We start from the raw sequence: 56340 nt of genomic DNA, 5'->3' as shown, positions 1-56340 counted from the left end.
ACGCTGGCCGGCGCGCTCGACGGCATCCGCGACCAGAGCTATCCGGGGCCTGCGGCAGAGGGCAACAATTACGAGGCCGCGCGTCCGGCCGACCTGCCGCGCAGCTGGATCGACGCGATCGACCGGATGGACGGATCGGACTTCGTCAAGCGCACGCTCGGCGCGCGCATGCACCGCGCTTTCGTGGCCGTGAAGCGGGCCGAATGGCTGCGCCTGGAACTCGATGTCTCGGAAGCGGAATGGGAGCTCTACGGCTTCGTGGTCTGAGCAACGCCCCCGCCCCGCACCGTGCTCCCGGCCGTGCGCGGCGCGCGCGCCCGGCTGCGGGTGGTCAGGGCGCGACGCCCCGGTAGCCGCCGCGCCAATAGACCAGCGCGCCGTCGCCGCCGGTCGACGCGAGGGCCTCGATCCGGCCGATCACGACCGCATGGCTGTGCCAGTCGAGGATCGCCTCGACGCGGCAGTCGAAGGCGGCCAGCGCATCGGCGAGCACCGGCATGCCGGTCGTCAGTTCGGTCCATTCGGCATCGCCGTAGCGCGCCGCCCCATAGGCGCCGGAGCGTCCCGCGAAGCGGTCGGCGACATCCTCGTGACCGGCCTTGAGGATGTTAACCGCGAAGGCCTGATGCTCGCGCAGGACCCGCAGCACCGACGACGAGCGGTTGATACAGACCAGGAGCGCCGGCGGTTCGGCGGACAGCGACGTGACCGAGGTCGCGGTCAGGCCGGTGCGCAGCGCACCGCGCCCGGTGGTGACCACGCTGACCCCGCCGGCCAGTTCGCGCATGGCGAGCCGGAAGGCGGCCGGGTCGATGCCCGGCGGGTCGGTGCGCTCTGCGGGCAGGCACTCGGCGACGCTCATCGCGCCACCGCAGCGGCGCCGGCGCTTGCGGCGTTGCAGCCGACCGCCAGAAAGACGCCGTCGAGCCAATTGCGGAACAGGAAGGCGGCCGTCGCGCGGGTCGCCTCGGCAAGCCCCGATCGAGGCACCAGGCGCGGCAGGTCGGCGAAGGCGACCGCGCCGCGGTCGTGTTCGGCCCGCGCGCGATAGTCGTCCAGGACCGCGTTCGTATTCGCGTCGAAATAGCCCTCTGGCAGATTGGGATAGCGGTCCCGTTCGCCGGTCAGGTAGCGGCCGACATCGCGGCGATACTCGCCCGCGAGCGCGCCGGCGTCATATTCCGGGTGCCCGTGGAAGAAGACGAACTCGCTGCCGACGCGCTTGGCGAAGACGTCGACCCCGGCCTCGCCGACCGTCGACAGGATGCGGTAGCCGCAGGCCGTGAGATCGGCGGCGTCGAGACCGTTCCAGCGCGAATGGGCGACGGCGAGCGGCGGCGCGCCGGGCCGGGCGACCAGAGGATCGGCGGACACGGCCGCGCTGCCGAAGACGCCGAAGCACTTGTCGGCCAGCGGCCGGCGCTCGACCCGGTCGAGATGCAGCACCGCCGCATGGGCGGCGAGGCAGGACCAGAGCGTCGAGACCGTATGGCGCGCGGCATGGTCGATGAGCCGGGCCATGTCGGGCCAATAGGGCTCCTGGTCGAGGCGCGGCGCGCGCGGCTCGGTCCCGGTCACGATAAGCGCGTCGACCGGTGTGGCGGCGAGTTCGGCGGCGTCGCGATACTGGCCCGCCATGCGGGCGCGCGCCGGCTCCGAGCGGGCGACGGACGCGAAGGAGAACAGGAGCAGCCGGACCGGCCGGCCGGCCGCGGCCTCCGCGATCAGACCGGAGAACTGCCGTTCGGTCGCCGTCAGCGCCGTGTCCGGCATGTTGTTGACGAGCCCGATGGTGACCGGCCGGCCGAAGCCGCGCCCGCCCGCGCCACCGCCCCGGGCCGCACGCCGGCGCGGCGGCGCGGCGAGGCCGGGATCGTGACGGCCTTTCGTCTGGGCGATCACCATGGCGGGCCTCCCGGCGTCACTCGGCCGCTTCGGCGAAGCGGTCGGACGCCACGGCGGCGGCCAGAGCCTGGTCGAGATCGGCGATGATGTCGTCGACATGCTCGATGCCGATCGACAGACGGATGGTCTCCGGGCGGATGCCCGCCTTGAGCTGTTCGTCGGGGGTCATCTGGCGGTGGGTCGTGGAGGCCGGATGGCAGGCGAGCGACTTGGCGTCGCCGATATTGACCAGCCGCGTGACCAGCTTCAGCGCATCGTAGAAGGCCTTCCCGGTCTCCATCGACCCGCGGATGCCGAAGGTGAACAGCGAGGAGGCGCGGCCGTCGAGATAGCGCTCGACCAGCGCCTTGTAGGGGCTGTCGTCGAAGCCGGCATAGTTGACCCAGGCGACGCGCGGATCGGCCTTCAGCCAATGCGCCACCGTGCGGGCATTCTCGACATGGCGCTCGACGCGCAGCGCGACCGTCTCGATGCCCTGCAGGATCAGGAAGGCGTTGAAGGGCGACAGCACGGCGCCCATGGTGCGCTGGTAGACGCTGCGCGCGCGCTCGATATAGGCCATCGGCCCGAAGCGCTCGGCATAGATCAGGCCGTGATAGGAGCGGTCCGGCACGACATAGGCCGGGAAGCGGGCGCCGGCCTCCTTCCACGGGAAGCGGCCGCCGTCGACGATCGCGCCGCCGAGCGTGGTGCCGTGACCGCCGAGGAACTTGGTCAGCGAATGCACGACGATGTCGGCGCCATGCTCGAAGGGACGCAGCAGGATCGGCGTCGCCACCGTGTTGTCGACCACCAGCGGCACGCCGGCCGCATGCGCCACCGCCGCGATGCCGGCGATGTCGCAGACATTGCCGGCCGGGTTGCCGATGCTTTCGCAGAAGACCGCGCGGGTGTCGTCGTCGATCAGCGCGGCGATATCCTCGGGGCGGTCGCTCGCCGCGAAGCGGGTCGTGATGCCCTGGCGCGGCAGGATGTGGGAGAGCAGCGTGTGGGTGGTGCCGTAGAGCTGCGGCACGGTGACGATGTTGCCGCCGTGGTCGGCGAGATTGACCAGCGCGATATGCAGCGCCGCCTGCCCCGAGGCCGCGCACAGGGCGCCGACGCCGCCTTCGAGCTCCGCCAGACGCTTCTCGAGCACCGCCGTGGTCGGATTGTTGATCCGGCTGTAGCGGAAGCCCTCCTCCTCCAGATTGAAGAGGGCGGCAGCATGATCGGCGCTGTCGAAAGCATAGGACGCGGTCTGATAGATCGGCACGGCGACCGACTTGACCGCAGAATCCGGCTCGTAGCCGGCATGGATCGCGATGGTCTCTCTGCGCATGATGATCCTCGTCGGCCGCGAGCGCCGCAAATGCTCGCCGCCTGTTCGAAGCAAACCTACGCGCAGGGCCTTAAACCGGAAATGAAGCCGCAAAACCAAACGATTTTTAACCCTAACGATGAACCAAGGCCGATCTGATCTTGCCGGGATTGGCGGGCCGTTCACCATGCTCGTTCAGCGCGCCGCAACGGGTATCGGGGTATGTCGGGGAGCGTGACTTCACGCCCTGTCTGTCACCCGGGACGGCCGCCGCATGCCCCAGTCTGCAAGCCCGATCGCCGCCATGCCGAGGCCGGACGCCGCGGAGCATTCGCGTGCGGACGCGACCGCCCCCGCGCCGTCCGCCCCGGCGACGCCTGCACCAACGACACCACCTTCCGTCGCGCCGCTGTCCGCCCTGCCGTCCCCGTCGAAGCGCTGGTTGATGGCGATCGAGCGGGTCGCGGCGATCGATGCGGCGCCCGAGCGGCTGCTGGCGGACGCGATCGCCGACCGCGCCGCCGCCGACGGCACGCGCCCGGCGCTGATCTCCGAGACCGAGACCTTCACCTATGCGGATCTGTCGGCGCGGGTCGCCCGCTATGCCCGCTGGGCGCTGCAAGCCGGCATCGCGCCGGGCGACCGGGTCGCGCTGGTCATGTCGACACGGCCGGACTACCTCGCCGCCTGGATCGGGATCACGACGGTCGGCGGCCTGGTGGCGCTGGTCAACACGCAGCTTGCCGGAGCATCGCTCGCCCATGCGCTGAACGTCGCGGCGCCGGCGCATGTGATCGCGGAGGCCCCCTTCGCCGCGCCCGTCGCCGAGGCGATCGCCGGGCTTGCCCCGGCGCCGCGGCTCTGGATCTTCGGCGGCGACCGCGACGACCTCGCCGTCGTGCTCGACCGTCTGCCGGGCGATCCGCTGGCGCCGCATGAGCGCCGGCCGGTCGGCGTGCACGACCGGGCGCTTCTGATCTACACCTCCGGCACGACCGGCCTGCCCAAGGCGGCCCATGTCTCGCACCATCGGATCCTGAGCTGGGGCCATTGGTTTGCGGGGCTCTCCGCCGCGACCCCGGACGACCGGCTCTACGACTGCCTGCCGATCCATCACAGCGTCGGCGGCGTGGTTGCCACCGCCAGCATGCTGGTGTCGGGCGGATCGGTGGTGCTGGCCGAGAAGTTCTCGGCGAGCCGCTTCTGGGCCGACGTGGTGCGCCACGACTGCACCCTCTTCCAATATATCGGCGAGCTCTGCCGCTATCTCCTGAAGGCGCCGCCGCATCCCGACGAGCGGCGCCACCGGCTGCGGCTCGCCTGCGGCAACGGCCTGCGCGGCGATGTCTGGGAACCGTTCCAGGCCCGGTTCGGCATTCCCGACATCCTGGAATTCTACGCCGCCACCGAGGGCAACTTCTCGCTCTTCAACGTCGAGGGCCGGCCGGGCGCGATCGGGCGCATCCCGCCCTTCCTGAGCCACCGCTTCCCGGCCGCGATCGTCCGCTTCGATCCCGACGCCGGCCTCCCGCTGCGCGGTCCGGACGGGCTGTGCCTCAAGGCGGCGCGCGGCGAGGCCGGCGAGGCGCTCGGGCGGATCGCGACGGCGGCCGGCGGCGGGCGCTTCGAGGGCTATACCAGCCCGGAGGAGACCGAGCGCAAGGTGCTGCGCGACGTGTTCGCCCCCGGCGACGCCTGGTTCCGCACCGGCGACCTGATGCGCATCGACGAGAAGGGCTTCTGGTATTTCGTCGACCGGATCGGCGACACCTTCCGCTGGAAGGGCGAGAATGTCGCGACCGCCGAGGTCGCCGCGGCCATCGCGGCCGTGCCGGGCGTCGTCGACGCGACCGTCTACGGCGTCGCGGTGCCGGGCGCGGACGGGCGGGCCGGCATGGCCACGCTGGTCACCGAGCCGGGCTTCGACCTCGGCGCCCTGCACCGGCATCTGGCCGGCACCCTGCCCGCCTATGCGCGGCCGCTGTTCCTGCGCCTCGCGACCGGCCTCGCCCTGACCGAGACCTTCAAGCAGAAGAAGCAGGACCTCGTGCGCGACGGCTTCGACCCGGCCGCGATCCCCGATCCCCTGTTCGTCGACGATCCGGCCACCGGGGCCTACCGGCCGCTCGATGCCGACCGCCACCGCGCCATCGTCGAGGGACGCATCCGGCTGTGAGGCCAATCCGGGCCGGATACCGGCCCGACGGCGGGTCCGCCCCCCGCTGCCGGGACCGCCCGGTCCGTCCGCCCCGGCCATTCTCCCCGGCCGCGCCCGGTCCGGCGGTTCGCTATCCCCTGAGCATCGCCCCGAACGCCACCCCCATGGCGTCGAGCGCGGCGCGGCCCTGCGGCAGCACCGACCCGAGCGCATGGAAATTGTGCACCATGCCGTCATGGCGCTGCAGCGTCACGGGCACGCCGGCCGCGGCCAGCCGGGCCGCGAAGGCCTCGCCCTCGTCGCGCAGCGGATCGCATTCGGCGGTGTGGATGACAGCCGGCGGCAGGCCGGAGAGATCGGGGAGCCGGAGCGGCGACAGGCGTGGGTCGGCCGGATCGAAGCCGGGCGGCAGGAGATCGGCGAGATCGGCCTCCAAGGTCGCCCGGTCGATCAGGAAGCCCTCGGCGAATTCGATCCGCGAGGCGCTTTCGCCGCCGCAATCGAGCACCGGGCAGATCAGGCCCATCAGGGCAATGCGCGGCCCCGCCGAGCACGCCGCCACCGCGACCCCGACGGCCAGCGCCGCGCCACCGGATTCGCCGACGAGCCCGATCCGCTCGGGATCGATCGCGAGATCCGACGCCATCGCGTAGATCGCCCTCAGCGCCGCCTCGGCATCCTCGGCGGCGGCCGGATAGCGGTGTTCCGGGGCGAGCCGGTAGTCGACCGAGACCAGCCGGCAGCCGCACGCCTCGGCGAGTGCCCGGGCGATGACGTCATGGGTCTCGATGCTGCCGGCGACCAGGCCGCCGCCATGGAAGAAGACCATCCCCGGCAGGACCTCATCCGCCGAGGCGGCACCGGGGCCGTAGAGCCGCGCCGGGACCGGCCCGGCGGGTCCCGCCAGCGCCAGGTCACGGCCGGGCGGGCCCATGCGGTCGGCGCGCGCGAAAGCCATCAGCTTGGCGAGCCCGGCGCGGCGCTCGGCGATCGTGCGTTCGCGCGGCTCCGCCCGGCCGGCGGCGGCCATGTCGAGAAAGCGGGCGGCGCGGGGATCGAGCGGCATCGGCGGGGCTCCGGGAGGCGTGCCGGTGCAGCGGCGGCTCCGACCGCGCCAGCCGAGCATGGCCGCCGTTAAGGCGAGGTTCCCGCGCGACCGTCCCGGCGGCCCGCTGCCCGGCGCGGAAACGGAATCCTCAACTGTCTCGGGCAGGATCGCCGGCCGAACGACCCGAGACAGGACCCCCGCCATGGGCAACAAGAATATCGCCTATTCCCGCACCTGGACCTTCTTCGAGGATGCCTGGCACGAAGGCAATGTGCGCATCATGGGACCGCGCACCCACGGCGCCTGGCTCGGCTCGACCGTGTTCGACGGCGCCCGCGCCTTCGAGGGCGTGACCCCGGATCTCGATCGCCATTTCGAGCGGGTCAACCGATCGGCCAGCAATTTCCGCCTGAAGCCGGTGGTCTCGGTCGAGGCCTGGATGACGCTCGCCCGCGAGGGCATCGCCAAGTTCGGGCCGAAGCCGGAGCTCTATATCCGGCCGATGTACTGGGCCGAGAACGGCTATGGCGGCGGCGTCCGCTTCGATCCCGAGACGACCGACTGGGCGCTCTCGATCTACGAGAGCCCGATGCCGGCGCCGGCCGGCGCCTCGGTCACGCTCTCGCCCTATCGCCGCCCGACCGCCGAATGCGCCACCGTCGACGCCAAGGCCGGCTGCCTCTATCCGAACAATGCCCGCGCGCTGATGGAGGCAGACGCCCGCGGCTTCACCAACTGCCTCTTGCGCGACATGCTCGGCAACATCGCCGAGACGGCCAATTCCAACGTCTTCATGGCCCGCGACGGCGTCGTCTACACGCCGGCCCCGAACGGCACCTTCCTGTCCGGCATCACCCGCGACCGCGTCATCGGGCTCCTGCGCGCCGCCGGCGTGACGGTCGTGGAAACCAGCCTCGCCTATGCCGACTTCCAGGCCGCCGACGAGATCTTCACCTCCGGTAATTTCGCCAAGGTGTCCCCGATCGTGCGCATCGACGACCGCGAACTGCAGCCCGGCCCCTTCTGCCGGAAGGCCCGCCAGCTCTATTGGGACTTCGCCCATTCCTGACGCCGCGTCCGAGTCCAGCGAGCGGCGGGACGGCCCGACCGGCGCCCCGCCGCTTGTCACATCCCAGACCGGGCGTTAGCCGGCGATCCGAGGGGCTACCGGTTCGGCTCCAGGTCGACCCGGATCGCCCAGCCTTCGAGGCCGGGGCCGGCGGCGGGGTAGCGGTCGAACACCGCCGGATCGTGGCCGGGCACGACATGCTTCATGCTCGGGGCGAGCTTGCGGATGGTGCGGTAGCCCTCGAGCAGTTCGGAGAGATCGACCAGCACCGAGAAGGCGCGGTCGTTCTCGATATGCTCGTAATAGTGCGAGGCATCCGAGGCGAGCACGACGGGGCCACGCTCGGTCTCGACGCGGACGATCTGCAGCCCGCGCGAATGGCCGCCGACCTTGTGGACGGTGACGCCCGGCGCGACCGTGCCGGTGCCGTCGTGGAACTCGACCCGGCCCTGATAGACCTTGCGCACCATGGCGACCACGTCCTCCTCCTCGAAGGGGTGGCGCAGCAGGTGGTGGCACATGCAGCGGCCGGTGACATAGGCCATCTCGCAATCCTGCACGTGGTAGCGTGCGCCCGTCAGGAGGTCGTGGTTGCCGGCATGGTCGTAATGCATGTGCGTCACGATCACGTCGGAGACCGTGCCGGGATCGAGCCCGATCGCGCGGAACCCCTCCCCGACCGGGTGGATCGTCTCCCGCTGCCGGCGCCGCCCGACCGCCTCGTCGAAGCCGGTATCGACCACGATCGTGCGGGCACCGTTGGAGAGTACCCAGACGAAATAGTCGATCGGCATCGGCGTGTCGTGCGGATCGCCGCCGAAGAAGTTGGCCGGCCGGTTCCGGTCCGAGCGGGCATAGCGGATCATGTGGATGCGGTACTGGTCGTCGCGCATGGCCCGTTCAGCCCTTCTTCGGCACCGGGCCGACCTCGACGCCCGCCCAGGCCTCCGGCACCTTGACGATCTCGGTGAAGTCCGAGCCCGCGCCATGCAGGTTGTTGCAGAGCTGGTACATCTGCTTGACCGCCATGCCGACCCACATCTGCGTGCCGAGCGCCTCGGCCTCCTCCATGCAGAGCTTGAGGTCCTTGTAGAGGAGCCCGGTCGCGAAGCCGAAATCGAAGGTGCGCGGCAGGATCGAGCGCGGGAACTTGTCCTGCGAGGCCGAATTGCGGCCCGAGCCGGTATTGATCACGTCGATCATCACGGCCGGGTCGATGCCGGCCTTGACGCCCATCACGACCGCCTCCGAGGTCGCCGCCAGGGCGGTCGCGGACAGGAGGTTGTTGGCGAGCTTCATGGTCTGGGCGATGCCGGTCTTCTCGCCGATGAAGAACAGCTTGCCGATCTGGCCGAGCGCGTCCTGGATCAGGTCGTAGTCGGCGCGCGGACCCGACACCATCACGGCGAGCGTGCCGTTGACGGCCCCGGCGATGCCGCCGGAGACCGGGCTGTCGAGATGGACGATGCCCTTGGTGGCGAGCATCGCCGCCACGCGCTGCGAGGTGATCGAGCCGGTCGTCGACAGGTCGACAAAGCGGCGCACGCGGGAGCCCTCCGCGACCGCCGCGGCGACCTCCTCGACCACCTTCGGGAAGGGCAGCGAGACCATCACGGTCTCGGCCGCGTCGGCGACCTCCTTGGCCGAGCCGACGGCGCGCGCGCCCTCGGCCTCCAGCGCCCGGGCGGTCTCCGGCCGGACGTCGGTGACGATCAGACGGTGGCCGGCGGCGATGAGACGCCGGACCATCGGCGTACCCATATTGCCGAGGCCGATGAAGCCGATCTCGTGCGCCATGATGCTGTTCCCTCCCCGCGTCCGCTCACTTCTTGCCGTCGATCTCGGCGAAGACCTTGCGCGCGATGCGGAAGGAATCGACCGCCGCCGGCACGCCGCAATAGATCGCGACCTGCAGGAAGACTTCGCAGATCTCGGCCCGCGACAGCCCGTTGTTGAGCGCACCCTTGACGTGGACTTCGATCTCGTGCGGCCGGTTGAGCGCCGACAGCATCGCCAGGTTGAGGAAGCTGCGCGTCTTGCGGTCGAGGCCGTCGCGGCCCCAGACCGCGCCCCAGCAATATTCGGTGACCAGTTCCTGCAGCGGCCGATTGAAGTCGTCCGCCGTCTTGATGGCATTCTCGACATAGTCCTTGCCGAGCACCGCGGTGCGGATGGCGAGACCCTTCTCGTAGGTGGCCTGATCCATGACTGTTCCTCCCTGATTTCTGTTGTCTTCAACGCATGATGAAGGGATTGGCGACGCTCGACGAGGCGGCGAACCAGACCGACTTGACGTGCAGCCATTCCCGGATCGACTCCATGCCGCTCTCGCGGCCGATGCCGGAGCGCTTCACGCCGCCGAAGGGCGACGTGTAGCTGACCATCCGGTAGGTATTGACCCAGACCATGCCGACCTCGAGCCGCTCGGACAGCCGCACGGCGCGGCCGAGATCGCGGGTCCAGACGCCGGCGGCGAGGCCGAACTTCACGTCGTTGGCGATGCGGATCGCATCGGCCTCGTCGTCGAACGGGATGACGGCGAGCACCGGCCCGAACACTTCTTCTTGCGCGATGCGCATATCGTTGCGCACCTCGGTGAAGATGGTCGGCTCGACGAACTGGCCGCCCGTGCGCCCTTCGACCCAGGCGCCCTCGCCCGTATAGGGCTTGCCGCCGAAGACGCAGCGCGCGCCCTCCTGCTTGGCGATCTCGATATAGTCGAGCACCTTGCGGTATTGCGGCGGCGTGGTGACCGGGCCGACATGGGTATCCGGGCTCATCGGATCGCCGATCCGGGCCGAACGGGCGACCTCGATCAGGCGCTCCATGAAGCGGTCGTGGATCGAGCGCTGCAGCAGCAGGCGCGAGCCGGCGATGCAGGTCTGGCCGGTGGCGGCGAAGATGCCCGAGATCGCCCCCATCACGGCGGCCTCCAGGTCGGCATCCTCAAACACGATGTTGGGCGACTTGCCGCCGAGTTCGAGCGAGACCTGCTTCATGCCGCGCGCGGCCATCTCGTAGATCTTCTGTCCCGTCGCATCCGAGCCCGTGAAGGCGACCTTGGCGACCTTGTCGTGGGAGACCAGCGCCGCGCCGGTATCCGCCCCGAACCCGGTCACCGTGTTGACGACGCCCGGCGGGAAGCCGGCCTGCTCGAACAGCGGCATGAATTCCAAGGTCGAGGCCGAGGTGAACTCGGACGGCTTGATCACCGCCGTGCAGCCGGCCGCCAGCGCGGCGGCGAGCTTCCAGGTCAGGAGCATGAGGGGCGAGTTCCAGGCCGTGATCATGGCCACCACGCCGACCGGCTCCAGGCGGGTGAAGTTGAGCACGTCGGCCTTGTCCGACGGGATCACGGCGCCCTCGATCTTGTCCGCCAGGCCGCCGAAATAGCGATACCATTCCGCGATGTAGCGGGTCTGGCCGGACATTTCGGCATAGAGCTTGCCGTTGTCGCGCACCTCGATCTCGGCAAGCCGCGGCGCCTCGGCCTCGATCAGGTCGGCGAGCCGCATCAGGAGCCGGCCGCGCTTCGAGGCCGACATGCGGCCCCATTCGCCGCGCCGCGCCGCGTCGGCGGCCTGGACCGCCCGGTCGACATCGGCCGCGCCCGCATGGGCGACATGGGCCCAGACCTCGCCGCGATAGGGATCGACGGTCTCGAAGGTCCGGCCGCCCTCGGCATCCACGAAGCGGCCGTCGATATAGAGCTGATAGGTCTTCATCGGCCTCACCCCAGCGCCGCCATGGCGGCGAATTCGGCGCGGATCGCGGCGCCATGCTCGTCGAGATCGGGCACCCGCCCGAGATGCGCGCCCGTCCCGACCGGCAGGGCGGCGAGATCGATTTCGACCGGACCGGCCGAGACGGTCCGTTCGCGCAGCTGCGGGTGAAGGGCGAGATCGGCGACCGTGTTCAGCCGCGCGCAGGCGATCCCGGCCTCCGTCAGGAGGGCGATCAGCGCGTCGCGGCGATACCGGCCGAAGACCGCCTCGATCTCGATCGTCAGCGCGACCCGGTTGGCGACCCGGGCGGAATTGTCGGAGAAGCGCGGATCGGTCGCGAGATCCGGCCGGCCGAGCACCCGGGTCGCCAGCGCGACCCATTCGCGCTCGTTCTGGACCGCGATCAGGATGTCCTCGCCGTCGGCGGCGGCATAGAGCCCGTAGGGCGCCAGGGTGGCGTGGGCGACGCCGACGCGCGCCGGCGGCCGGCCCTGGTGGCGCTGGACGAGGAGCGGCACGTTCATCCAGTCGGCCAGCACGTCGAACATGGCGATCGACAGGTCGCAGCCCCGCCCGGTGCGTCCGCGCAAGAGGAGCGCGCGCAGGATCGCCGAGAAGGCCGTCTGGCCGGTGGCGATGTCGCAGATCGAGACCCCGACCCGTGCGGGCGCCTCGGCGCTGCCGGTGACCGCGCAGAGCCCGGTCTCCGCCTGGACCAGCAGGTCGTAGGCCTTCATCGCCGCATAGGGACCATCGCGGCCGTAACCGGTGATCTCGCAGGTGACGAGGCCCGGATTGGTGCGGCGCAGGCGCTCGCCGGTCAGTCCGCGCCGCTCCAGCGCGCCCGGGGCGAGGTTGTGCAGGAAGATGTCGGCCCGGGCGAGCATCGCGTCGAGCAGGGCGAAATCGTCCGCCCGGTCGAGATCGAGCACGACCGACTGCTTGCCGCCGTTCAGCCAGACGAAATAGGCGCTCTGCCCGGCCGCCAGCCGGTCGTAGCCCCGCGCGAAATCGCCGCCCGGCCGCTCGACCTTGATCACCCGCGCGCCGGCATCGGCGAGCAGCAGCCCGCAATAGGGTGCCGCGACCGCCTGCTCGATCGAAACCACCAGCATGCCGTCGAGCTCCCGCCCGAGACCCGAAGCGGCATCGGCGCATCGGCGGGGAGCGACGGGTTCGGACATCGACACCTCGGATCGGCGGGGACGGGACAGCCGGCGGGCATCCGTCGGGATCGGCGAAGTCTCCGCTAGCCGCCGGGCCAGCGGCCATCCCCGCCGATGCGAAACCTGTTATGCCGCCCGGCCGGATTTCCTCGACCGGTCCGCATCGCCGAGACTGTCGGCCGGGCGGAGACCGGTCGGAAGAGCCGGCCCCCCCTCGCGAAGCCTCCCGCCGGGCGGGGTCCGCGCCGTCGCTGGCCGGACCCCGCGCGTGCGGTCTTCGCGCCGGTCCGGCGGCACGCCCCGCCCGCTGCCGGCTCCGTCACCCTCAGGGAGATCCGCCATGGCTGCCTTGCCCGGCCGCGCCGCCGCCGCCGTCGAAAACGCGCCCCCCGTCGCCGAACGGCTCGCTGCCTTCGCACGGGCCGCCGAGTTCGGATCGCTCCCCGCCCCGGTCGTCGACAAGGCGACCGGCTGCCTGACCGATTTCTTCGGCTGCGTGCTGGAAGCCCGGCCGTTGCCCTGGGGCCGGCAGATCGCCGCCTATGCGGCCATGCAGCCGGCCGGCCCGGCGCGGGTGATCGGCACCGAAGTGGCACTCGGCGCCGGCGAGGCGGCCTTCGCCAACGGCACGCTCGGCCACGGCCTGATCCGCGAGGACATGCATGTCCCGGCCTGCTCGCATCTCGGCGTGGTGGTCTGGCCGACCCTCCTGGCGCTTTCGGCCGGACGCCGGATCGCCGGTCCGGACCTGATCGCCGCCGCGGTCGCCGGCTACGAAATCGGTGCCCGGGTCGGCCGCGCCCTGTTCGATGCCGATCTCGCCGCCAAGCTTCGCCCGACCGGCACCGTCGGGGCGATCGGCGCGGCCGCCGCCGGCTGTCGGCTCCTCGGCCTGTCGCAGGCCGAGACCGTGGCGGCGATCGGCTTCGCCGCCAATTGCGCGGCCGGCGTCAACGAATGGCCCTGGGCCGGCGGCACCGAGGTCTTTTTCCATGCCGGCTTCGCGGCCCGTTCGGCCGTCACCGCCGTGCACCTCGCCATGACCGGCGCCTTCGCGTCGCCGACCGCCATCGACGGCCGCGCTGGCCTGTTCGCCGCCCATGGCCGGCGCGACCGTACCGCCGGCATCGAACCGCTCGGCGACGGCCACTACGAGATCCTGTCGGTCTACTGGAAGCCGGCGCCGGCCTGCAACTACGTGCAGACGCCCTGTCAGGTGGCGCTCGATCTGGTCCGCCAGGGCGTCACCGCGGACCGCGTCGTGCGCATCGAGGTGGCCAGCTTCACGCCCGCCCTGCGCTATCCCGGCTGCGACCGGTCCGGCCCCTTCCCCGGCATCCTGGAAGCCAAGATGAGCATCCAGTATGCGATCGCGGCGACGCTGGTGCGCGGTGCGGTCGAGGAGGCGAACTATGTCCGGCTCGACGATCCGGCGGTGCTGCGCCTCGCCGGGCTGACCGAACTCGCCGTCGATCCGGCCTTCGAGGCCGCCTATCCGGACCGCCAGGGCGCCGGCATCACGGTGACGCTCGACGACGGCCGCCGCGTCTCCGCCCGGCGCGACGACGTGACCGCGGTTGATCGCGCCGGTGTCCGCGAGCGCCTCCGGGCCGCCGCCGCGAACCGGCTCGGTGCCGCGCGGGCCGATGCCCTGGTTGCCGCCATCGACGGCCTCGCCGGGGGCGGCGATGCCGCCGCGCTGGCCGATCTCGCGGTGGCCTCGTGAGCGTGCCGCGGCCCGGCGCGCTCGCCGGCATCCGGGTGATCGAACTCGCCCGCCTGCTGCCCGGCAACCTCGCCGCCCAGATGCTCGGCGATCTCGGCGCCGACGTGATCAAGGTCGAGCAGCCCGGCACCGGCGACCCGATGCGCGACTTTCCGCCCATGGGGACAAGGGATTCCGGCGTCTTCCTGATCTCCAACCGCAACAAGCGCTCGATCACGGTCGACCTCAAGAAGCCCGAGGGCCGGGCCATCGTCGAGAAGCTGGCGGCGGGCGCCGATGTCGTGCTGGAGGGCTTCCGGCCGGGCGTCGCCGACCGGCTCGGCGTCGGCGACGCCGCGCTCCGGGCGATCAATCCGCGGCTCATCTATTGCGCGCTGTCGGGCTACGGCCAGACCGGCCCCTACCGGCTGGTGCCCGGCCACGACATGAACTATCTCGGCATCGTCGGCATGCTGCAGCTGATGTCGCGGCGCACAACCGGCCCCTTCGTGCCCGGCCCGCTGATCGCCGACATTGCCGGCGGCAGCCTGATGGCGGTCTACGGCATCCTGGCGGCGCTGCTCGCCCGCACGACGACCGGCGAAGGCCAGTTCGTCGACGTGTCGATGACCGACGGCGCCATGGCGCTGATGGTCTCCCACATGGCCGAATGGCTCTATGCCGGCCACGAGCCGCGCGGCGGCGAATATCGCAATGCCGGCGGCTCGGCGCCCTACGAGATCTACCGCTGCGCCGACGGGAAATACCTGACCCTCGGCATCATCGAGGATCATTTCTGGCTGCGCCTGCGCCAGCTTCTCGGCCGCGACGACCTGCCGGCCGAACCCTTCCCGGGCCCGGAGGACGCCGCCCGCGCGCATGCCATCCTGACCGAGGCCTTCGCGACCGCATCGCGGGACGAATGGGTCGCCCGGCTGTGGCAGGCCGACATCTCCGCCGGCCCGGTCAACAGCTTCGCCGAGGCTGCCGCCGACCCGCAGATGCGCGCCCGCGAGATGGTGTTCGAGATCGACCACCCGGTCGAGGGCCGCATCCCGCAGCTCGGCTTCCCGGTCAAGTTCTCGGCCACGCCCGGCGCCGTCACCCGGCCGCCGCCGGGCCTCGGCGAGCACAATGGCGAGGTTCTCGCCGAACTCGGCTATTCGGCCGAAGCGATCGCCGGCCTGGCGCGCGACGGGGCGATCGGATGACGTCCCCGCTGGCCGCAGCGCTCGACCGCATCCGGCCGGGCACGACCGTGCTGATCCCGGGAGCCGCCGGCGAGCCGACCGCCGTGATCGACGCGCTCGCCGCCGATCCGGACCGCGCCGATGGCGTGCGCTTCGTCTCCTGCGCGATTCCCGGCGTCAACCGGGCGGACATCGCCGCCCGCGTGCCCAACGCCGCGATCGAGGGCTTCTTCGTGCCCGACAGCGCCCGGGCGGCCTACGAGGCCGGCCGCTACCGCCATGTCCCGATCGACTATTCGGCCATCCCGGCGCATCTCGCCGCCCATGTCGATCTCGCCTTCGCGACCGTCGCGCCGCCCGAGGCCGGCATGGTCTCGCTCGGCGTCGCGCAGGACGTGATTCCGGACCTCGCCGCCGGCCGGGCCCGGCTGATCGGCCTCGTCAATCCGGCCATGCCGCCGGCCTCAGACGGCATCCTGTTGCCCGTCGACCGCTTCGATGCGCTGGTCGCGGTCGACGACCCGCTGGTCGAGCCCGAGCCCGCCCCGCCCGGTGCCGTCGCCGCCGCGATCGCCGGCCATGTCGCCGGTCTGGTCGGCGACGGCGCGGTGGTCGAGGTCGGCATCGGCCGGCTCGGTCAGGCGGTGCTGGCCGAACTCGCCGATCGGCGCGGCCTGTCGATCCATGCCGGCCTGATCGGCGAGCGGGTGCTCGATCTGGTCGAAGCCGGCGCGGTCGACGCGGTCACCACCGGCGTTGCGGTCGGCCCGCGCGCCTTCCTGCAGCGCGCCGCCGCCGATCCCCGTGTCCGCTTCCGCCCGATCGGCCACACCCACGATGCGGCTGTGCTGGCCGCCCTGCCGCGTTTCCACGCCATCAATTTCGCCATCGAGGTCGACCTGTTCGGCCAGGTCAATGCCGAACGGATCGGCCCGCGCATGGCCGGCGGTCGCGGCGGCCTCGGCGATTTCGCCCGCGGCGCACGCCGCTCGGCCGGCGGCCGCGCGATCGTCGCGCTGATCTCGACCGCGGCCCGCGGCACCGTCTCGCGCATCGTGCCGACGCTGTCGCCCGGCCCGGTCTCGCTCGCCTATGGCGAGGTCGACTGCGTCGTCACCGAGCATGGCGCCGCCGTCATCGCCGGCTTGCCCGTCGACCGCATCGCCGAAGCCCTGATCGCCATCGCCGACCCGGCCGCCCGCCCCGCCCTCGCCGAAGCCTGGCAGGCGCTGCGCCGCCGGATGTGAACCGTCCGGAGCGCAAGCCGTCCCGAAGCGGTGGCTTGAGCCGGAGGCCTTCCCTCGGGATTCGCGTCACCGCGCGGCCCCCGATCGCATGCCCGGCTGTTCCCTTCCCTCCGACCGGAGCCAAGGGAACAGCCGGGCCATCAACGGGCGTGCCGGACCCGTCGCGCCGTCACGGCCGCGGGACGCGGGCGGTATAGCCGTTGGTGAGATCGATGGCGTCCTGCCAGGTGCCGAAGGCGGCGGGGTCGAAGATCGCCAGCGGCGGCAGGGTCCCGGCGACGACCGCGAAGAGGGTCCCGGCCGTCTCGACATCGGCGAACAGGCGGACCTGCCGGATGCCGGGCATGCCGCCGAACGATCGGGCGAGCCCGGCCGCGATCTCCGGTCGGGCGGTCTCGGGCACGCCGGTAAAGCGCAGGACGGCGACGCGCGGGGACGCAATGACCGCCTCCGAACCCGGGCCGATCTGCTCGCAGACGATGCGCCGGGCGTCGACGCGCGACAGCACGCGCCGGGTCCAGGGGCCGTTATTGGCTCCGGAGACGCGCGCATAGGCCGGACTGTCGAGCACGGCGACGGAATCGAGATCGTAGAGCGCGAGATATTTCGGCCAGCCGTTCTCGGCCTCGAAGCGATGCGCTGTGGTGATGCCCGGCACGGCAAGGCGCTCGGGCACGTGTTCGGTATCGTACCAGGCGTTGAACTCGTCCTCGAAGTCCGGCGAGGCCTGCATCATCACCAGGAGAAGGCCCTTGTTCGGCATGGGACACCTTTTGGGTTGGAGCGGTCATGCCGGCGGCCCGGATGCGGATGCAACGGGCCGCCACGGCGAAGCGAAGGTCTCGTGGTGCGGAGGGCCGGAGACCGCCCTCGCGGCGAGGTCCGGCGGTCGTTTTCCGCAGCCGCCGGACTCAGGGGATCACGGGATCAGAACCGTGGCGCCGATGGTGCGGCGGGACTCGAGCGCGCGGTGGGCTTCCGCGGCCTCCGCCAGCGGCACCTGGCTGTGGACATGCACCTTGACCACCCCGGACAGGACCGCGTCGATCACGTCGGCGGCACGGGCGCGCAGTTCCTCGCGGCTCTGCACGAACCAGGCGAAGGCGGCGCTGGTCACCGACAGCGAACCCTTGCGGTTCAGCGTGAAGAGATCGAGCGGCGGAACCTTGCCGGAGGCGGTGCCGAAGGAGACCATCAGCCCGCGCGGCTTCAGGCAGTCGAGCGAGAGTTCGAACGTGTCGTGGCCGACGCTGTCATAGACGACCGGCACGCCCTCGCCGGCGGTCAGCGAACGGATCCGGCCGGGAATGTCGGGGTCGCCGGCGAGAATGACATGCCGGCAGCCGTTGGCGCGCGCGACGGCGGCCTTCTCGGGCGTCGAGACCACGCCGATCACCCGGGCGCCGAGATGGGCGGCCCATTGACAGAGCAGCAGGCCGACGCCGCCGGCGGCGGCATGGACCAGGATGGTCTGGCCGGGGCCGACCGGAAAGACGCTGCGGATCAGGTACTGCGCCGTTAGGCCCTTGGTGAACAGCGCAGCCGCCGTCACGTCGTCGATCTCGTCGGGCAGCGGGATCAGCCGGTCGGCCGGGAAGAGCCGCGCCTCGGCATAGGAGCCGGGCGCGAATTTCGGACCGCCGGCCGCATAGGCGACGCGGTCGCCGACGCGCAGGCCCTCGGTGCCCGGGCCGAGCGCCTCGACCACGCCGGCCGCCTCGCCGCCCAGCACATGCGGCAGCGAGGGGACCGGGTAGCGGCCCTCGCGGTTGTGCAGGTCGGCGAAGTTGACGCCGATCGCCCGGTGCCGGACGAGCGCCTCGCCGGGGCCCGGCGGAGCGAGGTCGATATCCTCGTAGCGGAGTTGTTCCGGCCCGCCATAGGCGTGGATACGGACGGCTTTCATGGGACGGGTTCCGATCAGCGCATGGATTGGGGCAGATAGAGGGCCATCTGCGGGAACAGGACCAGGAGCAGCAGCATCAGCGCGCAGGTGCCGATGAAGGGCCACAGGCCGCGGAAGATCTCCTCGAGCGTGACCAGGTTGCCGGCCGCCCCCTTGACGACGAAGCAGTTCATTCCGACCGGTGGCGTGATCGCGCCGATCTCGGCCAGCACGATGACATAGACGCCGAACCAGAGCGGGTCGAAGCCGAGGCCCATCATGACCGGATGGGTGATCGGCAGCGAGATGGCGAGCAGCGAGGGCGCATCCATCAGCATGCCGAAGATCAGGTAGATGATGGTGACCAGGAACAGGACGGTCCAGACCGACAGGCCGGAATTGCTCAGGATGTCCTTGATCTCGTCGGAGACGCCGGACAGTGCCAGGAACCGGGCGAAGAGCAGCCCGCCGATGATGATGGCGAAGATCATCGCGGTCAGCGTCACGGTGTCGAGCAGGGTCTTGGAGAGCGCCTTGATGTCGATGCCGCGGTTGCGCACCACCGCCATCAGGAAGGTCACCAGGGCGCCGATACCGCCGCCTTCGGTCGGCGTGAAATAGCCGCCATAGAGGCCGCCGATCATCACCACGATGACGGTGAAGAGCGGCGCGATCAGGCGCAGCGACCAGAGCATCTCGCGAAGGGTGAAGCGTTCGCGGAAGCGCGGCGCATAGGCCGGCTTGATCATCGAGACGACCAGGATGGTCAGGCCGATCAGGGTCGCGAAGACGATGCCGGGGATGATGCCGGCGATCAGCAGTTCGCCGATCGAGGAATTGGTCAGGATGCCGTAGACGACCATCAGGGCGCTCGGCGGGATCAGCACCGCGAGCGTGCCGGCGATGGCGATGCAGGCCGCCGCGAAGCCCTTGTTGTAGCCGCGCGAGGCCATTTCCGGCAGGGCCAGCTTGGTGAACAGCATGGCCGAGCCGACGCTGGAGCCCGACGCCGCGCCGAAGGCCGCCGCCGCGCCCGTGGTGGCGACCGCCAGGCCGCCGGGCAGCCGGCCGAGCCATTTGGTGCAGGCATCGAACAGGTCGTTGCCGATGCCGGCCTGCATGGCGAAGAAGCCCATCAGCAGGAACATCGGGATGACGCTGAAGTGGAAGCTGTTGACGGTCTCGAAATAGAGCGTGCCGAGCACGGTCAGCGCCGGGGCGAAGCCGGTCAGGACGGTCAGGCCGAGGAAGCCGACGGTGGTCAGGGCGACCATGATCGGCGCGCCGAGGAAGATCGCGGCCAGCATGGCGACCGCGCCGATGAAGCCGATCGTCACGTCAGACATGCAGGTGGTCCTTCTCGTGATCGGGCATCGCCGCGGACAGATCGCCGTCGCTATGGGCGAACAGGGCGACCAGGGCTTCCAGGGCGAACTGCACGGCGATCAGGACCGCGCCGACCGTCACGGCGAATTTGGCGGGATAGAGCGGGAAGCGCACCGTGGCGCCCCAGACCTGCTCGTTCATGGCATAGGAGCGCAGGGCGAAGTTGAACGACCCGTAGGCGACCGCGCAGAACAGCAGGAAGCCGACCGTCATCCAGAACAGATACAGAAACCGGTTCGCCGCCTTCGAAAAGCGCGAGGTCAGGAACACGGTGTTCACATGTTCGCCGCGAAACAGCACATAGCCGAAGGGCAGCATGATCGACGCGGTCAGGAGCGACTGGGTCAGTTCGACGCCGCCCGGTACGGGAGCGTTGAAGATCTTGCGCGACAGGGCGTTGGCGTCGATCAGCCACATCATCACGAAGCAGATCACGCCGGACAGCAGCGTTGCACCGAGGAGGACGCGGCCGAAGGCGCGCCGCAATCGAAGGATGGTCCGCTTCAAGAGGACGCTCCGCTAAACGAGGGACGGACGGCACGATCACCGCACCGTCCGCAGCCTGCCGCCACGAACCGGAGCCCCCGGTCGATCGGATGAGGCCATCCGATCCGGTCGGGCTCCGGCGGGCCGCAGGCCACGGGCCGGCGCAGCAAGGATCACTTGGTCAGTTCGTCGACCACCTTCTTGGCCGTCGCCTCGGGCATGCCGGCCTTGGTCGCTCGGGTGATCCAGCTGGCGCGCACCGACTGGACCTTGGCGTTCTCGAGCGTCGCCTTGAGGAAGTCGTCCTTCGGGAAGGCGATCACCTCGACCTTGCCGTTGGCCTTCCAGGCTGCGCGGGTATCCTCGATCGACTTGGCATAGACGCGGAGGAACTCGTTCAGATAGTCCTCCTTCATGTCGTCGATGATCTTCTTCAGGTCTTCAGGGAGAGCATTGTACTTGTCGATGTTCATGACCAGGATGTGGCCCCAGGAGGCGCCCATCGGGACATCGATGTAGTATTTGGCGACGTCGGCCCATTTCCAGCCGACGGTCAGCGGCGGGTCGCCGGGCGAGCAGTCGAGAATGCCGTTGGAGAGGGCCTCGTAGCCGTCGACATCGGCCATCGAGACCGGCACGGCGCCGAGCGCTTCCAGCATGGCCGGCAGCGCGATGCCGTAGGAACGGATGCGCAGTCCCTTGAAGTCGGCCAGCGTGCGCACCGGCTTGGTGCAGATGATGCCGTAGCTCGGCAGCGGACGGACGCTGACCAGCTTGAGCTTGTACTTGGCCAGCTCGGCGGCGAACTCGGGATGCTCGCCGTGCCACTTGAGCATCAGCTTGCCGAGCTCGGCCTGGGTCTTGGGCTGCGGCCAGAAGAACGGGATGGCGTTGTTGATCGGGAACTGGTCGGGGAAGTAGGGCGTGACCAGCGGTCCGATATCGATGATCTTGTTCTCGACCGCCGTCGGCACCTCGCCGACCTTCACCACCGTGCCGCCCCACAGCATGGTGACGGAATGCTTGCCGGCGGCACGCTTGTTGATCTCGTTGCCCATCCATTCGGCGGTGCGCGAATACTCGTTGGCGCCCTGGGGCATGTAGTCGCCGTATTTCAGGCGCTCGGCGGTCGCCGTGCCCGCACAAAGCAGCGAAACCGCAAGTGTTCCGATCAGCGTCTTCAGGCTCTTCATCATGTCCTCCCGAGTGCTTTTCTTGGCGAACCGGATCGGCCTCTCGCGGGCCGCTGCCGTTCGGTGCGGGCGGCCGCGCCGGCGGGTCTGACGGGACGGGCGAGCCAGTCCGGTTCGGATGCCGGGAAGTGTTTCATCCTTTCGCCGGATCGTCAACGAGTGTCGACACTATGCATCGCTCCGGGTCACCCGGACCGGGACCGAAAAGCGCTGCAATCCCGCATCGAAAGGGCCGTCCTCCGTCCGGCGGCAAACAGTTATGCGCCTGCCGGATGGCAAAAAGTCGGCGGATTTCGTGGCGGTTCCAACAGCACCGGGCGCCCGGCACCGACGCCAGACCGGCGCTCGCCCGGGCACTGCCGGCACGACCATGATCTGCGCCGGAGCGGATCAGGTGTCGAAACTAGAGGATGCGGCGTGGGACCAAGGCCGCCGCGGCGGGCCGTCGGGCGCCGATGCAGGAGGATGGCGGCGCTGCCACCGGGCGGGCGGCGCGGGACCGCAGCCGCGGCGCGTGCTCCCCTGACGCCGGCCGCAACACCATGCGGTCCTCAGACGGCGGAAGGCCGCACGATCGCTCGCGCGGCCCCCAGGACGTGTCGATGGATCGGCTCCGGTCAGCGCTTCGGCCAGATCGGCTCGGCGGTGGCGGAGGCCGGCGGATAGATCGGCACCGGTTCGCCCTTCTGCCACTGCACGATGATCAGCTTGGCGTCGATGCGCTTGCCGGTCTCGTCGAAGCGGATGCGGTTGCCCGGGTAGAACAGGGCGGGACCGTCGGTGATGTCCATCTTGCGCAGGGCCTCGGCGACGGCCTTGCGGTCCGCCTTCTTGGCCTCCTCGACGGCGCGGATGATGGTCATCACGTCGCCATAGGCGCAGATCGAATCCTGCGTCATCCAGGGCTCGCCGGTCGCCTTCTTGAAGCGATCGATGATGCCTTCCTGGCCCTTGGCACCCCAGTTGCCGACGACCGTCATGACGCCTTCGAGCAGGTCGGGGCCGATATTCTTGAGCAGTTCCGGCGTGCCCATATGGGCGCCGGAGCCGATGATCGGCATGCGGCCCTTGCCGAGATTGAACTCGTTGACCTTCTCCAGGAGCAGCTTGTCGTCCGGCACGCTGGTGCCGAGCATGAGCAGGAATTCCGGCCGCTTCGAACGCGCCTGCTGGATCAGCGCGGTGGCGTCGGCGAGCGGCGGCGTGAAGGTCTCGTCGAACAGAACCTTGATGCCGGACTTCTCGAAGGCGCCGTCGCGCATCGGCTTGGCGAAGGACACCGACGCGGCCGTGTTGTCGGCGATGATGCCGGTGGTCGCCGGCCGCTTGCCGGTCGCCTTCTCGGCCACGTCCATCAGGGCCGGGAGCGCGTCCTGGGCCTGGCGGCCGCCGGTCGGCGACATCTGGAAGATGTACTTGTAGCCGCGCGAGGTGATCGAGTCCGCATAGGACAGGGTCAGCATCGGCAGTTCGGCGCGCTCGGTGACCTCGCTCACCGCGAGCGTGAAGGACGACAGCCAAGCCCCCGTCACGCCGACCAGATCGGGTTCCTGGGCGACCATGCGCTGGGCCGCGTTCTTGGCCTTCTCGGTCGAATCGCCGGCGTCGAACAGCACCAGCGTGACCTTGGCGCCGCCGAGCGCCTTGACGCCGCCGGCCGCGTTGATGTCGGCGACCGCCAGTTCGGCGCCCTTCTTCATCAGCTCGCCCTGGCGGGCCCAGGGGCCGGACAGCGGCGCGATCAGCGCCACCTTGACCTCGGCGGGCGCCTGGGCGAAGGCCATCCGGCTGGTCGAGGAGAGGAGCGCGGCACCGGATGCCGCCAGTATCCCATTCAGAACCGTGCGTCTCGTGGTCATGGATCCTCCCAATGGTGCTGTCTTCGCTGTTGATCCCGGGTCACATGCCCAGGTAGGCCTTGCGGATGCGGTCGTCGGACAGAAGCTCGTTCTGGCCGCCCGACAGGACGACGCGGCCGGTCTCCAGGACGTAGCCGCGATCGCAGGATTCCAGGGCTTCCACGGCGCGCTGCTCGACCAGCACGACGGTGAGGTTGCGGGCGCGGCGGATTTCGACGACCGCGTCGAAGATCTGGTCGGCGACCGTCGGGGCGAGGCCCATCGAGGGCTCGTCGAGCAGCAGGAGCTTGGGCGACGAGGCGAGGCCGCGCGCGATGGCGACCATCTGCTGCTGCCCGCCGGAGAGCGTGCCGGCCAGCTGGCGCCGACGCTCCAGAAGGATCGGGAACAGCCGGTAGATGTACTCGATATTGGCCGCCCAATCGCGCCGGCCGGCCTCCGTGAAGGCGCCCATCTGCAGGTTCTCCTCGACCGAGAGCGAGGGGAACACCTGCCGGCCCTCCGGCACATGGGCGATGCCGAGATGCGGCCGCTGATGCGCCGGCACGGCGAGCAGATCCTGCCCCTCGAACCGGATCGAACCGGCCCGCGCCGCCACGGTGCCCGAGACGGTCTTGAACAATGTGGTCTTGCCGGCCCCGTTCGGGCCGACGACCGAGACGAATTCGCCCGCCGCGACCGACAGGGTCACGCCCGCCAGCGCCATCACGCCGCCGTAGCCGGCCTCCAGATCACGGATCTCAAGCACGTTCGCGCCACCTCTTGCCCAGATAGGCCTCGATTACCGCCGGGTCCCGCGTCACGTCCTGCGGCCGCCCCTCGGCGAGGAGCGCGCCGTGGTCGAGCACGATGAAGCGGTCGGCGAGGCGGACCATGGCCTGCATGGTGTGTTCGATGATCACGATGGTCAGGCCGGTCCGGCTGAGACGCCGGATCACGTTGACCATGTCTTCGACCTCCGCCGCCCCAAGACCCGCGAGGGTCTCGTCGAGGAGCAGGAGCTTCGGCTTGCCGGCCAGCGCACGGGCCAGTTCCATCAGCCGCTGTTCCTTGTTGGCGAGGCCGCCGGCGATCCGGTCGGCGCTGCCGCCGAGCCCGACCAGCGTCAGGGCCTCGCGGGCATTGCGCTCGGCCGTGGCGTCGTCGGCGGCGCCCGCATAGGCGCCGACCAGCACATTCTCCAGCACGCTCAGCCGGGTGAACGGCCGGGCGACCTGGAAGGTGCGCCCGATGCCCTTGCGGCAGACCGCGCTCGGCGGCAGGCCGACCAGGTTCTGACCCTCGAACAGCACTTCGCCGGCCGAGGGGATCTGGAAGCCGTTGAGGCAGTTGAAGAGCGTCGTCTTGCCGGCGCCGTTCGGCCCGATGATGCCGATCACCGCGCCCTCCGGCACCGTGAAGGAGACCTCGCGGACCGCCCGGAGGCCGCCGAAATTCTTCGACACGCCGCGCACTTCGAGCATGACGCGGCCGCCCGTGCCGGCGCCGCCCGAGGCGCCGTCGCGACCGCCCGCCGGGATCGGCACGACGTTGTCGGGCATCGGCCGGTCCGCCGGCGCCGGTTCGGCAGGGGCCGGTTCGACCGGGGCCTTGCGGGCCTGCAGCATGTCGCGGATGCGCCAGAAGATGCCCTCCGGGGCGAGCAGGATCACGCCCACGATGGCGACGCCGAAGACCACGCCCTGGATGCCCGGCAGCACGTTGCCGAGTTCGGCATGCAGGGTCTCGGACAGCGGGATCAGGAAGGCGGCGCCGATGACCGGGCCCCAGACGGTCCCGATGCCGCCGAACAGGGCGACGATCAGCGCCTGCGCCGAGGTCAGCATGCCGAACACGCTCGGCGGGGTGACGACGATCAGCACGACCGCATAGAAGCCGCCGACCATGCCGGCGATGCCGCCCGAGATGGCGATCGCGCGCAGCTTCCACTTGCGCGTCTCGATGCCGGCGCCTTCCGCGGCCAGTTCGTTCTGCTTGATGGCGATCAGCGCCATGCCGAAGCGCGAGGTCTCGATCAGGAGCGAGGCGACGATGGCGGCGACCAGCAGGAGCCCGGCGATCATCGACAGCACGCGCGCATCGGCGAACTGCATGTAGAGGGCCGGCGCCTCGCGGCGCATCGGCATGGCGACCTCCTGGTAGCCGAGCCATTCGAACACGTAGAGCAGCGCCAGCGGATAGGCGAGCATCGCCAGGGCGAAGTAGTGGCCGCGCAGGCGGAAGGTCGGCAGGCCGACCAGGATGCCGGCGGCCGCGCCGACCAGCCCGGCGGCCGGAATGGTCAGCCAGGGCGACAGCGAGAAATGCACCGAGCCGAGCGCCACCGTGTAGGCGCCGAGCCCGAAGAAGGCGGCATGGCCGAAGGAGACGAGGCCGGAATAGCCCGACAGCACGTTCCAGGAGATGCCCATGATCGCCCAGACGGCGACCAGGGTCAGCATGAGCTGGTAGTATTGGTCGCTGACCAGAACCACCGCCGCCCCGTAGACGGCGGCGAGCAGGGCGAGGACGACGAGCGAGCGGCCGAGGGTCTTGCGGCGGTTCATGGTTCAGACCCTCTCCACGTTGCGGCCGAACAGGCCTTGCGGGCGCAGGAAGATCACCCCCAGGAAGACCACGAAGATGGCCGTGTTCTGCAGCTGCACCGGCAGGATCAGCGTCGAGAGCTGCTGGACGAGCCCGATCAGCATGCCGCCCCAGAAGGCGCCGGTGATCGAGCCGAGCCCGCCGAGCACCACGCCCGCATACATGACGATGACGAATTCGAGCCCGACATAGGGCTGGAACGGGTAGTAGATCGCCACCAGGCCGCCGGCGATGGCCGTCACGCCGGTGCCGACCGCGAAGGCGACGCGATGCGCGCGGTCGACATCGATGCCCATATAGACGGCCGCTTCCGGATTGTCGGCCGCCGCCCGGAGCGCCTTGCCGAGACGGCTGCGCGAGACGAACAGGAACAGCGCGACCGTGACGGCGATCGAGACCACCGCCCCGACGGCCCGGCCCTGGTTCAGGAACACGCTGACGAAGTCGTTGTCGATCAGCGGCCCGATCTCCCAGGCGCTCGACGACAGTGGGGTCCGCACCGAGCGCGGCTCCGAGCCGAACAGGATCAGGCCGCCATTCTGCAGGATCAGAGCCACGCCCAACGTCAGGATCAGCTGGGCATAGTGCCCGGCCCCCTCGGTGCTGGCGACCTTGACGCCGGTCACCCGCGAGACCAGGAAGCGGTGGATGAACCAGCCGGCCACGAACAGGATCGGACCGGCCATGATCGCCCCGACGATCGGCCCGGCATAGGGACCGAGCACCGCCAGCAGGCCGAAGCCGGTGAACAGGTACCAGGCCGCATACATGCCGAGCATCATCAGGTCGCCCTGGGCGAAGTTGATGACGCGCATGACGCCGAAGATCATGCCGAGGCCGGTGCACATCAGGCCGTAGAGGCAGCCGACCATCAGCCCGGCGGCGAGCGCCTGCAGGAAATTCTCGAGAAGGATCAGGCCTGGGCTCACGCGGTGCGCCCTCCCGATCGTGAAGAACCGGCGGCGCGCCGATCCGGTTGTCCGGGACAGGCGGCATTGCGCGGCCGCCCGGGGCCGCGCCCGGCGCGGCCGGCGTCACCCAGCATTTGCGACATCATTCCTCCCAGCAGGTCATAGTTCCGGTTGCCCTCTTGGCGAGAACTGCTCCGGTAGACCCCTACCGCCGGCTTCTATTGTCTGGTCCGGCTCTTTTACTGGGAGTGTTCTGGCGGGCGTCTCCAGTGTCAATTTGGGTAGGGGGTATATCTGATATGTAGGGCTCCTCTGCGGCCCTCGGACTAACCTCCGCCATCGTTCCGGACCGGGCGCCTGAGCGCCATCGGGATCGGCCGGAACGGCACCAAGCCACTGGAAACGAACGGATTTATCGGTCGCCTGGCGCAACGCCGCGGACCGGCCGGTCAGGGGAGAGACGCGATGCCGATTGCTACGGGCGAGATGCGGGCGGTGGCCGACACGGCCGACGTGCTCGGCGAGGTGCCGCTCTGGGACGCGGCCGCGGGCACGCTGACCTGGATCGACATCATGAAGCCCGGCTGCCACCGGTTCGAACCCGCCACCGGGGCCGTGACCAGCTGGACGCCGCCGGAGAAGCTCGGCTCCTGGGCGTTGCGCGCGTCGGGCGGCATGCTGACCGCCGGGCGCGGCGGGCTCGGCCTGTGGGAACCCGAAGCCGGAACCTTCGAGCGGCTGGCCTCGCCGGAGGCCGACCGGCCCGGCAACATGCTCAATGACGGGCGCACCGACCCGCGCGGTCGCTTCGTCGTCGGCAGCATGGACAAGATGCTGACCGGCCCGAACGGCCGGCTCTGGCGGGTCGACCCGGACCGCTCCGTGACGCTGCTGCAGGATGCCGACATCTGGCTGCCGAACTCGATCGCCTGGAGCCCAGACGGCCGCACCTTCTATCTCGGCGACAGCCGGACCAAGCTGATCTTCGCCTATGACTGGGATCTCGATACCGGCATCCCGTCGAACCGGCGCGTCTTCGCCGACACGTCCGCCATTCCGGGCGAACCGGACGGCTCCAGCGTCGACGCCGAGGGCTTCCTCTGGAACGCCCGCTTCGACGGCGGCTGCCTCGCCCGCTTCGCCCCCGACGGGCGCCTCGACCGGATCGTGCCGACGCCGGTCTCCCGGCCGAGCCACTGCACCTTCGGCGGGCCGGACCTGAAGACCCTCTTCATCACCACCGCCCGCTTCCGCCTGCCGCCCGACCGCCTCGCCGCCGAGCCGATGGCCGGCGCGCTCCTGGCCGCGGAGGTCTCCGTCGCCGGCCTGCCGGAGCCGGTCTGGGGCTGAGGATCACGCGCGGGTCTCAGGACCGCCACGCGGGTCGGAGAACCGCCGTGCGGGTCGCGCCCGTTCCAGGGCGCCGCCCGCGCCGCCATGCGGGTTCAGCGCGGTGCAGGTTCAACGCGGGGCCGGTTCAGCGCGGGGCCGTCCGGCCGTCCATGCGCATGACGACGCGGTTGCCGCAGACGGCTGCGGCCGAGAAGGCGTCGCCGTCGGCACGGCCGAGGAAGGTCACCTCGGCCGGGGCAAAGACGGGTGCCAGCGCCCGGAACGTGAAGGCCTGCACGAAACGGCCGGGCGCATTCGCCTCGACCAGGTCGGCAAGTCCGGTCGCGATCAGGGGTCCGTGCACGACGAGGCCCGGATAGAACTCGACCGCGCGGCAATAGGGCTCGTCGTAATGGATGCGGTGGGTGTTGAAGGTGACCGCGGAATACTGGAACAGCAGCACCGGCCCGGCCGCGAGCCGCCGTTGCCAGAGCGGCACGAAGCCGGGGTCGACGCCGGCCGGATCGACATCCTGAGCCGGCCGTTCGGGCTCCGGCGTCGGGGTGATCTCGCGATAGACGATGCTGTGCCGGTCCGTCAGATCGGCGCCCTCGCTGCCGGTGATGCGGTGCTCGACCGTGACGAAGACCAAAGGGCCGGAGCGGCCGGTCTTGTCGGCGACGTCGAGGATCTCGGAGCGCCGCGTCAGCCGCTCTCCGACCCGGATCGGCCGGCGCACCTCGACGGTCGAGCCCGCCCACATGCGCCGGGGCAGCGGCACCGGCGGCAGGAAGCCGCCGCGCCGGCGATGGCCGTCCGGACCGATCTCGCCCGACCGCAGCGCCGGCGGAAACAGCGCCCAGACCCAGGCGACCGGCCAGGCCTCGCCGGCCTCAGGCGCCCGCTCGTGATCGAGCAGGGCGGCGATGCGCTCGGCGAGCAGCGCGCTGGCGGTCTCCTCGCGGGTCTCCGTCCGCCCGATCCAGTCGGCGAGAGAGACGGTCTCCTGGCTCATGACCCCTCCGGTCCGGAAACGAATGCCGTTCCGGGCGCCCGAGGCATCCCGGCCAGGCGCGCGAGCGCCGGTGGTCCCGACCCTAGGACGGCCGGCGCGCAGCCCGAAAGGCCGAGAGCCGGGAATAACTGCTATTCGACCGCCTCGGCCGCCGACCCCGAGCAACCCGATCATCAATCAATATCAATGCGATAAGCGGATCCGGAGGCGTGCCTCCACCGGCCCGACGCCCTTTCGCCGCCCTTTCGCCGCCCGGCCCTCCCGGCGCAGTCTGCCGAACCGAAACGACGCCGGGGCCGATGGAGCCTCGGCCATGGGAGGAATGGCGGCATGGCGCAGGCGCGCGCTGCAGTGGTCGGTGTGGGGACGACGGCCTATGGCCGGTTGCCCGAATACGACGCCTACGATCTCGGCATGTGGGCCCTGACCGAGGCCCTCAAGGATGCCGGGCTCGGCTTCGCCGATCTCGACGGCATCATCGTCAACCGCATCCCGGACTATCAGCGCTTCTGCGAGATCGCCGGGATCGATCCGAGCTTCGTGACGATCACGCCCGGCCACGGCCGGTTCGCGGCGATCTGCATCGAGATGGCGCTGCAGGCGGTGCTGTCGGGACGCTGCCGGACGGTGGCGCTGGTCTACGGCAACAACGGCCGCTCCGCCGGTGCGGCCTATGGCGGGGAAAGCGACAGCTACGGCTCGGGTGGCGGCGCCATCTGGTGGCCCTACGGCATGACCTCGCCGGGCGCCTTCCACGCCATGATGATGCGCAGCCACATGGCTCAGTACGGCACGAAGCCGGAGCATCTGGCCGAACTGGCCATGACCTTCCGCGACCATGCCGGACTCAATCCGCAGGCCGTCATGCGCAAGCCGTTCACGCTCGACGACTACATGAATGCGCGCATGATCGCCGAGCCGCTGCGGCTGCTCGACTATTGCCTGATCAATGACGGCGGCGTCGCGCTGATCATCACCACCGCGGAACACGCCCGGGATTGCGCCCGCCCGCCGGTGCATATCCGCGGCGCGGCCCTGCAGACCGTGTTCGCCAATTCGATGTTCCCGCCGGAGGACTATTGGCACGGCGCGGTCGCCTCCGTGACCGGGCGCAGCTTCCGCGAGGCCGGGCTCGGCCGCGACGACATGCAGGCGCTGATGATCTACGACAACTTTACCCCGACGGTGATGTTCAGCCTGGAGGGCGCCGGCTATTGCGGGCGCGGCGAGAGCGGCCCCTTCGTCGCCGAAGGCCACCTCCGGCTCGGTCGGCGTTACCCGACCAACACCTCCGGCGGCCATCTCTCCGAGAGCTACATGCAGGGCTGGGCCCTCAACGTCGAGGCCGTCCGCCAGCTGCGCGGCGATTGCGGCGACCGCCAGGTCTCCGACGCGGCCAATGTCCACTATATCGCCGCCGCTCCGGTCTGTTCGTCCATCGTCTATTCGCGGGACCCGTCATGAGCCAGCCGACCGGACTGCCCCCGAAACCGCGCCCCCGTCTCGACGGGCCGGAGCGCCCGTTCTGGCTCGGCCTGCGCGAGCGTGAGATCCGCGTGCAGCGCTGCACCGCCTGCGGCCACCGCCGCTTCCCGGCCAGCCGCTTTTGCCCGGAGTGCCATTCCGACGCCTTCGCCTGGGAGGCGGTCGGCGCCACCGGCACGGTCGAGACCTTCTGCGTCTTCCACAAGGCCTATTTCCCGGGCTTCCTCGGCGAGATGCCCTATGCGGTGGTGCAGGTGCGGCTCGACGACGGCCCGCGCTTCTTCTCCAACCTGGTCGGCACCAGGCCGGCCGACATCCGCCCCGGCCAGCGCGTGACGGCCGTGTTCGAGGATCTCGACGCCGAGGCGACGGTTCTGAAGTTCAAGCTCATCGAGGGGGATGCGGCATGAAGGCGATGGTGGTCGACGGCCCCGGCGGGGTCGATGTCCTGCAATACCGCGACGTGCCCGATCCGGTCGCGGCGGCCAAGGACGTGGTCATCCGGGTCGATAGCTGCGGGGTCTGCTACCACGACATCGTCACCCGCAACGGCACGCTCAAGGCCGGCGTGAAGATGCCGGTGATCCTCGGCCACGAGATCGCCGGCACGGTGGTCGATGTCGGATCGGGCGTCCGCGGCTTCAAGCCGGGCGACCGGGTCGCGACGGTGCAGCGCTACCACATCTGCGGATCCTGCGCCCATTGCCGGACCGGCCACGAGCCGCTCTGCGACGATCGCAAGTTCCTCGGCGACTGGGGCCTCGTCGGCGGCTACGCTCAGTTCGTCGCCGTCGAGGACGACAATGTCGCCCTGGTGCCCGACGAGGTTCCGCTCGACCAGGCGGCGATCACGGCCTGCACGCTCGGCACGGTGTGGAACGCCATGCGCGATGTCGGCAACATCAAGATCGGCGAGACCGTGCTGGTCACCGGGTCGGGCGGCGGGCTCGGCATGGCGTCGATCCAGCTCGCCCGCCTGCAGGGCGCCCGGGTGATCGCGCAGACGACCTCCAAGGCCAAGGCCGAGCGGCTTACCGAACTCGGCGCCCACGAGGTCGTGGTGCATGAGCGCGGCGAGGATTTCTCGCGCCAGGTCAAGGCCCTGACCAAGGGGCGCGGCGTCGATGTGGTGGTCGACAATGTCGGCAACCTGCTGTTCGACCCGATCCGCAAGTCGCTCGCCATCCGCGGGCGCTGGATCCTGATCGGCCAGCTCACCGGCGATTTCGTGCCCTTCAATCCGGCGCAGCTGTTCCTGAAGGGCATCTCGATGCTGTCGGCGACCTCGACGACGCGCGACCAGCTGGTCCATTGCCTCGATCTCGTCGCCGCGGGCGGCGTGACCCCGATCGTCTCCGACCGTCTGCCCCTGACCGAGGCGCGCGAGGCGCATCGGCGGGTCGAGGCCGGCACGGTCGCCGGGCGGCTCGTGCTGCAACCGGCCCATTGAGGAGGTCCGCGCCATGAAGATCGATGCCGCCATCGTCGGGATCGGCGCCTCGCCGTTCGGCCGCTTCCTGCCCGAAAGCCAGCTCGGCCTGATGGCCAAGGCCTTCAAGGCGGCGCTGGCCGATGCCGGGCTGGAGCGCTCCGACATCGACGGTCTCTCGACCCATATGGGCTCGCCGCTCGGGGTCGACTACGACCGCGTCGCCGAGGCCTTCGGGCTCGACATCCGCTACGTCAACCAGTCCTGGCTGCACGGACGCTTCGTCACCAACGCGCTGCAGCACGCCGCCCTGGCGGTCTCGGCCGGGCTTGCCGACGTGGTCGCCTGCGTCACCGGGATCAGCTTCACGCGCGAGCGCGACCTGCTCGGCGGTCCGGGCGACATGGAGGGCATGCGCGAGGAGGGCGGCACCCATGGCGAGGCGCCGACCTACGGTCTGACCGCCCCGGCCGGCGGCGCCGCGCTCTCGATGCAGCGCTACATGCATCTCTATGGCGGCACCAGCGAGAAGCTCGCCGCCGTGCCGATGCAGATTCGGCAGCATGCGCTGCTCAATCCGGACGCCTTCATGAAGGAGCCGCTGACGCTGGAGAAGCATCAGGCCTCGCGCATGGTGGTCGATCCGCTGCGCCTCTACGACTGCTGCCTGATGACCGACGGTGCCGTCGTGCTCCTGGTGACGACGACCGAACGGGCGCGCGACCTGAAGCAGAAGCCGGTGCGCATCGCCGGCATGCAGGGCATCCGCTCGGGCCGCGACGAATTCATCTTCGCGCCGCCGGGTCTCGGCATCAACCAACAGCCGGCCACCGGCATCCGGGCCAAGCCGGTCGACCAGGAGATCTATGCCCGCTCGGGCATCGACCGCGGCGCCGTAAAGGGGCTCTACACCTACGACGCCTTCGCGCCGCTGCCGCTGTTCGTGCTCGAGCGCTTCGGCTTCTGCGGCGCCGGCGAGGCTCTGGACTTCGTCCAGGGCGGCACGATCGGCCCCGGCGGCTCGCTGCCGCTCAACACCCATGGCGGGCTTCTGTCGGAGGCCCATGTCGCCGGCTGGAACCATCTGCGCGAGATGGTCCGCCAGCTGCGCGGCCAGGCCGGTCCGCGCCAGATCGCCGACGCGGATGTCCTGCAATGGGCGACCTGCTGGGGCGATTCCGTCCTTCTGGCCGCCTGACCCCAGCGGGCGCCGCATTCCGTTTCGTCACAACGGCCCTGCGCTCCCGGCCCGCTGATGGCCACCGCTCTGCCGAAAGCCCAATTCGATCGATCCGTCCGGGTCCGGCCGACCCGCACGAGGCCCTGGAGGCACCCCATGACGGCCCCGCCGAGCGAATCCGCTCCGTCCTCACACGCCCCATCCCCGCACGCCAAGCCGCGGCCGCGCATGAGCCCGGACAGCAAGCCCTTCTGGGACGGCTGCCGGCGCCACGAACTGCTGCTGCCGACCTGCGAGGACTGCGGCCGCGCCCACCTGCCGCCGGGGCCGGTCTGCCCCTTCTGCTTCTCCGACCGCCTCGCCTGGAAGAAGGCCTCCGGCCGCGGCCGCATCTCGACCTTCGTGGTCGTCCACAAGGAGTGGTTCCCGGCCTTCAAGCCGGACCTGCCCTATAACGTCGTCCAGGTCGAGCTTGAGGAAGGTCCGCGCCTGACCGCCAATCTGGTCGGCCATGGCGGCCGCAAACCGGTCATCGGCGAGGCGGTCCGCATCGTCTTCGACACCATCGACGACACCCTGACCATGCCGCGCTTCGAGCCGGCCTGACCGGCCCCAAGGCCGCACCGTCCGCCCGCCCCGCGCCGGCTCGCCCACACCGCCTCCGCCGTCCGTACTCGGCGGCGGACGGGAAGCCGGCAGCGGCGAGGCCGGGCGGCGGCCGGGCGGCGACGTCGGTCGCGTCGCCCGCCCCGTCACGCGAGGGCAGACAGCCCCCGGAACGGCGCGCCGCCGCCGAAGCCGCCGGCGCCGTCTTCAGCCGCGGCCGATATAGGGCATCTTGGTCGCCATGATGGTCATGAACTGGACGTTGGCGGAGAGCGGCAGGCCGGCCATGTGCAGGACGGCGTCGGCGACCAGCTGGGCGTCCATAGTCGGCTCGGGGGCGAGCGTGCCGTTGGCCTGGGGGACGCCCTTCGAGATGGCGGTGGTCATGTCGGACGCCGCGTTGCCGATGTCGATCTGGCCGCAGGCGATGTCGTAGGGCCGGCCGTCGAGCGAGATGGAGCGGGTCAGGCCGGTCACGGCATGCTTGGAGGCCGTGTAGGCGACCGAGCCGGGCCGCGGCACATGGGCCGAGATGGAGCCGTTGTTGATGATCCGGCCCCCCTGCGGCACCTGCCGGCGCATCAGGTTGAAGGCGCTGCGCGCGACCAGGAAGACGCCGTGGACGTTCACGTCGATGACGCGCTTCCAGTCCTCCCAGGCCGTGTCTCCGACCGGGGTCGAGATCAAGCCGACGCCGGCATTGTTGAAGACCACGTCGAGACGGCCGAACCGGGCCTCGATGGCGGCGAACAGGGCGTCGACCGCCGCCGGATCGGACACGTCGCAGGGCGCGACCAGGATGCGCTCGGCCGGCGCCCCGGATTCGTCGGCGGCCGCCTGCAATTCGGCGGCGCGGCGGCCGACCAGGACCACCGCGTAACCTGCGGCCAGGAACGTGATCGCGGTCTTCCGGCCGATCCCGGAACTGGCGCCGGTGATCAGCGCGACGCGAATATCGGACATGGTTTCCTCCCAAACCTCGGACAATTAGGGGCGCGACCATGTCATGTTTTCGCCGCTCCGTCAGCCTCCCGAACGCCACCCCGCCATGCCGCCGGAGCAGGCCCGTCCCACGCGCCTTTGGCCCGGCCCGGCGGGATCTCGCGGATCGGCCTCCGGTGTCGGCTGACCGTCGCGATCCGCATGCTATAGTTGCAGTCTTGCCCGATCGTGCGCGGAGTTGCCGGCGTGACCCCTCGAAATCCCGTCGTCGCCGATCCGGCCGGAAAGGCCGGTCGCCGCGTGCCGTGTGGCTGGAGCGCCCTGCCCGATCTTGCCCTTCGGCCGGTTCGAATCATCGCGCTTTGCGCGGGCCTGCTGGGCGGCCTGGACTGCGCGCCGGCCCGGGCCGACCCCTGGGAGGATTGCCTCAACGGCAAAACCGACATGGTCGAGGCGAGTTGCACCGCGGCAATCCGGCTCGGGCGCCATCCCAAGAGCCAATTGGCGGCGGCTTACGAGACGAGAGGCCTGTCGAGGATGACTGCCGGCCGCCTCGACGACGCGATTGCGGACTTCACGAAGGCGCTCGCACTCGACCCGCGGAGGGGCTCAGCCCTTCACAATCGAGCCTTCGCCCATACTGCCGCCGGTCGGAACGACCTTGCCGAACAGGACGCCTCGGCGCTGATTGCGCTCGATCCGGGCGAGGCGTCCTCATACACATTGCGCGGCATCCTATACAATCAGAAAGGCGATCAAATCCGCAGCCTTGAAGATCTGAATTATGCCATCAAACTTGATCCCAAGGAATGGTTTGCCTATTCGTATCGAAGCCAAGTCTACGCCTTGCAAAAAGAATTCAGGAAGGCGCTAGAGGACATCACCAAGTCCATAGAACTTGAACCCGATTATCCATGGAATTACTGGGATCGCGCCGTCGTTTTGGACAGCAGGCCGATGAATTTCTTCGACGGAATCGTATACCTATCCGACGTCCAGAAGTTCATCGGTTTCGTGCCGGACTTCGCGCCAGCCCATGTCCTGCTCGCCCTGCATTTTACAGGATCAAATCGTCCCGATCGCGCCATTGAGACGCTCTCCAAAGCTCTTGAAATCTATAATCAAACAACCGACGAGAAATACGATAAACCGATCATCCACACCTACAAGGGCACCCCGATCGGTCGGATCTTCAGTGCCCAAGAAAACAATAAGACAATCGCAGGAGCCTACAATTTGCGCGGCCTGTTGCTTCAACAGCAGAAAAAATTCAATGAATCCGTTCAGGATTTCAACGCCGCGGCCGCGATCGCTCCCGCCGATACCGGCATCTTCCTGAATCGAGCAAAAAGTCTCTCTGAACTCAAGAACTTCCCGGCGGCACTTGCGGACCTGAACATCGCGATCGCCAACGGCCCGCCGTCGACAGAGGCCTATTTCCTGCGCGGCATGGCCCGGCGGGCTGTCGGTTCGACCACCGACTCAATCGCCGACTTCTCGAAAGCCATCGAACTGAAACCCGGCGACCCCGTGGCGTTCAACAATCGTGCGATCTCACACATGACCCTCGGCGATCGCGACGCAGCTCTGGCGGACTTCCAGCGCGCGATCGATATCGACCCGGCCTTCGCGGCTCCGCGGCGCAACAAGGGCAAGCTCCATTTCGAGCGCGGCGAAAACGAACAGGCGCTGGCCGAATATTCCGAATTCATCCGGCTGCAGCCGAAATTTGCCGCCGCCTACGCCACGCGGGCGGCGATCTACGAGAGGCTCGGACAGGCGGATCGGGCCCTCGACGACTATCGGACGGTGGTCCGGTTGCGGTCGGCGGAATTGATCCTCAAGCCTGACGATGCCTCCGCCCTGAACGACCGCAGTTGGGCCAATGCCCATCTCGGCCAGCCCGACCTCGCCCTGGAGGATATCGAGCGCGCCCTGACCATCCGGCCGCGCGACGGGTCGCTGCTCGACACGCGCGGCTACGCGCTCCTGAAACTCGGCCGCATCGAGGAGGCGATCGTCGACTTCAAGGCGGCGATCGCCATCAAGCCGGCGGATGCGGAACTGCAGGCCCATCTCGCCGAGGCGGAAGCCGCCCTGCGCGCCGCGAAGCCGTAGCGCGGAAGCGGCGTCCGAGGTTCGATTCCGGCAGACGAGAACGCCCCGCTCCCGCTCCCGCCCCCGCCCCAGGCCCGATGGCGGCCGGCCGGGACCGGGAGCGACCCGGTCGACCCGCCCGATCGGCCAGCGGCCGGGCCGGCCCTACTGGGCGGCGATCAGGATGAACTCGACCAGGATGTTCGGGTCGGCCATCTCGACGACGCCGGCGGCGCGCGCCGGGCAGGCGTTGCGGTCGATCCACTGATCCCAGACGGCGTTGACGGCGTCGTAGTCCTGCATGCTCTTCAGCCAGATCGTGGCCGAGAGGACCTTGGACCGATCGCTGCCGAGTTCGGCGAGGATCCGGTCGACCCGGGCCAGCGCCTGGGCGGCCTGCTCGGCGGCGCCGCAGGTCCAGTCGTCGCCGACCTGGCCGGCGAAATAGATCGTGCCCTGGTGGACGACGGCGCGGCTGCGCCGCCCGTTCTGGTCGATCCGCGTGATGGTCATGGTGGGGCGAATCCCGTTTTGGGCGCAGCAGGCAGTGTGTCGGGCATCCTGCGGCGCGCGGTGGCTGTGAAGCGGGCGAACGGGACCGACGCATGGTGTTGCGGCCGGCCCCGGCAACGCGTCAGGCATCCTCGGCGTCGGAGCGCGATCGGAACCGGGCCGCCTGGGCGGACTGCTCGGCGCGAACCCAGGCGGCGTCCAGATGATCGATCAGAAGCCGCTTCAGAAGTTGTCCGTCGCGCGCCTCCAGGGCGTCGATGATCGCCGCATGCTGCGCGCTGACCGAGGACCAGTCGCTCTGCCGCATGATTCCGAGGAAGCGGATGCGGTGCAGGCGCAGGTTCAGCGTCTTGTGCAGTTCGATCAGGGTGTCGTTGCGGGTCGCCCGCGCGATGCGCAGGTGGAAGGCCTGATTCTCGCGGAAGTAACCGATCCGGTCGCCCTCGGCGCGCGCCGCGATCATGCGCTCCTGATAGCCGCGCAGCGCCAGCACGTCCGCATCGTCGCGATTCTCGCAGGCCATCTCGCCGGCGAGGCCTTCGAGCGTGGCGTAGACCCGCAGCATGTTCTTGATCTCGGTCGGCGACGGGTCGGCGACCAGGGTCCGCTTGTTCGGAAAGACCCGGACGAGCCCTTCCAGCGCGAGAATCTTCAGCGCCTCGCGCAGCGGCGTGCGCGAGACGCCGAGTTCGTCCGACAGCGTCTGCTCGACGATCCGCTCCCCCGGCTTGATCATGTCGTGGATGATCAGGTCGCGAAGCTGGCTGGCGATCCGCCGGGGCAGCGGCTGGAGATCGAGCGCGGCAGCGACGGGCGCCGCGCGATCCGGGCGTGGCTCGGCCGCCGCCGCAGCGGCAGCCGGCATGGCGGCGGCAGCCGCCTCGATGACGGCCTTTGGCATGTCGGGACTGCGGGTCACGCGTCGATCCACCCTCATCGACCCGGAATGCGCCGGGCCATCGACATGTAACCGGGTTTCGCATTGTATTCAACTGGGTAATTCTCCGACCGGGCCGGGCATCCACCCACGGCGTACCAGCCGGCGGGCAATACCGGAAACGCCGTGCCAACGACCGCCCGACGATTGGCATTTTATATCTTTATCAAGGAGATAAGTATCCCAATCTAAGGGGCCGCCGGACCCTCGGGGGCGGTTCGGCTGCCGATCTTTCGGGCAGCACGCCCAGCAGTCCGTATTGCCAATCCTCCATGATTGTGCACTGTATCCAATTCATGGCCGGCGCACGGGGCCGGAAGGCGGATCCGGGGCCTTCGCACGGTCGCCGGTGATGAGGGGGTCGGTATGAGAAGTCATGTCGCCGGCATTCCGGGCAAACTGCTCGGCGCCTGGATCCTGTTTGCGGTCTTTCTGCATCTCTACTGGGCCGGGACCGGCTATCCGGAGCCGCTCGCGCTCGCCGCGATGCATCTGGCCCTGTTCGTGCCGCCGGTCTTCCTGCTGTTCCCGGCCAACGAACGTTCGCCGAAGACAAAGCCGAGCCTCTTCGACTACCTGCTGGCGGTCGCCGCGCTGGTGCCCAACGTCTACATCTATTGGAATCAGGCCGAGCTCTACGAGCGGACGATGTTCATCGACCCCGTGTCGCCGCTGCAGCTCGCGCTCGGCACCGCCATGACGGTGACGGTGGTCGAGGCGACCCGCCGGTCGATCTCGGTGACGTTGGCCGGCCTGGTGGTGGTGGTGATCGCCTACATGCTGCTCGGTCACCTTCTGCCGGGCGCCTGGAACTACCGGCAGCTGTCCTTCGCCCATGTCACCGAGATCACCTATCTGTCGATCGGCAGCGGGCTCTACGGTCCGCTCACGGTGATGAGCGCGACCATCGTCGCGGTGTTCCTGATCTTCGGGTCGCTGATGCAGGGCAGCGGCATGAGCCGGCTGTTCGGCAATTTCGGCGCGATCACCGGCGGCCGCTTCACCGGCGGGCCGGCCAAGGTGGCGGTGATCAGTTCGGGCCTGTTCGGCATGATGAGCGGATCGTCGGTCGCCAATGTCGTGGTGACCGGCTCGATCACCATTCCGATGATGAAGCGCCTCGGCTTCCGCCCGGTCTTCGCCGCCGGCCTGGAGGCCGCGGCCAGCGTCGGCGGACCGCTGGTGCCGCCGGTCATGGGCGCGGCCGCCTTCATCATGTCGGAGATGATCGCCGTCCCCTATTCGGAGATCATCAAGGCGGCGGCGCTCGGGGCGGTCCTCTACTACATCAACCTCATCGCCGTGGTGCATTTCGAGGCCAAGAAGCTCGGCATCGGCGCGATCCCGAAGGCCCACCTGCCGAGCCTGCGCGACATCGGCCGCGACCTGCACCTGCTGGTCCCGCTGGCGACGCTGGTCACGCTGATGATGCTGCGCTTCTCGCCCTATCTGGCCGCCTACTGGGCGACCATCACGACCGTCATCATCGCCGCGCTGCGCCAGCATACCCGCATGGGCCTGTTCCGCGTGCTGCAGCATCTGCGCGACGGCGGCTACCTGATCGCGATGATCGTGGTCGCGGTCACCTCGGCCGGCATTATCACGGCCGCCCTGTCGAGCACGGGCGTGCTGCTCGCCTTCACGGGCATGATCAAGAGCCTCGGCGGCCAGTCGCTGCTGCTGCTCTCGATCCTGATCGCCAGCACCTGCCTGATCATCGGCGTCGGCATCCCGACCACGCCGGCCTATATCATCACGGCCGCGATCGGCGCGCCGATCGTCGCCGAACTGGGCGTGCCGCTGCTCGCCGCCCATCTCTTCATCTTCTATTTCGCGGTCCTGGCCGATGCCTCGCCGCCGGTCGCCCCGGTCGCCGATGCGGCGGCGACGATCGCCGGCGCGCCGGCCGTCACGACCGGCTTCTATGCCTGCCGCTTCGCGCTCGGCGGTTTCGTCGGCGGCCTCGCCTATGTGTTCGAGCCGGGCCTGATCCTGCGCGGCAGCTGGCTCGACATCCTCGCCACGCTGACGGCGCTCGGCTGCGGGCTCGTGCTGATCGCCGCAGGCCTCGCCGGCTATGCCTGGGCGCGGCTGTCGATCCTCAGCCGGCTCGCGCTGGTCTCGGCCGGCTGCCTCTGCTGCCTCGCCTACCAGTGGCCGGTCATCGAACGGGCCGCCCTGGGGCTCTTCGCGATCGCCATCCTGATCCTGCTCGGGCGCCTGATGGAGGCGCGCGGGCTGACCACCCCCCTGCGGCCGGCCGAGCCCGTCGTCCTCGAAGGAGAAAGACCATGACCATGACGCGCCAGAAGACCTATTACGGCGTCAGCGTCGGCATCCTGATGGTGCGCTCCTACTTCCAGCGCTTTGTCGGCGATATCGGCAATGCGCTGACCTGGGACTTCCCCGTCCAGTACAAGATCGTCCATGACGCCACCCCGGCGCGGATGACCGATCTGCACAATGTCGACCTGCTCGAGGCCTTCAAGAAGGCCGCGCAGGAACTGATCGACAGCGGCGTCGACGGCATCACCACGACCTGCGGCTTCCTGTCGATCTACCAGAAAGAACTGGCCGAATTCTGCAGCGTGCCGGTCGCCACCAGCAGCCTCCTGCAGGTGCCGATGGTCCAGCGCCTGATCCCGGCCCGCAAGAAGGTCGGCATCCTGACCTATTCGGCCGCCTCGCTGAACGGACGCTATTTCGAAGGTGTCGGCGTCGATCCCGCGACCCCGGTCGCCGGCATGCCGACCGACAGCGAATTCGTCCGCTCGATCCGCGACGGCGACGACACCGTGCCGTTCGAGGTCCTCAAGGAAGAGGTGCTCGCCGCCACGGCACGCCTCCTCGAGCGCGAGCCCGAGATCGGCGCGATCGTGTCGGAATGCACCAATCTGACGCCCTACAGCGCCGACATCGTCGCCCGCTTCGGCGTGCCGGTCTACGACGCCGTCACGCTGGTCAACTGGTTCCACGGCGGCCTGCGCCCGCGCCGGTTCGTGCAGTCATGAGCCATGCCGCCTTCGCCATCGTCGGTGGTGGGCTGGTCGGAGCCGGGATCGGCTATGGCCTGGCGAAGGCCGGCCACGACGTGCTGCTGCTCGACGAGGGCGATGTCGCCTTCCGCGCCGCACGCGGCAATTTCGGCAATGTCTGGGTCCAGGGCAAGGGCTTGAACAGCCCCACCTATGCCGATCTGAGCCGCGGCGCCGCGCTCGGCTGGCGCGACTTCGCGGCCGAACTCGAGGACCTCTCGGGGGTGCCGCTGCATTTCTCGCAGAACGGCGCCTTCTATGTCTGCCTGAGCGCGGCCGAGCTGGACCGTCGCGCCGACGCGCTCCTGGCGGCCGAGGCGGCCAGCCGGATTCCGAGCGGCGTCGAGCGGGTCGATCGCAGCGCCATCGCCGCCGTCATTCCCGAGATCGGCGAGACGGTCGCCGGCGCCACCTTCTGCCCGCTCGACGGGATGGTCGATCCGCTGCGCCTGTTGCGGGCGCTCCTGTCCGGCTACCAGCGTTTCGGCGGGCGGGTGCAGGCCGGCGCACGGATCGCGCGGATCGACGGCGACGGCCGCGGCTTCGTGCTGCAGGGCGCCGCCGGCACCGTGGCCACGGCCGACCGGGTCGTGCTGGCGGCCGGGCTCGGCAATGCCGCGCTCGCCCCGCAACTCGGCCTGACGGCGCCGGTCCGTCCGGTGCGCGGTCAGGTGTTCGTCACCGAGAAGCTGCGCCCCTTCATGTCCTGCGGCATCCATTTCATCCGCCAGACGGCGGATGGCGGCGTCATCTGCGGCGAATCCTCCGAGGAGGCCGGCTTCGACGAGGCGACCACCCGCCCGGTGCTGCGCGATTCCGCCGCGAAGATCACGGCCGTCCTGCCGCTGCTGCGCCATGTCCGCGTCGTCCGCGCCTGGGGCGCGTTGCGCGTGATGAGCCCGGACGGCCTGCCGGTCTACCAGCGCTCCGCCACCCATCCGGGCGCCTATCTGGCGTCCGTGCATAGCGGCGTGACGCTGCTGCCCTTCCATGCCGGCCCGTTCGCCGCCGCGCTTGCCGGCGACTGGCTCGCGCCCGACCTCGCCGCCGCCTTCTCGCCGGAGCGCTTTCATGTTTAGGAGCCTGACCGAACCGACCGGCCGGCTGGTCACGGTCTCCCTCGACGGGCGGAGCGTTGAGCTGCCCGAGGGCGACAATCTCGCCGTGGCGCTGCTGCGCGCCGGGCACGGACCGTTCCGCACCACGCCGGTGAAGGCCGCGCCGCGCATGCCCTATTGCATGATGGGCGTGTGTTTCGAATGCCTCGCCGAGATCGATGGCGTGCCCAACCGGCAGACCTGCCAGGAGCGGGTGGTCCCGGGCCAGAGCATCCGCCGCCAGGACGGCGCGCGGTCGACCGGTTCGGCGGTCCCGCCCGCTCCCGCCGCACGAGGCACGCCATGACGGCCGGCCCCGCACATCAGGCCGCCGCCGACGGCGCGACCGTCGATCTGGCGATCGTCGGCGCCGGACCGGCCGGCATGGCCGCCGCCATCCGGGCGGCCGAACTCGGCCTGGCGGTGGTCGTGTTCGACGACCAGCCGGCCCCCGGCGGGCAGATCTACCGCAATGTCGCCCATCCCCCGCCCCTGCCGCGGCATGTTCTCGGGCCGGACTATCACGCCGGGGCCGCCCTGGTCGCCCGGTTCCTGGCGTCCGGCGCCGCGTATCGGCCGTCGAGCCTGGTCTGGCACATGGCGGAGGGCAGCCTTTCCCATACCGGGCCGGACGGCGGCGGGACGCTCGCCGCCCGCCGCATCCTGCTCGCCACCGGCGCCATGGAGCGTCCCTTCCCGGTGCCGGGCTGGACGCTTCCCGGGGTGATGACCGCGGGCGCCGCGCAAATCATGCTGAAGACGTCGGCGACGGTGGCCGACGACGCCGTCTTCGCCGGCAGCGGCCCGCTGCTCTATCTCGTCGTCGCCCAGTATCTGAGGGCCGGCATCCGCATCCGCGCCCTGCTCGACACCACGCCGAGGGGCGCGCGGCGGCGCGCGCTGAGCCGGCTCGGATCGGCCTGGTCCGGCCGCACGACCCTCGCCAAGGGGCTCGGCCTGCTGGCCGAAATCCGGCGGGCCGGCGTGACGGTCCATCGCCATGTCACCGATCTGGCGGCCGTCGGCGCCGACCGGCTCGACGCCGTCACCTGGCGATCGGGCACGGTGCGCCATCGCCTCGACTGTCGGACGCTGTTTCTGCACCAGGGCATCGTGCCGAACGTCAACGCGGCGATGGCCGTCGGCTGCCGCCATGGCTGGGACGAGGGCCAGTTGTGCTGGCGTCCGGCGCTCGACGCGGCCGGCCGCAGCAGCGTCGCCGGCGTGATGGTCGCCGGTGACGGCGGCGGCATTGCGGGCGCCGTGGCGGCCGCGCTGTCCGGCGAGATCGCCGCCATCGCGGCGGCCTCCGATCTCGGCCGGATCGACGACGCCACCCGCGACCGGCTGATCGCCCCTCTGGAAAGCCGGCGCCGCCGCGACATGGCCGTCCGTCCGTTCCTCGAAACGCTCTACCGGCCGGCCGACGCCTACCGCATCCCGTCGCAGGACGAAACCCTGGTCTGCCGCTGCGAAGAGGTCGACCGCGGCACCCTCGCCGAGATCGTGCGCCGCGGCTGTCCCGGTCCGAACCAGATCAAGGCCTTCAGCCGTTGCGGCATGGGGCCGTGCCAAGGCCGGCTATGCGGCCACACCGTCACGGAACTGTTCGCCGACCTGACCGGACGATCCCCCGACGCGGTCGGCCACTACCGCATCCGCATGCCGATCAAGCCGGTCACGCTCGGCGATATCGCCGGGCCGTGAACCCAAGGAGGAGACCTGCCCCGTGAAGCCCGAACCGCTTTCCTACGACACTGCACCGCCGGCATCGCAGGCCGTGATCGACGACATCAAGCAGACCCGCAAGGTCGAGGATGTCAACGACTTCTGGAAATACCTCGCCAACGACCCGGTCACCATGAAGCGGACCTGGGAGAGCGTGAAGGAGGTCATGCAGCCGGGCGCGCTCGACGTGCTGACCAAGGAGATGCTCTATCTCGCGGTCTCGATCACCAACAGCTGCACCTATTGCATCGCCAGCCATTCGGCCGCGGCCGCCAAGGCCGGCATGTCGAAGGAGATGTTCGGCGAACTGGTCGCCGTGGTCGGGATGGCGAACGAGACCAACCGTCTGGTCACCGCCTATCGGGTGCCGGTCGACAAGGCCTTCGGGGGCTGACGCACCGATGAGCGCGACCGAAGACACCGAAGCCCTGACCGCACTCTGCGCACGGCTCGCCCGCATCCCGACCGCAACGCTGTCGAGCCAACTCATCAAGCGCGGGCTCAAAGCGACCTATATCGGCGGCGCCCGCCGCCTGATCGGCACCGACGCGATCTGCGGCCCGGCCTTCACGGTCCGCTTCATTCCGGGCCGGGAAGACCGCACCGTGCCGGAGAGCTATGCCTGGCCGGGCGCCCTGCCGGCCGCCATGGATGCCGCCCCGCCCGGCAGCGTCGTCGTGATCGACGCCAACGGCCATCGCGGCGCCGGCACGTTCGGCGACATCTTCGCCGGGCGCCTCAAGGTCCGTCAGGTCCGGGGCATCGTCTGCGACGGCGCGGCACGCGACCTGCCGGGCCTTGAACGGGTCGGCCTGCCGGTCTGGGCCGACGGCACCTGTGCCCCGCCGTCGATCGGCGGCCTGACCTTCGCCGGCTGGGGCGATCCGATCGGCTGCGGCGGCGCCGCGGTCTATCCCGGCGACATCATCGTCGCCGATCGCGACGGCGCCCTGGTCGTGCCCGTGGCCGTCGCCGGCGAGATCGCCGCCCCTGCGGAAGAGCAGGACCGTTTCGAGACCTGGGTCCAGGCCCGTGTCGAGGAGGGCCGCCCGCTGGTCGGCCTCTATCCGGCCGATGCCGGGACCCTCGCGGAATACCGAAACCACCAGGAGGCCCGGTAGCACGGCGATACCGTGCATACCGGCAAGAGAGGAGTTCGCTATGCGTTTCGCATCGACTTGGAAGTCCGTCCGCCTCGCCCTCGCGGCCGCCGGCCTTGCCTTGGGCACCGTGGCTTCGGCCTCCGCCCAGACCATCGAATGGTCCTCGGGATCCCCGGGTGGCGCGTGGTTCACCCAGACCACCGGGGTCTCGGCCATCGTGATGGAGAGCATCCCGGGCCTGAACATCCGCGTCGTGCCGGGCGGCGGCAAGGACAATCCGAGCCGCATCCAGGCCGGCATCAGCCAGATCGCCATGGGCATCGACTTCCTGTCCAAGGCCGCCCGCGACGGCAGCGATCCCTACAAGAGCCCGATGGACAAGGTCCGCACCCTCGGATCGACGGGCGTCGCGGTCTACTTCATGGTCTATGTTCAGGCCGACGAGACCCGCTCACTCGACAAGCTCCTGGCCGACCCGACCCTCAAGATCGGCGTCACGCCGCAATCGACGTCGGAATATCTGACGCTCCAGCGCGCGCTCGCCTTCTACGGCAACTCGGCCGAAAAGATCCGCGCCGGCGGCGGCAAGATGATCGTGTCCGCCTATAGCGAACTGATCCAGGGCTTCAACGACGGCCAGTTCGATGTGCTGTGGACGGCCGGCGAAATTCCGTCGGGCATCGCCAGTCAGGTTCAGGACGGCCGGCGCAAGACCAAGCTGCTGCCCTTCCCGGCCGAGCTCAGCAAGGATTTCGCGGCCCGCTTCGGCTATGCCGAGGCGACCATCAAGAACGGTTCCTTCCCGGCCCTGCAGAGCGCCGACCTGCCGGTGACGGCGATGGGCAACCTCTACCTGGTTTCCGCCGACCTGCCGGACGACCTCGTCTACAAGATCACCAAGGCGATCATCGACAACCGCGCCCGCCTGCCGAACATCTATCAGGCGATGAAGGGCTTCGATCCGGCCGACGCCTGGACGATGCGGCCGGTGCCGCTGCATCCGGGCGCCGAGAAGGCCTATCGCGACGCCGGCTTCCTGAAGTGATCCGGCGCGCGCCGGCGGCAAACGGTCCCGGCTGCCGCCGAGGCCGGTCGTCGTCGGCGCGCGTCTCCCCCGAAACCCTCCCGCCGGCCGGTGCCGCAGCGCATCGCAGGATCGCAGCGGCGCCGCGCTGACGCCCTTGGCGGCCGGGACGATGGCTGGAGGATCCGCGACGGGTCGCTGCCGCCGTCGCCGCTCCCGCCGTCCCGGATACGAATCTCGTGCCCTTGGGGCCTCGGCACTGGCGGGTCCGGACTGTATCCGTCAGATTGCGATCCCCGACGCAACCGTCCGCAATTCCGACCAGGTGCATTCATGAACGGCCCCAAAGGACCCAATACCCGCCTCGCCCATCTCGGCAACCGGCCGCACGATTTTCACGGCTTCGTCAACCCGCCGGTCGTCAGGGCCTCGACCGTGCTCTTCCCCGATGCCGAAACGCTGACCGCGCGGCGCCAGAAATACACCTACGGCACCCAGGGCACCCCGACCACGGACGCGCTGGCCGACGCCGTCAACGACCTGGAGGGCTCCGCCGGGACCATCTTCGTCCCCTCGGGCCTTGCCGCCGTCACGGTGCCGCTGCTCGCCTTCCTGTCGGCCGGCGACCATCTCCTGATCGTCGATTCCGTCTACGGCCCGACGCGGCGCTTCGCCAATGCAATGCTGGCCCGCTTCGGCGTCGAGGTCGACTATTACGACGCCGAGATCGGCGCCGGCATCGCCGCGAAGCTGAAGCCGAACACCAAGGTCGTGTTCACCGAATCGCCGGGCTCGAACACGTTCGAACTGCAGGATATCGATGCCGTTGCGGCTGTTGCGCACAAGGCCGGCGCCATCGTGATGATGGACAATACCTGGGCGACGCCGCTCTACTTCCGGCCGCTCGACCATGGCGTCGACATCTCGATCCATGCGGCGACCAAGTATCCGGCCGGCCATTCCGACATCCTGTTCGGCATGGTCTCCGCCAATGCCGCCTGCTGGCCGCGGCTCAAGGATACCCAGACCAATCTCGGCACCTGCGTCAGCTCCGACGAGGCCTACCAGGTCCTGCGCGGCCTGAGGACCATGGGGGTGCGCCTCGACCGGCACCGCGACAGCGCGCTCGCGCTGGCCGCCTGGCTCGAAACCCAGCCGCAGGTCGACCGCGTGCTGCATCCCGGGCTGCCGAGCCATCCGCAGCATGACCTGTTCCGGCGCGACTTCGCGGGCTCCAGCGGCATCTTCTCCTTCGTCCTCAAGGGCGGCGGCGCCGCCGAGGCGGCCCTGTTCCTGAACGCCCTGACGATCTTCGGTCTCGGCTTCTCGTGGGGCGGCTACGAAAGCCTCGCCGTGCCGGTCAATCTCGACGACCGCACCCTCCCGCAGGCCTATGCGGGGCCGGTGATCCGCCTGCAGATCGGGCTGGAGGATGTCGCCGACCTGCGCGCCGATCTCGAAGCCGGCTTCCGCGCCCTCGGCTGAGACCGGCCCGGCAAAGACGGCAGCGGAGCCCCCACCGGGCCCGCTGCCGCGACGGCCTACGCCATCGCCGATCCGGCGGGCGCCCGCATGGACGCAGAAGCGGCGGCTGGCCGAAGCCGGCTGCACGCCCCACGAAATCGCTGCGATCACGGGGCAAAAGACGCTGAAGGAAGTGACCCGGTACACCGCCGCAGCGAACCAAAGGGCCCTCGCCGAGGCCGGTCTGGCGAAGCAGGTCGCGGCCGAGGCAGCGCGCACCACTGTCAAACCGAAATGACCGATTTGCCAAAAAGCCGAAATAGCTAAGCGAATTCAATATGCTTTTTTGGAAATGGTCGGAGTGGCCAGATTCGAACTGACGACCCCCTGACCCCCAGTCAGGTGCGCTACCAGGCTGCGCTACACTCCGATGGCGCTGGGATTAGACGGTTTCGGCGACGCGCGCAACCGAATTTCGGGGTTTCCCACGACGGCGCGTCTCGTCGTCGGGCGGCGCCGGGGGACGGTTTGCGCGAGCGGGCGGCGGTTCGGCCCGCCCGGATCGCCACCCGGATCGCCGGTGCGGCGCCGGGCGTGCCGGGCCTCCTCGAGCGCATGCCAGGCGGGCGGCGGCCTCCACGGCCTCGCCGGCACAGCCGAGCGCCGCCCCGTTCCCTAGCCCGGTTACCGGGCAGCCGGAGCGCCTCCGGCAGCACGGCCGTGGCCCGCCCGGTCACCGGACCGGTCCGGCCTTCAGCGGGCCTGATCGAGCAGGCGTTTGCATTCCAGGAGTTCGAACAGGGTCGCCTGCAGCTGGCGCAGTTCCTCGCGGCTGAGGCGCGGATTGAGCACCGGGCCGGTCTCGCCCTCCGGCCGGCCGGAGGGATTGCCGCGGAAGCGATCGATGATCGCCCCGAAGCCGGAGCGGGTCGGCCCTTCGTCCAGGCCCTCGCGGGCCGTCTGGGCGGCACGCGGCGTCCGGCTCGTCTCCCCGGTCGGCAGGTGAGGATCGGCCGCCCTGAGCGAGGGGCCGCGGGTCGGCGGGGTCGCCATCGGGTCGCGCGCATGGCCGACGACCCGGTCGATCGAATCGCCGGCCGCGGGGGCGAAGCGCTGGGCCATCGCGGCCGCCGAGGCCTCGCGCCGGGCCTCCCCGTGATCCAGATCGCCCGGACCGCGCCGCGTGTCGCCCGGCCGTTCGGAACCGTAGCGCTCGGGCTCGTAGCCGCCCGGCAGGGCGGCCCCGGCCGCGTCGGCTTCCGCCGGATAGGCGTCGTCCGCATAGCCGTCGTCCGAATAGCCGCCGGCCTCCTCGGACATGTCGTAGCCGTCGTCTTCCGGAATCGGGCGCCCGCCGGACCGCTGAACGCCGTCGGCACTCGGCTGCGGGGCGCCGTCCCGCCAGACATTCATGACGAAGCGCACGCCCTGCGCCTTCAGGATGCGCTGGACGCCGCGGATCGTATAGCCTTCGCCGTAGAGGAGGTGCCGGATGCCGCGCAGCAGTTCGACATCGTCGGGGCGGTAGTAGCGCCGCCCGCCGCCCCGCTTCAGGGGGCGGATCTGCGGAAATTTGGTTTCCCAGAAGCGCAGGACATGCTGCGGGAGACCGAGATCGGCAGCGACTTCGCTGATCGTCCGGAAGGCGTCTGGGCTCTTGTCCACGTCACGCAACCGCTGAGTGGCACCGGCGGCCTGTCCGATCGACGGGCCGCCGCGACCCGCATCACTCGGCTTCCGCCAACGCCTGGTTGATCTTCTGCTTGAGAACGTTGGATGGCTTGAACACCATCACGCGGCGAGGAGAAATCGGCACTTCCTCGCCGGTCTTTGGGTTTCGTCCGATCCGCTCGCCTTTCTGGCGGACCAGGAAAGAACCGAAGGACGAGAGTTTCACCGACTCGCCCCGGACAAGGCAATCGGAAATCTCGTCCAGAACCATCTCGACCAGATCGGCAGATTCGGTCCGTGACAGACCGACTTTCTGATAGACCGCCTCGCAGAGGTCGGCCCGGGTAACCGTCTTGCCCCCCATCTCCCAACCCTCTCGCGTTGGTCCGATCCCGCCCGACCGGACACCTTGCAGGCGAACTCGCATTTCGGCTCGCATTTGGGCAGGCTATTGTAAGTTCCCCTTCTCGGTCAATGGCCTGCACCGCTGCGGTGCACCCACATACCGCATTAAGCGCCCCGATAGGCGATGTTCCGGACCACGCCGGAGCCCATGAGGGTCTCCGCGAGGCTCTCCGCACCGAGGGCTGCGCCGCGCAAAATGGGGATGCGGGCGATTGACGCTAAAAATCGAATCGCCCGGTTAAGGCGGCGCTCACCAGCGGATCAGACAGGCTCCCCAGGTGAAGCCGCCGCCCATCGCCTCCAGGAGGACCAGATGTCCGGGCTTCAGCCGGCCGTCGCGCACCGCCTGATCGAGCGCCAGCGGGATCGACGCCGCCGAGGTGTTGCCGTGGCGATCGACCGTGACCACGACCTTCTCGGCGGCGATGCCGAGCTTCTTCGCACTTGCGTCAATGATGCGGCGATTTGCCTGATGGGGCACGAACCAATCGATCGTTTCGGCGCTGTCGCCGGTCGCCGCGAAGCTGTCGCGGATCACGTCAGTGATCATGCCGACCGCGTGCTTGAACACCTCCCGGCCTTCCATGCGCAGATGGCCGGCGGTCTGGGTGGTCGACGGGCCGCCGTCGACATAGAGCTTCTCCCGGTGGCGGCCGTCGGCGCGCAGATGCGCGGTCAGGAGGCCGCGGTCGGCCATCGTGCCGGGCTGCTCGGAGGCCTCGACCACGACCGCGCCGGCGCCGTCGCCGAACAGCACGCAGGTCGTCCGGTCGGTCCAGTCCAGGATGCGCGAGAAGGTCTCCGCGCCGATGACCAGCGCGCGGGTCGCCAGGCCGGCCTTGATCTGCGCGTCGACGGTTGCCAGCGCATAGACGAAGCCCGAGCAGACCGCCTGGATGTCGTAGGCGAAGCCGCGGGTGATGCCGAGCGCCGCCTGGACCTGGGTGGCGGTCGCCGGGAAGGTGTAGTCCGGCGTCGCGGTGGCGACCACGACGAGATCGATGTCCGCGGGGGCGAGACCCGCCTGGGCGAGTGCGGCCTCGGCCGCCCGGGTCGCCAGCACCGACGTGGTCTCGTCCGGCGCGGCGCGGCGGCGTTCCCGGATTCCGGTGCGTTCGACGATCCAGTCGTCGCTGGTCTCGACGATGCGGGTCAGGTCGTCATTGGTCAGGATCTCGGCGGGCAGATAGGCGCCAACGCCGCGGATCACGGTGCGAATCACGGTCAATCCTCACCTGCCTCCGCAACCGCGAGGTCGAGCGAGCCCCCGGCACGGTGATAATTCGAAATGCCCTGGGCGATCTTGGCCATCAGGTCGTTGACCACCATGTCGTAGCCGAGCTCGACGGCGCTCGCGAAGCCTTCGGCATCGGTGCCGCCATGGCTCTTGATGACGATGCCGTTGAGGCCGAGGAACACGCCGCCATTGACCTTGCGCGGGTCCATCTTCTCCCGCAGCCGGTCGAAGGCACTGCGCGCCAGGATGTAGCCGAGCTTGGCGAGCAGGCTGCGGGTCATCGCCTGACGCAGATACTGGGCGATCTGCTTGGCGGTGCCCTCCGCGGTCTTCAGGGCGATGTTGCCCGCGAAGCCCTCGGTGACCACCACGTCGACCGTGCCGCGGCCGATGTCGTCGCCTTCGACGAAGCCGACATAGTCGAGACCCGGCAGGTTGGCGGCCCGCAGCATCTTGGCCGCGTCCTTGACCTGCTCGACGCCCTTGATCTCCTCGACGCCGACATTGAGCAGCCCGACCTTCGGGCGCTCCAGGTCGAACACCGCGCTCGCCATGGCGCTGCCCATGACGGCGAAATCGACCAGCTGGCGGGCATCGGCGCCGACCGTCGCGCCCACGTCGAGCACGATCGATTCGCCGCGCGTCGTCGGCCAGATCGCCGCGATGGCGGGCCGCTGCACGTCGCCGAGGCCGCGCAGGCAGAATCGCGACATGGCCATCAGCGCGCCGGTATTGCCGGCCGAGACGCAGGCCATGGCTTGGCCGGTCTTCACCGCCTCGATCGCCTTCCACATGCTCGACTTCCACCGGCCGGCGCGCAGCGCCTGGCTCGGCTTGTCGTCCATGCGCACGACCACGTCGGTGTGGATCAGCTCGCAGGCCGCTCCCAGGCGCGGATGCGCCTTGATCAGCGGGGCGATGACGCTGCTGTCGCCGTAGATCAGGAAACGCAGGTCAGGCCGGCGCTCCACCGCCAGGGCGACGCCGGGAATCACCATGTCGGGACCGGCGTCGCCGCCCATGGCGTCGATCGATAGAATGATGGGCTTGGCCATCGGGCGGAAAATCTCGCGAAACGTGCCCCTTCCGGAGCGGACGGGCCGATCGGAGGCGGGACAATAGCGTTTCCCCGCCGCCTGACAACCGGTTTCTCTGACATGCCGGCAGAAGCCTCACGCGACCGCGACAGGCCGCGCGTCGATGGCTTCGCCGGGGCGACGCGGCGGCCGATCAGTCCTTCTTCAGCTTGGCCAGCGCAGCGAACGGCGACGGCTTGGCCTCCTCCGGCTCCGCGGCCCCATAGGCTGCGGCGTCGAAAGCGGCCCCGGGCTTGCGCGGATAGGGATCGATGCCGAGCACGAATTGCTGCTCGACCACCGCTCCGGGGTCGAGCGTTCCGCCGGCGAAGAAATCCGGCGGATCCTCGCCGGTCGCCTCGGGATCGGCCTCGGCGGCGGCCGCCAGCCGCTTCAGCCAGGATTCCTCCTCGGCCTCGGGGGCGAATTTCACCTCGATCGTCTCGTCGACCTTCGCCTCCACCGGATCGAGAGACACGACGCAGGTTTGCGTGATGTCGGCCGAGACCCGGCCCTCCATGATGAAGCCGGTCCGCGACCAGGGCTTCACGGTAACCTCCGCTTCCAGGCGGTGGATCGCCGGCAGATCGAGATCGGCGGCCAGCGCGGTGCGCTCGGCCTCGGTCGCCACGATCCGGACCGTGGTGCCGTCGCCTGGAACGTCGGCGATCGACAGCGTGCGCGAGAGAATCGGGGCGGCGTTCGCAGGACTGGTCATGGCTGGCTCACGGAGGTCGTCGCGGCGCCGGAAACGGGGTCCGGCGCGGCGGCATGGGGCTGGGAGGCGGCGTAGGCGGCCGGGTCCGGCCAGGCGATCCGCGCCTCGATGAGATCGTCGGCGGACTGGCCGTCGAGCCGTTCGGTGGCGGCGAGCATATAGGCGGCGACGCGACCGGCCGGCGCGGCGGCGCCGGCATCGCCGCGAAAGACGTTGCGCAGCACCGCCGCGGCAAGATCGACCGCATCGCCGGCCGCGATGGCGCGGCTATAGGCCTGGGACCGGCCGGCATAGGCCATGCCGAGCTTCTTCATCTTCTTTCCGACGGACAGATCGCCGACGCCGAGCTCGCGCAGATTGCGGTCCATGTCGGTGAAGAAGATGTCGAGCACATCCTGGGCGGCAGCGCGCGTGGCGGGCGCCTCCCGGCCGAGCCGGTGGAATATCAGCGTGGCATGGACCAGGATCATCTCGAAGCGGCCCTCCACCGTATCGGGCACGGCGTGGTCGAGATAGAAGGCCGGCTGCCGCGCCTGTGCCACGATCGCGCCATAGACCGCTTGGCGAGACTCGGGAATGCGTCGGCCGAAAAGTCCGAACAGCATCGGGTTTCTGGTCCTCGGGGTGCCGGAACCGTGGGGTCCCGGTCGTCTCGTTCCGGTATCAATTGGCTACGGGCATCCAGAGCCCGGCCGTTGTCTTCCGACCTATCGCAGGATAGGGAAGATGCCAAGTCGGCCGGGATGCGCGCCCGGCAGTTCTGTCCATTCGGAGATGCCAGCATGCGGACACAAGTCGGACGACGGATCGGCGCCAAGCGGGGCTTCCGGCCCGGCCGGCGGATCGCTCTCGTCGCCGCCGCGACCCTGCCGCTCCTGCTCGGTGCCTGCGCCGACGAGGTCATGCACGGGTATGTGGTGTCCGATCTGGCGCTCAGCCAGGTGCAGGTCGGCAACAGCCGCGAGCAGGTCCAGCTGGTGCTCGGCACCCCCTCGACCACGGCCACGGTCGGCGGCGAGGCCTTCTACTACATCTCGCAGAAGACCAACCGGCCGGTCGCCTTCCTCGACCCGTCGGTGACCGACCAGCGCGTGCTCGCCATCTATTTCGACGAGAAGGGCAAGGTGCGCGAGATCGGCAATTACGGCCTGCAGGACGGCAAGGTGTTCGACTTCATCTCCCGCCGCACCAAGACCTCCGGCACCGATTACGGCTTCGTGTCCCAGATCCTCAAGGCCGGCCCCGGCCTCGGCATGATGGGCCTCGGCGGCACGCGCTGAGGCGCACGCCCCTTCTGCGGCGTCTGATGCGAGCCGGCATGGCAGGGGACCGCCCCGCCGTGCCGGCTTTGTCATGTCGGGCGGCCGGCATCGCCGGTTCGCCGGCATCGCCGGTTCGCCGGCATCGCCGGTGCGCCGGTATCGCCGTGCGTCGGCAGTCGACGCATGAAAGAGGCCCGCGGGATCGCTCCCGCGGGCCTCCTTGTTTCTCGTCGATGGCCCGAAGGCCGCCGGACTCAGCCGTGGGCCAGGATGGCCAGCAGCAGCAGGGCGACGATGTTGGTGATCTTGATGGCGGGGTTCACGGCCGGGCCGGCCGTGTCCTTGTAGGGGTCGCCGACGGTGTCGCCGGTGACCGAAGCCTTGTGGGCGTCGGAGCCCTTGAGGTGGCGGACGCCGTCCTTGTCGACGAAGCCGTCCTCGAAGGACTTCTTGGCATTGTCCCAGGCGCCGCCGCCCGAGGTCATCGAGATGGCGACGAACAGGCCGTTGACGATGACGCCGAGCAGCATGGCGCCGAGGGCGGCGAAGCCGTGCGCCTTGGAACCGGACGCCCACAGCACGCCGTAATAGACCACGAAGGGCGCCAGCACCGGCAGCAGCGAGGGGATGATCATCTCGCGGATGGCGGCCTTGGTCAGCATGTCGACGGCACGGCCGTAGTCGGGCCGGTCGGTGCCCTTCATGATGCCGGGCTTCTCGCGGAACTGACGACGGACCTCCTCGACGACCGCGCCGGCCGCGCGGCCGACGGCGGTCATGGCGATGCCGCCGAAGAGATAGGGGATCAGGCCGCCGAAGATCAGGCCGGCGACGACATAGGGGTTGGACAGCGACAGGTCGATCGCGCCGATGCCCTTGAAGTAGGGCACGCCGCTGTCGACGAAGTGCTTGATGTCGTTGGTATAGGCGGCGAAGAGCACGAGCGCGCCGAGGCCGGCCGAGCCGATGGCGTAGCCCTTGGTGACCGCCTTGGTGGTGTTGCCGACCGCGTCGAGCGCATCGGTGGTGTGGCGCACTTCCTTCGGCAGGCCCGCCATCTCGGCGATGCCGCCGGCATTGTCGGTGACCGGGCCGAAGGCGTCGAGGGCGACGATCATGCCGGCGAGGCCGAGCATGGTGGTGACCGCGATCGCGGTGCCGAACAGGCCGGCGAGCTGGAAGGTGACGACGATGCCGGCGATGATGACCAGGGCCGGCAGCGCGGTCGATTCCAGCGAGACCGCGAGGCCCTGGATGACGTTGGTGCCGTGGCCGGTCACCGACGCCTGGGCGATCGAGACCACCGGACGCTTGCCGGTGCCGGTATAGTATTCGGTGATCCAGACGATCAGGCCGGTGACGACGAGGCCGACGAGACCGCAGAAGAAGAGATTGGTGCCGGTGATGTCGATCCCGGCGACCGTGCCGATCTTGCCCCAGCCGATGGTCATCGAGGTCGCGCCGGCGAGGCCGATCGCCGACAGGATCGAGGTCGCCCACAGGCCCTTGTAAAGGGCGCCCATGATCGAATTGTTGGCGCCGAGCTTGACGAAGAAGGTGCCGACGATCGAGGTCACGATGCAGACGCCGCAGATCATCAGCGGATAGAGCATCGCGGAGGCGAGGATCGGGGTGCCGACGAAGAAGATCGCGGCGAGCACCATGGTGGCGACGACGGTCACCGCATAGGTCTCGAACAGGTCGGCGGCCATGCCGGCGCAGTCGCCGACATTGTCGCCGACATTGTCGGCGATGGTGGCCGGGTTGCGCGGATCGTCCTCGGGAATGCCGGCTTCGACCTTGCCGACGAGGTCGGCACCGACGTCGGCGCCCTTGGTGAAGATGCCGCCGCCGAGACGGGCGAAGATCGAGATCAGCGAGGCGCCGAAGCCGAGCGCCACCAGGGCGTCGATGACGACACGGTCGCTCGGTGCGTGGCCGAGCCCGCTCGTCAGAATGGCGTAGTAGACGGTGACGCCGAGAAGCGCGAGGCCGGCGACCAGAAGGCCGGTCACGGCACCCGACTTGAAGGCGATGTCGAGGCCGGCGGCGAGCGACTGCGTCGCGGCCTGGGCGGTGCGGACGTTGGCGCGGACGGAGACGTTCATGCCGATGAAGCCGGCGAGGCCGGACAGAATCGCGCCGATGGCGAAGCCGATGGCGAC

The 56340-nt window shown here is 69.7% G+C and carries 50 protein-coding genes, 1 tRNA gene and 2 pseudogenes (2 of these 53 running past the window's edge); 23 read left to right on the top strand and 30 right to left on the bottom strand.

The window, feature by feature from the left end; translation table 11 throughout:
• A protein-coding gene (locus ABB55_RS24525) for a glutamine synthetase family protein (RefSeq protein WP_244472116.1) crosses the window boundary here: on the top strand, positions 1 to 267 show its 3' end. It extends 1167 nt beyond the left edge of the window; the window shows 267 of its 1434 coding nt (coding positions 1168-1434); the start codon falls outside the window, past its left edge; it ends in the stop codon at positions 265 to 267.
• A gap of 64 nt (positions 268 to 331) precedes the next feature.
• Here the strand turns inward: ABB55_RS24525 and ABB55_RS24520 are convergent, their stop codons facing one another.
• Genes ABB55_RS24520 through ABB55_RS24510 form a run of 3 tightly spaced genes read right to left on the bottom strand, consistent with a single transcriptional unit; the run spans position 332 to position 3226 of the window.
• Positions 332 to 862, bottom strand: a complete 531-nt coding sequence (locus ABB55_RS24520; protein ID WP_054361167.1) for a flavin reductase family protein — start codon at positions 860 to 862, stop codon at positions 332 to 334.
• Positions 859 to 1905, bottom strand: coding sequence for a homoserine O-succinyltransferase MetA (gene metA / locus ABB55_RS24515; RefSeq protein ID WP_054361166.1), 1047 nt, complete (start codon positions 1903 to 1905; stop codon positions 859 to 861). The genes ABB55_RS24520 and metA overlap by 4 nt, the downstream gene beginning before the upstream one ends.
• Before the next feature lie 16 nt (positions 1906 to 1921).
• The gene (locus tag ABB55_RS24510) at positions 1922 to 3226 is read right to left on the bottom strand and encodes an O-acetylhomoserine aminocarboxypropyltransferase/cysteine synthase family protein (protein WP_054361165.1); all 1305 of its coding nucleotides are present in this window, start codon (positions 3224 to 3226) and stop codon (positions 1922 to 1924) included.
• Between the two features lie 253 nt (positions 3227 to 3479).
• Between ABB55_RS24510 and ABB55_RS24505 the strand changes: the two genes are divergently transcribed.
• On the top strand, positions 3480 to 5381 hold the full coding sequence (locus ABB55_RS24505) for a long-chain-acyl-CoA synthetase (protein ID WP_244472115.1): 1902 nt from the start codon (positions 3480 to 3482) through the stop codon (positions 5379 to 5381).
• A gap of 112 nt (positions 5382 to 5493) precedes the next feature.
• On the opposite strand, the gene ABB55_RS24500 is transcribed toward ABB55_RS24505, so the two are convergent.
• The gene (locus tag ABB55_RS24500; protein WP_054361164.1) at positions 5494 to 6429 is read right to left on the bottom strand and encodes an alpha/beta hydrolase; all 936 of its coding nucleotides are present in this window, start codon (positions 6427 to 6429) and stop codon (positions 5494 to 5496) included.
• Between the two features lie 184 nt (positions 6430 to 6613).
• On the opposite strand from ABB55_RS24500, the gene ABB55_RS24495 reads away from it, so the two are divergent.
• A complete protein-coding gene (locus tag ABB55_RS24495; protein ID WP_054361163.1) occupies positions 6614 to 7480 on the top strand; it encodes a branched-chain amino acid aminotransferase in 867 nt (288 codons plus the stop codon).
• A gap of 95 nt (positions 7481 to 7575) precedes the next feature.
• Here the strand turns inward: ABB55_RS24495 and ABB55_RS24490 are convergent, their stop codons facing one another.
• Genes ABB55_RS24490 through ABB55_RS24470 form a run of 5 tightly spaced genes read right to left on the bottom strand, consistent with a single transcriptional unit; the run spans position 7576 to position 12389 of the window.
• Positions 7576 to 8373 (bottom strand): N-acyl homoserine lactonase family protein, encoded by a 798-nt coding sequence (locus ABB55_RS24490; protein WP_054361162.1) that lies wholly within the window; start codon positions 8371 to 8373, stop codon positions 7576 to 7578.
• A 7-nt stretch (positions 8374 to 8380) separates the two neighbouring features.
• A complete protein-coding gene (locus ABB55_RS24485; protein ID WP_054361161.1) occupies positions 8381 to 9277 on the bottom strand; it encodes an NAD(P)-dependent oxidoreductase in 897 nt (298 codons plus the stop codon).
• Positions 9278 to 9302: 25 nt separating this feature from the next.
• Positions 9303 to 9686: a carboxymuconolactone decarboxylase family protein gene (locus ABB55_RS31030; RefSeq protein WP_054361160.1), complete on the bottom strand. Its 384-nt coding sequence runs from the start codon at positions 9684 to 9686 to the stop codon at positions 9303 to 9305.
• A gap of 28 nt (positions 9687 to 9714) precedes the next feature.
• Positions 9715 to 11205, bottom strand: a complete 1491-nt coding sequence (locus ABB55_RS24475) for an aldehyde dehydrogenase (protein WP_054361159.1) — start codon at positions 11203 to 11205, stop codon at positions 9715 to 9717.
• Between the two features lie 5 nt (positions 11206 to 11210).
• A complete protein-coding gene (locus tag ABB55_RS24470; protein ID WP_054361158.1) occupies positions 11211 to 12389 on the bottom strand; it encodes a CaiB/BaiF CoA transferase family protein in 1179 nt (392 codons plus the stop codon).
• 322 nt (positions 12390 to 12711) lie between these two features.
• On the opposite strand from ABB55_RS24470, the gene ABB55_RS24465 reads away from it, so the two are divergent.
• The 3 genes from ABB55_RS24465 to ABB55_RS24455 are packed head-to-tail and all read left to right on the top strand — an operon-like array spanning position 12712 to position 16513.
• Positions 12712 to 14097 carry an MmgE/PrpD family protein gene (locus ABB55_RS24465; protein WP_054361157.1) on the top strand — a complete coding sequence of 462 codons (1386 nt, stop codon included), beginning with the start codon at positions 12712 to 12714 and terminating at the stop codon, positions 14095 to 14097.
• Positions 14094 to 15287 (top strand): CaiB/BaiF CoA transferase family protein, encoded by a 1194-nt coding sequence (locus ABB55_RS24460; protein ID WP_200912065.1) that lies wholly within the window; start codon positions 14094 to 14096, stop codon positions 15285 to 15287. Before ABB55_RS24465 ends, ABB55_RS24460 begins: the two co-directional genes overlap by 4 nt.
• Positions 15284 to 16513 carry an acetyl-CoA hydrolase/transferase family protein gene (locus ABB55_RS24455; RefSeq protein ID WP_054361155.1) on the top strand — a complete coding sequence of 410 codons (1230 nt, stop codon included), beginning with the start codon at positions 15284 to 15286 and terminating at the stop codon, positions 16511 to 16513. Before ABB55_RS24460 ends, ABB55_RS24455 begins: the two co-directional genes overlap by 4 nt.
• Positions 16514 to 16682: 169 nt before the next feature.
• On the opposite strand, the gene ABB55_RS24450 is transcribed toward ABB55_RS24455, so the two are convergent.
• The 9 genes and pseudogenes from ABB55_RS24450 to ABB55_RS24410 all read right to left on the bottom strand — a co-directional run bounded on the left by ABB55_RS24450 (position 16683) and on the right by ABB55_RS24410 (position 26837).
• Complete coding sequence (locus tag ABB55_RS24450; protein WP_054361154.1) at positions 16683 to 17276, bottom strand: DUF4286 family protein; 594 nt, start codon at positions 17274 to 17276, stop codon at positions 16683 to 16685.
• Positions 17277 to 17432: 156 nt separating this feature from the next.
• Complete coding sequence (locus ABB55_RS24445) at positions 17433 to 18419, bottom strand: quinone oxidoreductase family protein (RefSeq protein WP_054361153.1); 987 nt, start codon at positions 18417 to 18419, stop codon at positions 17433 to 17435.
• A 14-nt stretch (positions 18420 to 18433) separates the two neighbouring features.
• The gene (locus tag ABB55_RS24440) at positions 18434 to 19744 is read right to left on the bottom strand and encodes a TRAP transporter large permease (protein ID WP_054361152.1); all 1311 of its coding nucleotides are present in this window, start codon (positions 19742 to 19744) and stop codon (positions 18434 to 18436) included.
• Positions 19737 to 20291, bottom strand: coding sequence for a TRAP transporter small permease subunit (locus ABB55_RS24435; RefSeq protein WP_152982168.1), 555 nt, complete (start codon positions 20289 to 20291; stop codon positions 19737 to 19739). The genes ABB55_RS24440 and ABB55_RS24435 overlap by 8 nt, the downstream gene beginning before the upstream one ends.
• Before the next feature lie 152 nt (positions 20292 to 20443).
• Entirely contained in the window at positions 20444 to 21463 is a 1020-nt protein-coding gene (gene dctP, locus ABB55_RS24430; RefSeq protein WP_160321314.1) for a TRAP transporter substrate-binding protein DctP, read from the bottom strand.
• 617 nt (positions 21464 to 22080) lie between these two features.
• Positions 22081 to 23322: an ABC transporter substrate-binding protein gene (locus ABB55_RS24425; protein WP_054361149.1), complete on the bottom strand. Its 1242-nt coding sequence runs from the start codon at positions 23320 to 23322 to the stop codon at positions 22081 to 22083.
• Between the two features lie 253 nt (positions 23323 to 23575).
• A pseudogene (locus ABB55_RS31335) lies at positions 23576 to 24028 on the bottom strand (ABC transporter ATP-binding protein); the annotation flags it as partial.
• A gap of 34 nt (positions 24029 to 24062) precedes the next feature.
• Positions 24063 to 25868, bottom strand: a complete 1806-nt coding sequence (locus tag ABB55_RS24415) for a branched-chain amino acid ABC transporter ATP-binding protein/permease (RefSeq protein ID WP_054361147.1) — start codon at positions 25866 to 25868, stop codon at positions 24063 to 24065.
• A gap of 3 nt (positions 25869 to 25871) precedes the next feature.
• On the bottom strand, positions 25872 to 26837 hold the full coding sequence (locus tag ABB55_RS24410) for a branched-chain amino acid ABC transporter permease (protein ID WP_244472114.1): 966 nt from the start codon (positions 26835 to 26837) through the stop codon (positions 25872 to 25874).
• Positions 26838 to 27284: 447 nt separating this feature from the next.
• Here ABB55_RS24410 and ABB55_RS24405 point away from each other — a divergent pair, with 447 nt between their 5' ends.
• Positions 27285 to 28169, top strand: coding sequence for an SMP-30/gluconolactonase/LRE family protein (locus tag ABB55_RS24405; protein WP_200912064.1), 885 nt, complete (start codon positions 27285 to 27287; stop codon positions 28167 to 28169).
• A gap of 127 nt (positions 28170 to 28296) precedes the next feature.
• On the opposite strand, the gene ABB55_RS24400 is transcribed toward ABB55_RS24405, so the two are convergent.
• Positions 28297 to 29166: an HTD2 family dehydratase gene (locus ABB55_RS24400; protein WP_054361146.1), complete on the bottom strand. Its 870-nt coding sequence runs from the start codon at positions 29164 to 29166 to the stop codon at positions 28297 to 28299.
• 330 nt (positions 29167 to 29496) lie between these two features.
• Between ABB55_RS24400 and ABB55_RS24395 the strand changes: the two genes are divergently transcribed.
• The 5 genes from ABB55_RS24395 to ABB55_RS24375 all read left to right on the top strand — a co-directional run bounded on the left by ABB55_RS24395 (position 29497) and on the right by ABB55_RS24375 (position 33866).
• Positions 29497 to 30630 (top strand): thiolase family protein, encoded by a 1134-nt coding sequence (locus tag ABB55_RS24395; protein ID WP_054361145.1) that lies wholly within the window; start codon positions 29497 to 29499, stop codon positions 30628 to 30630.
• Positions 30627 to 31061, top strand: coding sequence for a Zn-ribbon domain-containing OB-fold protein (locus ABB55_RS24390; RefSeq protein WP_054361144.1), 435 nt, complete (start codon positions 30627 to 30629; stop codon positions 31059 to 31061). Before ABB55_RS24395 ends, ABB55_RS24390 begins: the two co-directional genes overlap by 4 nt.
• Entirely contained in the window at positions 31058 to 32101 is a 1044-nt protein-coding gene (locus ABB55_RS24385; RefSeq protein ID WP_054361143.1) for an alcohol dehydrogenase catalytic domain-containing protein, read from the top strand. The genes ABB55_RS24390 and ABB55_RS24385 overlap by 4 nt, the downstream gene beginning before the upstream one ends.
• Positions 32102 to 32114: 13 nt before the next feature.
• Entirely contained in the window at positions 32115 to 33278 is a 1164-nt protein-coding gene (locus ABB55_RS24380) for a thiolase C-terminal domain-containing protein (RefSeq protein WP_054361142.1), read from the top strand.
• Between the two features lie 138 nt (positions 33279 to 33416).
• Complete coding sequence (locus ABB55_RS24375) at positions 33417 to 33866, top strand: Zn-ribbon domain-containing OB-fold protein (RefSeq protein ID WP_160321313.1); 450 nt, start codon at positions 33417 to 33419, stop codon at positions 33864 to 33866.
• Between the two features lie 207 nt (positions 33867 to 34073).
• On the opposite strand, the gene ABB55_RS24370 is transcribed toward ABB55_RS24375, so the two are convergent.
• Entirely contained in the window at positions 34074 to 34829 is a 756-nt protein-coding gene (locus ABB55_RS24370; RefSeq protein ID WP_083463907.1) for an SDR family oxidoreductase, read from the bottom strand.
• 225 nt (positions 34830 to 35054) lie between these two features.
• On the opposite strand from ABB55_RS24370, the gene ABB55_RS24365 reads away from it, so the two are divergent.
• Positions 35055 to 36926, top strand: coding sequence for a tetratricopeptide repeat protein (locus ABB55_RS24365; protein WP_152982167.1), 1872 nt, complete (start codon positions 35055 to 35057; stop codon positions 36924 to 36926).
• A 144-nt stretch (positions 36927 to 37070) separates the two neighbouring features.
• Here the strand turns inward: ABB55_RS24365 and ABB55_RS24360 are convergent, their stop codons facing one another.
• Both ABB55_RS24360 and ABB55_RS24355 read right to left on the bottom strand, forming a co-directional pair.
• The gene (locus ABB55_RS24360; protein WP_054361138.1) at positions 37071 to 37418 is read right to left on the bottom strand and encodes a RidA family protein; all 348 of its coding nucleotides are present in this window, start codon (positions 37416 to 37418) and stop codon (positions 37071 to 37073) included.
• Positions 37419 to 37539: 121 nt separating this feature from the next.
• Positions 37540 to 38337, bottom strand: coding sequence for a GntR family transcriptional regulator (locus tag ABB55_RS24355; protein WP_160321312.1), 798 nt, complete (start codon positions 38335 to 38337; stop codon positions 37540 to 37542).
• A 384-nt stretch (positions 38338 to 38721) separates the two neighbouring features.
• Between ABB55_RS24355 and ABB55_RS24350 the strand changes: the two genes are divergently transcribed.
• From ABB55_RS24350 to ABB55_RS24310, 9 genes are all read left to right on the top strand, one after another.
• Positions 38722 to 40650, top strand: a complete 1929-nt coding sequence (locus tag ABB55_RS24350) for a TRAP transporter permease (protein WP_054361136.1) — start codon at positions 38722 to 38724, stop codon at positions 40648 to 40650.
• Positions 40647 to 41366 carry an aspartate/glutamate racemase family protein gene (locus ABB55_RS24345; RefSeq protein ID WP_200912063.1) on the top strand — a complete coding sequence of 240 codons (720 nt, stop codon included), beginning with the start codon at positions 40647 to 40649 and terminating at the stop codon, positions 41364 to 41366. The genes ABB55_RS24350 and ABB55_RS24345 overlap by 4 nt, the downstream gene beginning before the upstream one ends.
• Positions 41363 to 42469: an NAD(P)/FAD-dependent oxidoreductase gene (locus tag ABB55_RS24340; RefSeq protein ID WP_054361135.1), complete on the top strand. Its 1107-nt coding sequence runs from the start codon at positions 41363 to 41365 to the stop codon at positions 42467 to 42469. Before ABB55_RS24345 ends, ABB55_RS24340 begins: the two co-directional genes overlap by 4 nt.
• Positions 42462 to 42794 (top strand): (2Fe-2S)-binding protein, encoded by a 333-nt coding sequence (locus ABB55_RS24335; protein ID WP_054361134.1) that lies wholly within the window; start codon positions 42462 to 42464, stop codon positions 42792 to 42794. The genes ABB55_RS24340 and ABB55_RS24335 overlap by 8 nt, the downstream gene beginning before the upstream one ends.
• The gene (locus tag ABB55_RS24330) at positions 42791 to 44194 is read left to right on the top strand and encodes an FAD-dependent oxidoreductase (RefSeq protein ID WP_054361133.1); all 1404 of its coding nucleotides are present in this window, start codon (positions 42791 to 42793) and stop codon (positions 44192 to 44194) included. Before ABB55_RS24335 ends, ABB55_RS24330 begins: the two co-directional genes overlap by 4 nt.
• A 22-nt stretch (positions 44195 to 44216) precedes the next feature.
• The gene (locus tag ABB55_RS24325) at positions 44217 to 44609 is read left to right on the top strand and encodes a carboxymuconolactone decarboxylase family protein (RefSeq protein WP_054361132.1); all 393 of its coding nucleotides are present in this window, start codon (positions 44217 to 44219) and stop codon (positions 44607 to 44609) included.
• Between the two features lie 7 nt (positions 44610 to 44616).
• Positions 44617 to 45336 (top strand): RraA family protein, encoded by a 720-nt coding sequence (locus tag ABB55_RS24320; protein WP_054361131.1) that lies wholly within the window; start codon positions 44617 to 44619, stop codon positions 45334 to 45336.
• Positions 45337 to 45376: 40 nt separating this feature from the next.
• Complete coding sequence (locus tag ABB55_RS24315; RefSeq protein WP_054361130.1) at positions 45377 to 46363, top strand: TAXI family TRAP transporter solute-binding subunit; 987 nt, start codon at positions 45377 to 45379, stop codon at positions 46361 to 46363.
• Positions 46364 to 46675: 312 nt separating this feature from the next.
• Positions 46676 to 47827, top strand: coding sequence for a cystathionine beta-lyase (locus tag ABB55_RS24310; protein ID WP_054361129.1), 1152 nt, complete (start codon positions 46676 to 46678; stop codon positions 47825 to 47827).
• Positions 47828 to 48159: 332 nt separating this feature from the next.
• Here ABB55_RS24310 and ABB55_RS24305 read toward each other — a convergent pair.
• The 7 genes and pseudogenes from ABB55_RS24305 to ABB55_RS24275 all read right to left on the bottom strand — a co-directional run bounded on the left by ABB55_RS24305 (position 48160) and on the right by ABB55_RS24275 (position 53518).
• Positions 48160 to 48236: transfer RNA gene (locus tag ABB55_RS24305), tRNA-Pro, on the bottom strand.
• 988 nt (positions 48237 to 49224) lie between these two features.
• A pseudogene (locus ABB55_RS31025) lies at positions 49225 to 49471 on the bottom strand (MerR family transcriptional regulator); the annotation flags it as partial.
• Between the two features lie 61 nt (positions 49472 to 49532).
• Positions 49533 to 49841 carry an integration host factor subunit alpha gene (locus ABB55_RS24295; protein WP_054361128.1) on the bottom strand — a complete coding sequence of 103 codons (309 nt, stop codon included), beginning with the start codon at positions 49839 to 49841 and terminating at the stop codon, positions 49533 to 49535.
• Positions 49842 to 50132: 291 nt separating this feature from the next.
• Entirely contained in the window at positions 50133 to 51104 is a 972-nt protein-coding gene (locus tag ABB55_RS24290; protein WP_200912136.1) for a beta-ketoacyl-ACP synthase III, read from the bottom strand.
• 2 nt (positions 51105 to 51106) lie between these two features.
• The gene (gene plsX, locus ABB55_RS24285) at positions 51107 to 52174 is read right to left on the bottom strand and encodes a phosphate acyltransferase PlsX (protein ID WP_054361126.1); all 1068 of its coding nucleotides are present in this window, start codon (positions 52172 to 52174) and stop codon (positions 51107 to 51109) included.
• Between the two features lie 175 nt (positions 52175 to 52349).
• Positions 52350 to 52913, bottom strand: a complete 564-nt coding sequence (locus ABB55_RS24280) for a YceD family protein (RefSeq protein ID WP_054361125.1) — start codon at positions 52911 to 52913, stop codon at positions 52350 to 52352.
• Entirely contained in the window at positions 52910 to 53518 is a 609-nt protein-coding gene (locus ABB55_RS24275) for a ubiquinol-cytochrome C chaperone family protein (protein ID WP_083463903.1), read from the bottom strand. Before ABB55_RS24275 ends, ABB55_RS24280 begins: the two co-directional genes overlap by 4 nt.
• Before the next feature lie 177 nt (positions 53519 to 53695).
• On the opposite strand from ABB55_RS24275, the gene ABB55_RS24270 reads away from it, so the two are divergent.
• Positions 53696 to 54193 (top strand): outer membrane protein assembly factor BamE, encoded by a 498-nt coding sequence (locus ABB55_RS24270; RefSeq protein WP_054361124.1) that lies wholly within the window; start codon positions 53696 to 53698, stop codon positions 54191 to 54193.
• A gap of 236 nt (positions 54194 to 54429) precedes the next feature.
• Here ABB55_RS24270 and ABB55_RS24265 read toward each other — a convergent pair whose 3' ends face one another.
• Positions 54430 to 56340, bottom strand: partial view of a sodium-translocating pyrophosphatase gene (locus ABB55_RS24265; RefSeq protein WP_054361123.1) — the 3' portion only. 222 nt of this gene lie beyond the right edge of the window; 1911 of the gene's 2133 nt are visible here — the last part of the coding sequence; its start codon lies off the right edge, out of view; the stop codon is at positions 54430 to 54432.

It is taken from the genome of Prosthecodimorpha hirschii (genome assembly GCF_001305515.1).
In the GTDB taxonomy this organism is placed as follows: domain Bacteria; phylum Pseudomonadota; class Alphaproteobacteria; order Rhizobiales; family Ancalomicrobiaceae; genus Prosthecodimorpha; species Prosthecodimorpha hirschii.
Note: the sequence above shows the minus strand (reverse complement) of the source record. Positions and strands in the feature narration are given on the sequence as shown.

Bases quoted from the DNA above. Each gene is read 5' to 3' on its own strand.
- ABB55_RS24520 (WP_054361167.1), bottom strand. From the start codon at position 862: ATGAGCGTCGCCGAGTGCCTGCCCGCAGAGCGCACCGACCCGCCGGGC.
- metA (WP_054361166.1), bottom strand. From the start codon at position 1,905: ATGGTGATCGCCCAGACGAAAGGCCGTCACGATCCCGGCCTCGCCGCG.
- ABB55_RS24510 (WP_054361165.1), bottom strand. From the start codon at position 3,226: ATGCGCAGAGAGACCATCGCGATCCATGCCGGCTACGAGCCGGATTCT.
- ABB55_RS24505 (WP_244472115.1), top strand. From the start codon at position 3,480: ATGCCCCAGTCTGCAAGCCCGATCGCCGCCATGCCGAGGCCGGACGCC.
- ABB55_RS24500 (WP_054361164.1), bottom strand. From the start codon at position 6,429: ATGCCGCTCGATCCCCGCGCCGCCCGCTTTCTCGACATGGCCGCCGCC.
- ABB55_RS24495 (WP_054361163.1), top strand. From the start codon at position 6,614: ATGGGCAACAAGAATATCGCCTATTCCCGCACCTGGACCTTCTTCGAG.
- ABB55_RS24490 (WP_054361162.1), bottom strand. From the start codon at position 8,373: ATGCGCGACGACCAGTACCGCATCCACATGATCCGCTATGCCCGCTCG.
- ABB55_RS24485 (WP_054361161.1), bottom strand. From the start codon at position 9,277: ATGGCGCACGAGATCGGCTTCATCGGCCTCGGCAATATGGGTACGCCG.
- ABB55_RS31030 (WP_054361160.1), bottom strand. From the start codon at position 9,686: ATGGATCAGGCCACCTACGAGAAGGGTCTCGCCATCCGCACCGCGGTG.
- ABB55_RS24475 (WP_054361159.1), bottom strand. From the start codon at position 11,205: ATGAAGACCTATCAGCTCTATATCGACGGCCGCTTCGTGGATGCCGAG.
- ABB55_RS24470 (WP_054361158.1), bottom strand. From the start codon at position 12,389: ATGTCCGAACCCGTCGCTCCCCGCCGATGCGCCGATGCCGCTTCGGGT.
- ABB55_RS24465 (WP_054361157.1), top strand. From the start codon at position 12,712: ATGGCTGCCTTGCCCGGCCGCGCCGCCGCCGCCGTCGAAAACGCGCCC.
- ABB55_RS24455 (WP_054361155.1), top strand. From the start codon at position 15,284: ATGACGTCCCCGCTGGCCGCAGCGCTCGACCGCATCCGGCCGGGCACG.
- ABB55_RS24450 (WP_054361154.1), bottom strand. From the start codon at position 17,276: ATGCCGAACAAGGGCCTTCTCCTGGTGATGATGCAGGCCTCGCCGGAC.
- ABB55_RS24445 (WP_054361153.1), bottom strand. From the start codon at position 18,419: ATGAAAGCCGTCCGTATCCACGCCTATGGCGGGCCGGAACAACTCCGC.
- ABB55_RS24440 (WP_054361152.1), bottom strand. From the start codon at position 19,744: ATGTCTGACGTGACGATCGGCTTCATCGGCGCGGTCGCCATGCTGGCC.
- dctP (WP_160321314.1), bottom strand. From the start codon at position 21,463: ATGAAGAGCCTGAAGACGCTGATCGGAACACTTGCGGTTTCGCTGCTT.
- ABB55_RS24425 (WP_054361149.1), bottom strand. From the start codon at position 23,322: ATGACCACGAGACGCACGGTTCTGAATGGGATACTGGCGGCATCCGGT.
- ABB55_RS24415 (WP_054361147.1), bottom strand. From the start codon at position 25,868: ATGAACCGCCGCAAGACCCTCGGCCGCTCGCTCGTCGTCCTCGCCCTG.
- ABB55_RS24405 (WP_200912064.1), top strand. From the start codon at position 27,285: ATGCCGATTGCTACGGGCGAGATGCGGGCGGTGGCCGACACGGCCGAC.
- ABB55_RS24400 (WP_054361146.1), bottom strand. From the start codon at position 29,166: ATGAGCCAGGAGACCGTCTCTCTCGCCGACTGGATCGGGCGGACGGAG.
- ABB55_RS24395 (WP_054361145.1), top strand. From the start codon at position 29,497: ATGGCGCAGGCGCGCGCTGCAGTGGTCGGTGTGGGGACGACGGCCTAT.
- ABB55_RS24390 (WP_054361144.1), top strand. From the start codon at position 30,627: ATGAGCCAGCCGACCGGACTGCCCCCGAAACCGCGCCCCCGTCTCGAC.
- ABB55_RS24385 (WP_054361143.1), top strand. From the start codon at position 31,058: ATGAAGGCGATGGTGGTCGACGGCCCCGGCGGGGTCGATGTCCTGCAA.
- ABB55_RS24380 (WP_054361142.1), top strand. From the start codon at position 32,115: ATGAAGATCGATGCCGCCATCGTCGGGATCGGCGCCTCGCCGTTCGGC.
- ABB55_RS24375 (WP_160321313.1), top strand. From the start codon at position 33,417: ATGACGGCCCCGCCGAGCGAATCCGCTCCGTCCTCACACGCCCCATCC.
- ABB55_RS24370 (WP_083463907.1), bottom strand. From the start codon at position 34,829: ATGTCCGATATTCGCGTCGCGCTGATCACCGGCGCCAGTTCCGGGATC.
- ABB55_RS24360 (WP_054361138.1), bottom strand. From the start codon at position 37,418: ATGACCATCACGCGGATCGACCAGAACGGGCGGCGCAGCCGCGCCGTC.
- ABB55_RS24350 (WP_054361136.1), top strand. From the start codon at position 38,722: ATGAGAAGTCATGTCGCCGGCATTCCGGGCAAACTGCTCGGCGCCTGG.
- ABB55_RS24345 (WP_200912063.1), top strand. From the start codon at position 40,647: ATGACCATGACGCGCCAGAAGACCTATTACGGCGTCAGCGTCGGCATC.
- ABB55_RS24340 (WP_054361135.1), top strand. From the start codon at position 41,363: ATGAGCCATGCCGCCTTCGCCATCGTCGGTGGTGGGCTGGTCGGAGCC.
- ABB55_RS24335 (WP_054361134.1), top strand. From the start codon at position 42,462: ATGTTTAGGAGCCTGACCGAACCGACCGGCCGGCTGGTCACGGTCTCC.
- ABB55_RS24330 (WP_054361133.1), top strand. From the start codon at position 42,791: ATGACGGCCGGCCCCGCACATCAGGCCGCCGCCGACGGCGCGACCGTC.
- ABB55_RS24320 (WP_054361131.1), top strand. From the start codon at position 44,617: ATGAGCGCGACCGAAGACACCGAAGCCCTGACCGCACTCTGCGCACGG.
- ABB55_RS24315 (WP_054361130.1), top strand. From the start codon at position 45,377: ATGCGTTTCGCATCGACTTGGAAGTCCGTCCGCCTCGCCCTCGCGGCC.
- ABB55_RS24310 (WP_054361129.1), top strand. From the start codon at position 46,676: ATGAACGGCCCCAAAGGACCCAATACCCGCCTCGCCCATCTCGGCAAC.
- ABB55_RS24295 (WP_054361128.1), bottom strand. From the start codon at position 49,841: ATGGGGGGCAAGACGGTTACCCGGGCCGACCTCTGCGAGGCGGTCTAT.
- plsX (WP_054361126.1), bottom strand. From the start codon at position 52,174: ATGGCCAAGCCCATCATTCTATCGATCGACGCCATGGGCGGCGACGCC.
- ABB55_RS24280 (WP_054361125.1), bottom strand. From the start codon at position 52,913: ATGACCAGTCCTGCGAACGCCGCCCCGATTCTCTCGCGCACGCTGTCG.
- ABB55_RS24275 (WP_083463903.1), bottom strand. From the start codon at position 53,518: ATGCTGTTCGGACTTTTCGGCCGACGCATTCCCGAGTCTCGCCAAGCG.
- ABB55_RS24270 (WP_054361124.1), top strand. From the start codon at position 53,696: ATGCGGACACAAGTCGGACGACGGATCGGCGCCAAGCGGGGCTTCCGG.